The sequence below is a fragment of the Myxococcales bacterium genome (assembly GCA_016720545.1).
GTDB lineage: Bacteria > Myxococcota_A > Polyangia > Polyangiales > Polyangiaceae > JAAFHV01.
On the sequence record JADKKK010000001.1, the window covers coordinates 57,004 to 114,373 of the forward strand.

General features: G+C 71.6%; 44 protein-coding genes, 2 tRNA genes and 1 pseudogene (2 of these 47 running past the window's edge). 24 read left to right on the forward strand and 23 right to left on the reverse strand.

The window, feature by feature from the left end:
- Positions 1-1,334: the 5' portion of a serine/threonine protein kinase gene (locus tag IPQ09_00265; GenBank protein MBL0192655.1), read on the reverse strand. 643 nt of this gene lie to the left of the window's left edge; the window shows 1,334 of its 1,977 coding nt (coding positions 1-1,334); it begins with the start codon at positions 1,332-1,334; the stop codon falls past the left edge of the window.
- Positions 1,335-1,390: 56 nt separating this feature from the next.
- Between IPQ09_00265 and IPQ09_00270 the strand changes: the two genes are divergently transcribed.
- The 5 genes and pseudogenes from IPQ09_00270 to IPQ09_00290 all read left to right on the forward strand — a co-directional run bounded on the left by IPQ09_00270 (position 1,391) and on the right by IPQ09_00290 (position 7,905).
- Complete coding sequence (locus IPQ09_00270; protein ID MBL0192656.1) at positions 1,391-3,145, forward strand: hypothetical protein; 1,755 nt, start codon at positions 1,391-1,393, stop codon at positions 3,143-3,145.
- Complete coding sequence (locus IPQ09_00275; protein MBL0192657.1) at positions 3,132-4,178, forward strand: hypothetical protein; 1,047 nt, start codon at positions 3,132-3,134, stop codon at positions 4,176-4,178. The genes IPQ09_00270 and IPQ09_00275 overlap by 14 nt, the downstream gene beginning before the upstream one ends.
- 110 nt (positions 4,179-4,288) lie before the next feature.
- A complete protein-coding gene (locus tag IPQ09_00280; protein ID MBL0192658.1) occupies positions 4,289-4,486 on the forward strand; it encodes a hypothetical protein in 198 nt (65 codons plus the stop codon).
- Between the two features lie 125 nt (positions 4,487-4,611).
- Positions 4,612-5,652, forward strand: coding sequence for a DUF362 domain-containing protein (locus IPQ09_00285; protein MBL0192659.1), 1,041 nt, complete (start codon positions 4,612-4,614; stop codon positions 5,650-5,652).
- Between the two features lie 508 nt (positions 5,653-6,160).
- Positions 6,161-7,905: pseudogene (locus IPQ09_00290) on the forward strand (4Fe-4S binding protein).
- A 752-nt stretch (positions 7,906-8,657) separates the two neighbouring features.
- Here IPQ09_00290 and IPQ09_00295 read toward each other — a convergent pair.
- Both IPQ09_00295 and IPQ09_00300 read right to left on the reverse strand, forming a co-directional pair.
- A tRNA-His gene (locus tag IPQ09_00295) sits at positions 8,658-8,733 on the reverse strand.
- 67 nt (positions 8,734-8,800) lie between these two features.
- Positions 8,801-9,892: a hypothetical protein gene (locus tag IPQ09_00300; protein MBL0192660.1), complete on the reverse strand. Its 1,092-nt coding sequence runs from the start codon at positions 9,890-9,892 to the stop codon at positions 8,801-8,803.
- An 89-nt stretch (positions 9,893-9,981) separates the two neighbouring features.
- On the opposite strand from IPQ09_00300, the gene IPQ09_00305 reads away from it, so the two are divergent.
- From IPQ09_00305 to IPQ09_00315, 3 genes are all read left to right on the forward strand, one after another.
- Complete coding sequence (locus tag IPQ09_00305; GenBank protein ID MBL0192661.1) at positions 9,982-10,809, forward strand: protein kinase; 828 nt, start codon at positions 9,982-9,984, stop codon at positions 10,807-10,809.
- Positions 10,806-11,996 carry a cystathionine gamma-synthase gene (locus IPQ09_00310; protein MBL0192662.1) on the forward strand — a complete coding sequence of 397 codons (1,191 nt, stop codon included), beginning with the start codon at positions 10,806-10,808 and terminating at the stop codon, positions 11,994-11,996. The genes IPQ09_00305 and IPQ09_00310 overlap by 4 nt, the downstream gene beginning before the upstream one ends.
- Positions 11,997-12,185: 189 nt before the next feature.
- Positions 12,186-12,794 (forward strand): hypothetical protein, encoded by a 609-nt coding sequence (locus tag IPQ09_00315; GenBank protein MBL0192663.1) that lies wholly within the window; start codon positions 12,186-12,188, stop codon positions 12,792-12,794.
- Between the two features lie 71 nt (positions 12,795-12,865).
- Here the strand turns inward: IPQ09_00315 and IPQ09_00320 are convergent, their stop codons facing one another.
- Together IPQ09_00320 and IPQ09_00325 are read right to left on the reverse strand one after the other, a co-directional pair.
- The gene (locus tag IPQ09_00320) at positions 12,866-13,369 is read right to left on the reverse strand and encodes a tetratricopeptide repeat protein (GenBank protein MBL0192664.1); all 504 of its coding nucleotides are present in this window, start codon (positions 13,367-13,369) and stop codon (positions 12,866-12,868) included.
- A gap of 94 nt (positions 13,370-13,463) precedes the next feature.
- Positions 13,464-14,828, reverse strand: a complete 1,365-nt coding sequence (locus tag IPQ09_00325) for a DUF4388 domain-containing protein (protein MBL0192665.1) — start codon at positions 14,826-14,828, stop codon at positions 13,464-13,466.
- Between the two features lie 495 nt (positions 14,829-15,323).
- On the opposite strand from IPQ09_00325, the gene IPQ09_00330 reads away from it, so the two are divergent.
- On the forward strand, positions 15,324-15,851 hold the full coding sequence (locus IPQ09_00330) for a helix-turn-helix transcriptional regulator (protein MBL0192666.1): 528 nt from the start codon (positions 15,324-15,326) through the stop codon (positions 15,849-15,851).
- A gap of 73 nt (positions 15,852-15,924) precedes the next feature.
- On the opposite strand, the gene IPQ09_00335 is transcribed toward IPQ09_00330, so the two are convergent.
- Positions 15,925-17,157, reverse strand: a complete 1,233-nt coding sequence (locus IPQ09_00335; protein MBL0192667.1) for a serine/threonine protein kinase — start codon at positions 17,155-17,157, stop codon at positions 15,925-15,927.
- Positions 17,158-17,450: 293 nt separating this feature from the next.
- Between IPQ09_00335 and IPQ09_00340 the strand changes: the two genes are divergently transcribed.
- The 5 genes from IPQ09_00340 to IPQ09_00360 all read left to right on the forward strand — a co-directional run bounded on the left by IPQ09_00340 (position 17,451) and on the right by IPQ09_00360 (position 24,151).
- Entirely contained in the window at positions 17,451-18,395 is a 945-nt protein-coding gene (locus IPQ09_00340; protein MBL0192668.1) for a hypothetical protein, read from the forward strand.
- Positions 18,396-18,490: 95 nt separating this feature from the next.
- Positions 18,491-19,612 (forward strand): GNAT family N-acetyltransferase, encoded by a 1,122-nt coding sequence (locus IPQ09_00345; GenBank protein MBL0192669.1) that lies wholly within the window; start codon positions 18,491-18,493, stop codon positions 19,610-19,612.
- A gap of 90 nt (positions 19,613-19,702) precedes the next feature.
- Positions 19,703-20,836, forward strand: coding sequence for a glycosyltransferase (locus tag IPQ09_00350; GenBank protein ID MBL0192670.1), 1,134 nt, complete (start codon positions 19,703-19,705; stop codon positions 20,834-20,836).
- Between the two features lie 163 nt (positions 20,837-20,999).
- Positions 21,000-23,195 carry a hypothetical protein gene (locus tag IPQ09_00355; protein ID MBL0192671.1) on the forward strand — a complete coding sequence of 732 codons (2,196 nt, stop codon included), beginning with the start codon at positions 21,000-21,002 and terminating at the stop codon, positions 23,193-23,195.
- An 11-nt stretch (positions 23,196-23,206) separates the two neighbouring features.
- On the forward strand, positions 23,207-24,151 hold the full coding sequence (locus IPQ09_00360) for a hypothetical protein (GenBank protein MBL0192672.1): 945 nt from the start codon (positions 23,207-23,209) through the stop codon (positions 24,149-24,151).
- Between the two features lie 181 nt (positions 24,152-24,332).
- On the opposite strand, the gene IPQ09_00365 is transcribed toward IPQ09_00360, so the two are convergent.
- The 7 genes from IPQ09_00365 to IPQ09_00395 form a co-directional block, all read right to left on the reverse strand.
- Entirely contained in the window at positions 24,333-27,092 is a 2,760-nt protein-coding gene (locus tag IPQ09_00365) for an SBBP repeat-containing protein (protein MBL0192673.1), read from the reverse strand.
- 345 nt (positions 27,093-27,437) lie between these two features.
- On the reverse strand, positions 27,438-29,312 hold the full coding sequence (locus IPQ09_00370) for a 2-hydroxyglutaryl-CoA dehydratase (protein MBL0192674.1): 1,875 nt from the start codon (positions 29,310-29,312) through the stop codon (positions 27,438-27,440).
- A 91-nt stretch (positions 29,313-29,403) separates the two neighbouring features.
- Positions 29,404-33,099, reverse strand: a complete 3,696-nt coding sequence (locus IPQ09_00375) for a CoA activase (protein MBL0192675.1) — start codon at positions 33,097-33,099, stop codon at positions 29,404-29,406.
- 417 nt (positions 33,100-33,516) lie between these two features.
- Positions 33,517-34,482 carry a hypothetical protein gene (locus IPQ09_00380; GenBank protein MBL0192676.1) on the reverse strand — a complete coding sequence of 322 codons (966 nt, stop codon included), beginning with the start codon at positions 34,480-34,482 and terminating at the stop codon, positions 33,517-33,519.
- A gap of 89 nt (positions 34,483-34,571) precedes the next feature.
- The gene (locus IPQ09_00385) at positions 34,572-35,078 is read right to left on the reverse strand and encodes a tyrosine-protein phosphatase (GenBank protein ID MBL0192677.1); all 507 of its coding nucleotides are present in this window, start codon (positions 35,076-35,078) and stop codon (positions 34,572-34,574) included.
- A gap of 90 nt (positions 35,079-35,168) precedes the next feature.
- On the reverse strand, positions 35,169-35,960 hold the full coding sequence (locus IPQ09_00390) for a 1-acyl-sn-glycerol-3-phosphate acyltransferase (GenBank protein ID MBL0192678.1): 792 nt from the start codon (positions 35,958-35,960) through the stop codon (positions 35,169-35,171).
- A gap of 128 nt (positions 35,961-36,088) precedes the next feature.
- Positions 36,089-36,253, reverse strand: a complete 165-nt coding sequence (locus IPQ09_00395; protein ID MBL0192679.1) for a hypothetical protein — start codon at positions 36,251-36,253, stop codon at positions 36,089-36,091.
- 223 nt (positions 36,254-36,476) lie between these two features.
- On the opposite strand from IPQ09_00395, the gene IPQ09_00400 reads away from it, so the two are divergent.
- The 5 genes from IPQ09_00400 to IPQ09_00420 all read left to right on the forward strand — a co-directional run bounded on the left by IPQ09_00400 (position 36,477) and on the right by IPQ09_00420 (position 40,851).
- Positions 36,477-37,553: a GNAT family N-acetyltransferase gene (locus IPQ09_00400; protein MBL0192680.1), complete on the forward strand. Its 1,077-nt coding sequence runs from the start codon at positions 36,477-36,479 to the stop codon at positions 37,551-37,553.
- Between the two features lie 12 nt (positions 37,554-37,565).
- The gene (locus IPQ09_00405) at positions 37,566-38,021 is read left to right on the forward strand and encodes a hypothetical protein (GenBank protein MBL0192681.1); all 456 of its coding nucleotides are present in this window, start codon (positions 37,566-37,568) and stop codon (positions 38,019-38,021) included.
- A gap of 93 nt (positions 38,022-38,114) precedes the next feature.
- Positions 38,115-39,728: a hypothetical protein gene (locus IPQ09_00410; protein MBL0192682.1), complete on the forward strand. Its 1,614-nt coding sequence runs from the start codon at positions 38,115-38,117 to the stop codon at positions 39,726-39,728.
- 74 nt (positions 39,729-39,802) lie between these two features.
- Positions 39,803-39,946 carry a hypothetical protein gene (locus IPQ09_00415; GenBank protein ID MBL0192683.1) on the forward strand — a complete coding sequence of 48 codons (144 nt, stop codon included), beginning with the start codon at positions 39,803-39,805 and terminating at the stop codon, positions 39,944-39,946.
- Between the two features lie 104 nt (positions 39,947-40,050).
- Entirely contained in the window at positions 40,051-40,851 is an 801-nt protein-coding gene (locus IPQ09_00420) for a hypothetical protein (GenBank protein ID MBL0192684.1), read from the forward strand.
- A gap of 216 nt (positions 40,852-41,067) precedes the next feature.
- Here the strand turns inward: IPQ09_00420 and IPQ09_00425 are convergent.
- The 6 genes from IPQ09_00425 to IPQ09_00450 form a co-directional block, all read right to left on the reverse strand.
- Positions 41,068-41,140 (reverse strand) — tRNA-Arg (locus IPQ09_00425).
- An 81-nt stretch (positions 41,141-41,221) separates the two neighbouring features.
- Entirely contained in the window at positions 41,222-43,081 is a 1,860-nt protein-coding gene (locus tag IPQ09_00430) for a hypothetical protein (GenBank protein MBL0192685.1), read from the reverse strand.
- 10 nt (positions 43,082-43,091) lie between these two features.
- A complete protein-coding gene (locus IPQ09_00435) occupies positions 43,092-43,955 on the reverse strand; it encodes a carotenoid biosynthesis protein (protein MBL0192686.1) in 864 nt (287 codons plus the stop codon).
- Complete coding sequence (locus IPQ09_00440; protein ID MBL0192687.1) at positions 43,956-44,825, reverse strand: UbiA family prenyltransferase; 870 nt, start codon at positions 44,823-44,825, stop codon at positions 43,956-43,958.
- A 100-nt stretch (positions 44,826-44,925) separates the two neighbouring features.
- Positions 44,926-45,810, reverse strand: coding sequence for a hypothetical protein (locus tag IPQ09_00445; protein MBL0192688.1), 885 nt, complete (start codon positions 45,808-45,810; stop codon positions 44,926-44,928).
- A gap of 79 nt (positions 45,811-45,889) precedes the next feature.
- Positions 45,890-47,506, reverse strand: coding sequence for a hypothetical protein (locus tag IPQ09_00450; GenBank protein ID MBL0192689.1), 1,617 nt, complete (start codon positions 47,504-47,506; stop codon positions 45,890-45,892).
- 208 nt (positions 47,507-47,714) lie between these two features.
- Here IPQ09_00450 and IPQ09_00455 point away from each other — a divergent pair, with 208 nt between their 5' ends.
- Positions 47,715-48,365, forward strand: coding sequence for a hypothetical protein (locus IPQ09_00455; GenBank protein MBL0192690.1), 651 nt, complete (start codon positions 47,715-47,717; stop codon positions 48,363-48,365).
- Between the two features lie 61 nt (positions 48,366-48,426).
- Here IPQ09_00455 and IPQ09_00460 read toward each other — a convergent pair whose 3' ends face one another.
- Positions 48,427-50,391, reverse strand: coding sequence for a protein kinase (locus IPQ09_00460; GenBank protein MBL0192691.1), 1,965 nt, complete (start codon positions 50,389-50,391; stop codon positions 48,427-48,429).
- Positions 50,392-50,455: 64 nt separating this feature from the next.
- Here IPQ09_00460 and IPQ09_00465 point away from each other — a divergent pair, with 64 nt between their 5' ends.
- Positions 50,456-50,938 (forward strand): GNAT family N-acetyltransferase, encoded by a 483-nt coding sequence (locus IPQ09_00465; protein MBL0192692.1) that lies wholly within the window; start codon positions 50,456-50,458, stop codon positions 50,936-50,938.
- Between the two features lie 24 nt (positions 50,939-50,962).
- On the forward strand, positions 50,963-52,075 hold the full coding sequence (gene yndJ / locus IPQ09_00470) for a YndJ family transporter (GenBank protein ID MBL0192693.1): 1,113 nt from the start codon (positions 50,963-50,965) through the stop codon (positions 52,073-52,075).
- A gap of 162 nt (positions 52,076-52,237) precedes the next feature.
- Here yndJ and IPQ09_00475 read toward each other — a convergent pair whose 3' ends face one another.
- Positions 52,238-53,125 carry a hypothetical protein gene (locus tag IPQ09_00475; protein ID MBL0192694.1) on the reverse strand — a complete coding sequence of 296 codons (888 nt, stop codon included), beginning with the start codon at positions 53,123-53,125 and terminating at the stop codon, positions 52,238-52,240.
- A gap of 162 nt (positions 53,126-53,287) precedes the next feature.
- Positions 53,288-54,736 carry a DUF4403 family protein gene (locus tag IPQ09_00480; protein MBL0192695.1) on the reverse strand — a complete coding sequence of 483 codons (1,449 nt, stop codon included), beginning with the start codon at positions 54,734-54,736 and terminating at the stop codon, positions 53,288-53,290.
- Positions 54,737-54,858: 122 nt separating this feature from the next.
- Here IPQ09_00480 and IPQ09_00485 point away from each other — a divergent pair, with 122 nt between their 5' ends.
- On the forward strand, positions 54,859-55,800 hold the full coding sequence (locus IPQ09_00485; GenBank protein MBL0192696.1) for a hypothetical protein: 942 nt from the start codon (positions 54,859-54,861) through the stop codon (positions 55,798-55,800).
- 534 nt (positions 55,801-56,334) lie between these two features.
- Positions 56,335-57,021 (forward strand): hypothetical protein, encoded by a 687-nt coding sequence (locus tag IPQ09_00490; GenBank protein ID MBL0192697.1) that lies wholly within the window; start codon positions 56,335-56,337, stop codon positions 57,019-57,021.
- 97 nt (positions 57,022-57,118) lie between these two features.
- On the opposite strand, the gene IPQ09_00495 is transcribed toward IPQ09_00490, so the two are convergent.
- A protein-coding gene (locus IPQ09_00495; GenBank protein ID MBL0192698.1) for an NmrA/HSCARG family protein crosses the window boundary here: on the reverse strand, positions 57,119-57,370 show its 3' end. 693 nt of this gene lie beyond the right edge of the window; only the last 252 of its 945 coding nucleotides appear in the window; the start codon falls outside the window, past its right edge — the gene reads right to left on this strand; the stop codon is at positions 57,119-57,121.

Sequence of the window (57,370 nt, forward strand, 5' to 3'; positions counted from 1 at the left end):
GCGAAGAGAACGCCCGAGAGGCGCTCCCGCAGCACGGGCATGAGCACCGCCAACATGCCCATTTCGGACAGCTCGCCCTGAAACTGGGGCAGGCCAGGGTCGAGGGCTCCGCTCGCGGTGGCGGTGGAGGGCGGCAGGAAGCGCGCGAGCTCGCCGATGTCACGCAGCGGCTTGAGGCCCGTGCCGGCGTAGTTCACGCGATCGCGCTCGGCGAGCTCGCCCGTGGAGATCGCCTCGACGAGGTGGGCAAACGAGATCGGCCCCATCAGGCGCCCGTCAGCGGTGACGACGAACGAGGGCTCGAGCACGTACTCGCTGGTCTTGCGGAGCTGGGGATCGCTCACGCGCGTAGCCTGCGCTTCCACCGCCCGAGCGCGACCAGGCGTCACCGCGCTGAGCTCGCGGCTGGGGGCGCCGGCCTGCGTGGCGCGCACGAGGGCCGAGAGCTCGGTGATCGCGGCTTGAGGCGGGCTCTCGAAGGGGGCGAGCCGGGCGGCGAGCTCGGACGCCGTCCCGAAACGCCGATCGGGCGCCTTCGAGAGGGCGCGCTCGAGCACGTCGAAGAGCCCCTTGGGGAGGGAGTGTCGCGCCGACTCGAGGACGTCGAGCTTGCAGTCGCGAATCGCGAGCAGCACGGCGAGCTGCCCGCCGCCCGCGAAGAGCGGGACACCGAGGAGCATCTCGGTGAGCACGGCGGCGAGGCTGAAGAGATCGGCCCGGTGATCGGCGGGGTCGCCCTTCACCTGCTCGGGGGCGAGGTACGCGTACTTCCCCTTCAGGGTGTTGCCCGCCTCGCTGCGCATCGACGCGCGAGAGGACGAGTGCGCAATGCCAAAATCACCAAGCTTTACGCGACCATCCACCGAGAAGTAGATGTTCGATGGGCTCACGTCGCGGTGCACGATGTGGAGCGGCGCCCCGTTGGCGTCCCGCGCGGTGTGCGCGCTGGCGAGCGCGCGCAGGACCTCGCGGGCGATGTAGACCGCGACCCCGACGGGGAGCGTGCGGCCCTCCTGCTTCAACCGGCGGAGCAGGCGGTAACCGTCGACGCCGTCGACGTGCTCGAGGGCGAGGAACGGCTCGCCGGTCGCCTCGTCGACGCCGGCGAAGTAGACGCGGACGACGTTCTCGTGGCGGATCGACGCGTGCAGCCGCGCCTCGAGGTCGAACATGGACCTCGCGCTGGGCTCGGCGAGCATGTGCGGTAGCAGGCGCTTGACGACGACCCGCTCGGGCAGATCGCCGCCGGGCTCCGCGGGGCGCGCCGTGTGCACCTCCGCCGTACCGCCGACGGCCAACCGAGCCTCGAGAACGAACGGACCGAACCTCCGCATCAGGGTGGAACGGTAGCACGCGGCCGATCTCACGGACGATTCGACTCTGTCGTGGAATGGGCGATTTGTTCCGGCGGTTGCGGTATGAAGGCCGCGCCGGCTCGGGCAGCGCGCGCAGCGCGCCGCGCGCGCACGGCGTTCGCAGGGAGGTGTCGCTCGTGAGGCTCTTCGCAAGCCCGTTTCGCCCGCTCGGCCTGTTCACGTCGCGCGCAGCGATCGCCGCGGCGCTGACAGGGGTCTTCGCGCTGGCCGCCTGCGACGGCTGTCGCCCTCCGACGACGGAGCCGGCACGCACCCGCGACGAGCGGCCCACTGTGCGGCTCTACTTGGTGTCGGACCTCGCCGGCGCCCTCGAGCCCTGCGGCTGCGTGAAGGACCAGCTCGGGGGGATGGACCACTTCGGTGCGCTCGTACGAGCCGAGGAGGCGTCCGCCGCCGCCTACGCGACGCTCACGGCGGGCCCGCTCTTCTTCATGGACCCCGACGTCACGGCCGACAAGCGCGGCCAAGACGTCGCGAAGGCCGAGACCATCGCGAAGGCGCTCGCGTCGCTGCGACTCGCGGGGTTCGCACCGGCGCGGAACGAGTGGGCCGCCGGCGACCAGACCCTCGCGTCGCTGCGCGAGGCCAGCGGCGCGCCGCTCTTGTTCGCCAACGCGACCCCCGCGGCGGGCCCGCGCACGGCCACCTCGGTCAAGGAGCTCGGCGGGGTCAAGGTGGGCCTCTTGGGGGTCTCGGCGCCCTCTCGCGCACGTGAGGGCAAGCCGCTGAGCGAGCCGAAGGACGGCCCGATCCAAGAGGCGGTGGGCGCGGCGCTCGCGGAGCTCGAGAAGCAGGGCGCGCAGGTGGTCGTGCTGCTCGCCTCGATCGGCCGCGGGGAGGCGAAGCGCCTCGCCGACGCGTTCCCGAAGCTCCTCGCGATCCTCGTGGGCTCACCCGGCGGCGCGGGCGAGGCGAACACGCAGGCGGCGCCCATCGAGCGCGTCGGTGACGTGCTCCTCGTGGAGACCGGCAACCACCTCCAGACCGTCGGCGTCCTCGACCTCTTCGTGCGCGACGGCAGCATGGCGTTCGCGGACGGCGCCGGGCTCGAGGCCACCCGCAAGCGCGAGGCGCTCAGCGCGCGCATCGACGACCTCCGGAAGAAGATCGCGACCTGGGAGACCGATCCCTCCGTGGCGAAGGCCGACATCGAGGCCCGTCGCGCCGAGGTCGCGAAGCTCGAGCAAGAGCGGGCCGTCCTCGACAAGTCGCCCACGCCCGCGAAGGGGAGCTTCTACCGATACGCCCTGCGCGAGGTGCGCACGACGCTCGGCACCGACAAACTCATCACCGACAAGCTCTCCGCCTATTACAAGCGCGTGAACGACGAGAACAAGCGCGCGTTCGCGGGTCGCACCCCTCGCCCCACGGCCGCCGACGAGCCCGCGTACGTGGGCATCGACGTCTGCTCGGCCTGCCACGCCGACGCGCGCAAGGTGTGGAACGGCACGGCCCACAGCCGCGCCTACAAGACCCTCGAGGACGGCTTCAAGGAGTTCAACCTCGACTGCGTGTCGTGCCACGTCACGGGCTACGAGCGCCCCGGCGGCAGCACGGTCACCGCCGTCGCCGCGCTGAAGAACGTGCAGTGCGAGGTGTGCCACGGCGCGGGTTCGCTCCACGTGAAGGCGCCGGCGCGCGTGCACGTGCCGGTTCCGAAGCCGAGCGGTGACACCTGCCTCTCGTGCCATCACCCGCCCCACGTGCACGAGTTCGACGCGAAGACCAAGCTCTCGGGCGTGCTCGGACCAGGACATGGCCGCAAGTAGGCCGTCAGCGAGCGCGAGATCGAGGGCGCACGCGCTCTCCCTCGCGTGCAGCGCCGCGGCGCTCGGTGGGCTCGGCCTCACGCCTCGCCCCGCGCGCGCCGAGACCCCGCCGACCACGCTCGAGCGAGCCATGGCCGAGCTCGAGACCGAGAGCTTCGCGGAGGCGTGCCCACTACTCCAGCGCGCCTTCGACGAGGTGCCGGCGCCCGCCACGCTCGCGCTCGCGGCCGACTGCCTCGACCGGGGCGGGCGCCTCGCGTCGGCCCATGCAACCTACACGCGTCTCCTCGCGCGCGAGGGCGGCTCGCTCCCGGAGGCGACCCGCGAGCGCGCCCGCAGCCGGCTCGCGGAGCTCGGCCCGCGCCGCTCGCGGCTCACCGTCCGCCTGCCGCCCGATCTCCGCGCGACCCCGGCGCTTGGCGTGTGGATCGACGGCGCGGCCGTCCCGCGCGACCGGTGGGACGCGCCTCACCCGCGGGACGGCGGCCCGGTCACCGTGCGCGTCGCGGCGAGAGACCTCGCCTTCACCGCCACGGTCGCGCTCGCCGCCGAGGGCGACGACCTCGTGGTCGACGTGCCGAGCCTCGCGGGGCTGACGAGCTCGCGCGTCGCGCGGGTCGAGCTCTCGCCGCGTGCCCTCGGGCGTGCGCCCGCCGTGGGGTACCTGGTCGACGAGGGCAACCTCGGCCCCGCGAAGCTCACGGGCGCGGCGCTGGTCGCGGGCGGCGGGCTCGCGGCGATCACGGGCGTGGTGCTCGGCGTGCTCGCGAAGGCCGATCACAGCCGGGCCGCGACGCTCTGCGAGGCCAACCGGTGCGCCGACCGCGCGCAGGTGGACGCGGCCGCCGACGCGCGCGCCAAGGGCGACGTGGGCACGGTCGTGGGGCTCGCCGGCCTCGGCCTCGTGGCGGGCGGCGCCGCGCTCTTCTGGCTCGCGCCGGCTCGGACGCCCGAAGGGGTCGCCAACTCACGCACGAGCCTCTCCGTGGCGGCCCGCGGGCTCGGCGTCGTCGCCGAGGGCTCGTTCCGGTGAGGCCCACCAGGCCGCGGATACGCTCCCGTCGTCCGTGCGGCGCCGCATCGCGACCGGCTGCTCGGGCGCCTTGGGCCGCCGCGCTGCTGGCGTGCGCGGCCTGCAACGCGGTGTTCGGGCTCGACCCGCTGACCTACGAGGAGCCGACGCGCCGCGCGCCCCCGAGCGAGGCCGACGCGGAAGCGGGCGCCGACGCCAGCGACGCGAGCACCGACGCGTCGCCCGACTCGATCCCCGACGCGCCCCTCGACGGCGCGCGCCCCGACAGCGGCTCGCTCGAAGCGAGCGCCGACGCGTCGCCCGAGTAGCTCATCCATGGCAGCCCGAGGATTCGCGCCGCGCCTGTGTGAGGCCGCGATCGAGGGCGAATTCTGCGGGGAAATGCGCGTCCACGAGTTGCCTCTGTCTTCCATTCGGCGCTAAGAGAACTCCCATGGCAACCAAGCCCACGCCGCCGCCGCCGCTCGCAGACGAGGCCGCGCGGGACTCTCGCGCCTCTCGCCCGTCGCGTCGAGAGGCGCTCACCCGCGTCGGCGCGGCCGCCGGCGTGCTCGGCGGCGCGGCGCTCCTCGGGCGAGGCGTGTGGGACAAGGGCGGCTTCGGCGCTCGCGACGGTCAGGGCGACCGCCAGGTGCGCGACTTCCGCGGCAAGGCGAACGAAGACGCCGATCTCTCCATCGCGCGTGGCCCCAAAGGTGACGAGAACGCCAGCGCCGACGACGTGGTGCGCAGGGCGGTCGCCGCGCTCGGCGGCATGAAGCGCTTCGTGTCGCGCGGCGACGTGGTCGTCGTGAAGCCCAACATCGGGTGGGATCGCATGCCGATCCACGCGGCCAACACGAACCCCGACGTCGTGGGGACGGTCGTGCAGCTCGCCTTCGAGGCCGGCGCCAAGCGGGTCGTCGTGGCCGACGGGAGCTGCAACGACCCCGATCGGTGCTTCCAGCGCTCGGGCATCTGGCGCAAGGCGCACAGCCTCGGCGCCGAGGTCGTGCTCCCGCTCCAGCACCGCTTCCGCTCCACGCGTATTCGCGGCGAGGTGCTCGACGAGTGGCCCATCTTCACCACGCTGGTCGAGGCCGACAAGGTCATCAACGTGCCGGTGGCGAAGCACCACAACCTCGCGAAGTACACGGCGGCCATGAAGAACTGGTACGGCGTGCTCGGCGGACGGCGAAATCGCCTCCACCAGAACATCGACGTGTCGATCGCCGATCTGGCGACCTTCATGCGCCCGACCCTCACCGTGGTCGACGCGATGCGAGTGCTCATGCGCAACGGCCCGCAGGGCGGCAACATCGACGACACGAAGGTGATGAACACCGTCATCGCCGCCATCGATCAGGTCGCCGCCGACGCGCTCGGCTGCACCCTCATCGGCCAGACACGCGAGAACCTGCCGTACCTGAAGATGGCCCACGAACGCGGCATCGGCACGATGAACTGGGAGAGCCTCCGAGTGAAGGAGGTCTAGGGTGAGCCGCGAATCTTTGCATTCTGCACGCTCCTCGCAGGGAACCGCCCGCGGGGATCGCGCAGCGCAACAAGCGGGCGCGCCGCACGCGGCCGTGGTGCTCGACGTCACCGCGCTCGAAGCCACGGCGGCCGACGATCTCTCGAGCGGCCACGCCGCGCCTATCCCTTGGAAGACCGGCGAGGTCGGGGTCGTCGCCGCGCTCGATCAGAGCACGACGGTGACGCTGGTCGCGCCCGCACCCACGCGGACCCAGGGAACGTCCTCGGCGTCGCGCTCACCCACGGTCGACCCCACGGCGTGCACCACCACGCCGCCGAAGCCCGCGGGCGGCTGCGGCTCGAGCGGCTGCGGCACCGGCGGGTGCGGGAGCACCGCGAAGAAGCACGCCTCGGCGGTCGCCGAGCGCGCACCAGGCCCCGCTGGCTCTCCGGCTCCGGGCTCCCCGAGCGGTAGCGCGGGCGGCGGCGGCGGCGGCGGCGCGCGCAAGGCGACCGGCCCGAGCCTCGTGGACAAACTCCGCGCGAAGCTGAACCCGAAGCGCGCGGGCTCGGGCTTGCCGGCCCGGCCCATCATCCGCGGCCTCGTGTGGGCGCGGCGCGTGTCGCAGGCAGGCTTCTTCAGCCTGTTCATGTACTTCCTGTTCCAGACCGGCTTCCGGGGCAATTTCGCGGCCCAGGCCGACCAGGCCGTGCGCCTGCCGCTGCCGGTCGAGGCGTTCTTGCTGGCCGATCCGTTCGTCGGCGCCATGACCGTGCTCTCGACCCACACGGTCTACCGCGGCCTCCTCTGGAGCCTCGGGCTGCTCGGGCTCACGCTGCTCGTGGGGCGCGTGTTCTGCGGGTGGATCTGCCCGTTCGGCACGCTCCACCACTTCTTCGCGTGGATCCTCCCTTCCCCGAAGGGCCGCGGCGCGTCGCGCGTGGAGGCCAACAAGACCCACGGCTACCAGCGCGCGAAGTACTACCTCATGTACGCGTTCCTGCTCGCGAGCGTCGCGGGCAGCGCCATCGGCGGCATGATGGATCCCATCTGCGTGGCGGTGCGCTCGATCGGCCTCGGGGTCATCCCGGCCGCGCAATACCTCACGTCGCGTGGGCTCGGCGCCGCGCAGAACGTACCGTCGCGGCCGCTCCAGGGCGCCGCCGACCACACGCAGGACTTCCTCGCGCAGGCCGTCTGGCAGAACAAGCAGTTCTACTTTCACCAGACCTGGCTCATCGTCTTTCTGCTCGTCGCGATCCTGTTCATGAACCGGTTCGTGCCGCGCTTCTGGTGCCGCGTGCTCTGCCCGCTCGGCGCGTTCCTCGGTGTGTTCGCGCGGTTCGCGCTGTTCGGCATGGAGAAAGACCATGCAAAGTGCACCGATTGCAACCTGTGCCTCGTGAACTGCCAGGGCGCCGACAGCCCGCAGGGCGGCGTGAAGTGGCGCCAGGACGAGTGCCACATGTGCATGAACTGCGAGGCGTCCTGCCCCGAGGACGTCATCAAGTTCCGCTTCTTGCCGAACCGCAAGAGCGCGATCGTGAAGCCCGACACCGACCGTCGCACCCTGCTCGCCACGGTCGCGGCCGGCGCCGCCGCCATCCCCGCGATGCGCATCGCCGACTCGCTCGACGTGAACTACCACTCCAAGGTGATCCGCCCCCGGGCGCGGTGGAGGAGCGGGCGTTCCTCGAGCGGTGCATCCGCTGCGCCGAGTGCATGAAGGTGTGCCCGAACAACGCGCTCCACCCCGCGTTGTTCGAGGCCGGCGTCGAGGGCCTGTGGACGCCCATCCTCATCCCGCGCATCGGCTACTGCGAGCACTCGTGCGTGCTCTGCGGGCAGGTGTGCCCGACCGGCGCCATCCAGAAGATCACCGAGAAGGAGAAGCTCGGCCAGGGCACGCCGCCGGTGAAGATCGGCACCGCCTTCTACGACCACGGCCGCTGCCTCCCGTGGAGCATGCAGACCCCCTGCATCGTGTGCGAGGAGTTCTGCCCCACCTCCCCCAAGGCCATCTGGGTCGAAGAGGTCGAGGCGCCCATGCGCGAGAAGACCCCCGGCCCGAACGGCGCCGAGCCGGCGATGAAGCAGGTGAAGCTCCAGCGACCGCACGTCGATCCGAGCCTCTGCATCGGCTGCGGCGCGTGCGAGAAGGTCTGCCCCGTGCAAGACCAGCCGGCCGTGTACATCACGAGCGTGGGCGAGACGCGGTCGAAGACCAACGTCATCCTGCTCGAGTCCACGAACTACAACCAGAAGTCGTAGCCCGCGCGGGGTCTTCCGCCGCACCTCGCTGACGGCGGCCCTGCGCGGGCGGACCCTGGCCGCGCTGCGCCACTCCGCGCTCGGTGACTTCTTCGCCACCGCCGTCGCGCTGAGGGTCGCGCGCCGGACGAGGTGCACGTCGTGGTCGGCCACGCCTGGTGGGACTGGTCGGACGCGCCCGAGGAACCCGACGATCCGGCGCGCTGGCCGCTGCGCGCCATCGCGGTCGTCTTCGAGCCCGACCGGCCTCCGTGGGACGAGGATGATCAGCTCCTCGAGGCCCCGAAGCGAATGGCCAAGGCCAAGCCACCTGCCGGGGGTCGAGCGCACGTCGCCCCACGGCGTTGTCGCGTTGCGCTGGACGCGCGACCCGTGCGACCTCGCGGCGGCCGAAGCCGCGTCCGCGGCGCATATCGCGGGGATTCTGAAGACCGCGCCCGCGAGGGAGCCTTAGCAGCCCGTTGATAAACTCCCGTCGCCCCCGCGCCGCCGCATCGGCACGGGCTGCGTTGCGATCCTCCGGTGCCTGCTCACCTGCAAAAGCAGGCTCCGCGGGCTCCTCGGATCGCGCCTTGCCTGATGCCGCGCGGACGACGCGCGGGCTCGGTCCGTTTATCAACAGGCTGTTAGCCGTCGAGCGTGCGCTCTTCGTCGCTTCGCGCACCGAGGAGTCCGACGATTCGGTCGGCGCCATCGCGCCGACGCAGTCCGCTTCCGTCTCGCTGCTTATCCCTGCAAGTGCCCGGAATCTTTGGGGTGACCGACGGGGATTGAACCCGCGACAGCTGGAGCCACAATCCAGCGCTCTACCAACTGAGCTACGGCCACGAAGCGTGGCGAACCATAGTCGTGACGCGCGTGGGTGCAACCAAATTCGGCAGCGCGGGCGCGTCGTTCAGAACGGGACGCCCTTGGCGAAGTCGGCGTCGATGGTCGTGGCCATCTTGGTGACCTCGGCCACGTTGTCGGTGAGCAGGCCCACCTCGCGGTTCTTCAACAGCGCGGTGAACGTGAAGTTCTGCGAGCCGACGTAGGCGCGCGCGCGATCGACGATGATGGCCTTGGCGTGGATGTCGGGCGTGCCAACCTTCACGATGGGTATGCCGGCCGCCTTGAGCGCCGCGAGGGCGGTGACCTGCCCGGGAGAGCCGTCCTGGTCGTTCAGGATGATGCGCACCGTGCGCCCCAGCTTCTTCGCGGCGATGAGCGTCTCGACGATCTGGGTGTCGGCCAGCGACTCGCCCTCGAGGTCGATCTGCGAGGTGGCGGTGCGCATGAGGGCCACGAGGCGTCGCTGCGCGTCGACCGGCGTCGCGGAGCCGGGGGACACCACGAGCTTGCCTGGCAAGTCTACGGACTTGTTCGAAAAGTCAGCCTGGAGAATGGCCACGAGCTCCGCCACCTCGGCGGCGCCGGTGACGCGCACGAGGTACTCGCGGTTCTCGGTCGGGCTCGTCTGCGTGAGGTTCATGGTCATGATCCAGCCCACGGTGCCGTCGAGGACGAGGATCTTCGAGTGCGTGAAGGAGAACACCGACGGCGCGTAGACCACCTCGACTCCAGCCGCCTTCAGCTCGTTGAAGGTGCCGGCGTTGGCGTTGCCGCCCTGCGGGAAGGTCTGGTTCAGGATGACGCGGACCTGGCGCCCCTGCTGCTTGGCGGTCTTCAGCGCGCCGATGACCGCGCTGTTCGTGAGCTGGTACATCTCCATGTGGATGGAGGTCTTCGCGCCCTTGATCGCGTCGAGGATCGACTGCCCGCGATCGCTCGGCATGACCTGCACGCTGAGCTCGGAGCTGTACGCGAGGGGCGTCTCGACGCCACCCTCCGGGAGCGGGATGGGCGGGACATCCGGCGCGTCGGCGTCGGCCGTCGCGGTGGTCGTGGGGACGGTGGTGGGGGCGGGCTTCAGCGGGTCGGAGCTGCACGCGCTCGCGCCGACACCGAACCCCACGAGCAGCGACAAAAAGATAAGCGTACGCTTCACTTCGCAGAGGATGTACCGGCGACCAGGGGAGGGCCAGCGAAAACGCGCCCCTCCGCAGGCGAGCGAGCTCGACCATACGTCATGCGGCCATGACTCACCTCCACAGCCCCGACGGGTACTCGATCGATGGGCCGCTGCACGCGGGGCGCTTCTTCGTCGTCTTTCGCGTCGCCCGGGGCGACGAGGTCTTCGTGTGCAAGCGCCCCACGCCCAGGTTCGCGGGCGACGGGGCAGCGGCCGCGCTGCTCGAAACGGAGGCGCGAGCCCTCGAGAGGCTCGCGGGCGCCGCCGCGCCGACCGTGGTGGCGTCGGGCGACGACCCACGGGGCCCTTACCTCGTGACCACGCTGGCGCCGGGCGTCCCCCTCGCGCCGTCGGGGCCAGCCGGCGCGACCGACCCCGAGGCGACGATCGCCCACGTCCTCCGCGCCCTCGCGGTCGTGCACGCCGCGGGAGTGGCCCACGGCGACGTGAGCCCCTCGAACGTGCTCGTGCGCGGCGCCGACGTCACGCTCATCGACTTCGCGCTCGCGCGCTTCCCCGCGGACGCGAGCGCGCGCGCGCCGACCGCGGGGGACTTCCGGGGCACCGTGCTCTACGCCGCCCCAGAGCTCGCGCGCGGCGAGGCCGCCAACTACGCGAGCGACGTGTTCGGTGCGGCGGCGTGCCTGCTCCACGTGGTCACGGGCCTACCGCCGCGGCGCTCGAGCTCGCTGCCGATGGGGCTCGTCGAGGCCGCCGAGGAGCCCGTCGCCCCTGCCCTCGTCCACGCGCTCGAGCGAGCCGCGCCCGCGCTCGGCCCCTGGCTCGCGCGCGCGCTCGCGACGGAGCCCGGCGCGAGGCCTTCGGCGGCCGACATCGCGGGCGAAGCGAGTGTTCTCCTCGGCGAGCGCCTTCGTGGTAGTCGAAGCGCATGAGCTCGGCAGGCGCGAAGTTCTACACGAAGCTCGAGACGAAATTCGACACGCTGTGCATCCACGCGGGCCAGGCGCCCGACCCGATCCACGGCGCCGTGATGACGCCCATCGTGCTCGCGAGCACGTTCGCCCAAGACGGCCCAGGCGGCCACAAGGACTACGACTACTCCCGCGCCGGCAACCCCACGCGCACGGCGCTCGAGGGCTGCCTCGCCGCCCTCGAGGGCGCGAAGCACGGTCTCGCCTTCGGCTCGGGCTGCGGCGCGGCCACCACGCTCTTGCTCACCCTGAAGAGCGGCGATCACGTGCTCGTGTGCGACGACGTGTACGGCGGCACGTTCCGCATTTTCGACAGAGTCCTGAAGCAGTTCGGCGTCGAGGCCACGTTCCTCGACATGGCCGACCCCGCCCGCGTGCGCGCGGCCGTACGCCCCAACACGAAGATGATCTGGCTCGAGACCCCCTCGAACCCGATGCTGAAGATCTTCGACATCGCCGCCATCGCGGACATCGCGCGCGCCTCGTCGCTCACCCTCGCGGTCGACAACACGTTCGCGACGCCGGCCCTCCAGAGCCCGCTCGCGCTGGGCGCCACGGTGGTCGTGCACTCGACCACCAAGTACCTGAATGGCCACTCCGACGTCGTCGGCGGCGCCGTCATGACGAGCGACGACGCCACGGCGGACCGCCTCCGCTTCCTCCAGAAGTCGGTGGGGGCCGTTCCGAGCCCGTTCGACTGCTACCTCGTGCTGCGCGGCCTGAAGACCCTTGGCGTCCGCATGCGACAGCACGTGCGGGCTGCGGAGACCCTCTCCCGCTTCTTGGAGGCGCACCCCCAGGTGCGCCGCGTGCACTACCCGGGCCTTCCGTCCCACCCCGGACACAAGATCGCGACCCGGCAGATGAGAGGGTTCGGCGGCATGATGAGCCTGGACCTCCGAGGTGGCCTGCCCGCCGCCACGGCCTTCCTCAAGGCGCTCGAGATCTTCGTCTGCGCGGAGAGCCTAGGCGGCGTCGAGTCGCTCGCCGAGCACCCGGCCATCATGACCCACGCGAGCGTCCCAAAGGACGCGCGCGACGCGCTCGGCATCGGCGACGGCCTGATCCGCCTCTCCTGTGGCCTGGAGGACATCGGCGACCTGCAGGCCGACCTCGAGCGCGGGTTCCACGCCGCCGCGGCCGCCTGAGCGCCGCCGGGCGCACCGGACGTTTGGTGCCCCGCCCCGAATGGAGCTAAAGTCGCCCTTACAGCTCTAGGCCAGGTCGCGGACAACCGTCGTCGTTCTGGCACGTTACCGCCACCCGTCGTTCCGCGAGGTCCGACCACCGCTTCGCTTCGCTCGCTTGCTTCTGCCAAGGTCTCAGGAGAACCATCCATGCGCCCAGCTGCTCGTTCGCTCATTCGGTCCTGCCTCGCGCTCACCGTCCCGCTGGGGCTCCTGGTGGCGTGCTCCGATCCGGTGCCGGCCATTCCTCGGGTCATCATCGACTCGCAGATTCGCCCTGGCACCAACGGCCAGCAGGTGTGCGGCATCTCGTCCCGGGAGTGGATCACGATCGGCAACTTCGGAGGCGTCGGCACCGCGCCGCGGCCGGTCGAGACCGATCAGACCGAGGGCAGCGGCACAGTCACGGTCGCGTGCAGCGTCCTCGCCGAGGGCGAGGGCTTCCGGGTGAACGCGTCGGCGACGGTGTCCGGCGCAGAAGCGGGTACGGTCAGCATCACCGGCTTGTTCGCGTCGGCCCGCGTGCCCCAGCAGAACATCACCGTCATCTTCAGCCGCCGGGACTTCGGGCGCTTCGAGCAGAAGGACTGCGTGGCCACCTACGACGTCAACGCGAACGCGGGCGTCGCCTCCGGTCGCGTGTGGGCGAAGGTCATCTGCCCGAAGGCCGTGAGCACCGACAACGGCGAGAAGAAGTGCGAGACCGAGGCCCAGTTCCGCTTCGAGAACTGCGAGCAGGCCGCCCCCGCCGCGAAGTAACCATCGCGACGCTACCTTGCGTGGTCGCCGCCCGCCTCGCGGGCGGCGGCCACGTCGTTTTCTTGCGGGCGCTACTTGCGCTTTCCGGTGGCCATGTCGGCCAAGACGGCCCGCACCTCGGTCGCGACCTCGAACTCGGCGCCCGCTTCGAGGAACGCCTCGAGGTGCCGCCGCGCCGCAGCGTCGTCGCCCCGCGCGAGGTGCGCCATGCCGAGCGCGTAGAGCGCGTCGGCGTCGCCAGGCGCCTGGTCGAGCGCCCGGTTGCCCTCGGCGATCGCCTCCTTGACCTCGCCGAGCTGACGCAGGACGTGGCAGAGCGCGACGTGGGCGCCGAGGTGCTCCGGCGCGACGAGCACGCACGCACGGTAGGCGTCCCGCGAGGCGGCCACCTCGCCACACTCGTAGAGCGCCTGGCCCATGAAGAAGTAGGCGTAGGCGTTCTTGGCGTCGGCCTTCACGACGTCGCGGAGGAGGCCAAGCGCCTCGCGAAAACGCTCCTCGTGGAGCAGCTCGACGGCCTCATCCACGGCCTCCCAGCGGGCGTGGTCGACGGGTGCGGGTCTCTCTTGGGGCATCGGGCGGCATACCACGGGGCGGCGGCCGCGTGGAAGGGACTCGGCGCGCAGCACCTGCCATGCCGAGTCGCCTCGAGGACGAACGGACGGCCCTTCAGCGGAGGCCGAGCTTCGCCTTGATGCGCGCGACGTTCGCCTTCGAGCGCTCGTCGGCCGGGGCGAGCGCGAGCGACTCCTCGAAGAGCCTGAGCGCCTGGTGGAGGTCCCGGCGCAGGTATGCCTCGGTGGCGCGCTCGCGGAGGATGGTCGCGCTCTGCGACGGGAGCGAGCCGCTCGAGGCGGGCGGCGGGGGCGGCGCCCCGAGCGGGGGGGCGTGCGCGGGCGCGTGCGGGGCCGGTCCGCTCACCGGCGCCCCTTGGCGCGGCGGCGCGAGGGGCGTGCCGAACGCCGGGACTCGGGGCGGAGGCGAGGGCGCGACGCGCGCGGAGCCTGGTGGTTCGGGGAGGGGCCGTCGCTTCTGCACTTGCGTGCGCGCCGCGTCATCGACGACAGCGCCGGGCGGCTCGTACGCGAAGTCATCGAGCGTCCGCCCAGACGCGGGGGGCTCGGAGGCCCTCGCCCGCAGGGAGTGCGACTCGAGCGGCGCGGACGGCGCAGCAGCCCGATCGGAGAGGATTCGGCCGTCTTCCAGGCGGGGCGCACGGCTGGAGGGTCGGGAGGCCAGAGGCTCCCACTCGGAGCCGAACGGAGCACGCTCATGGGACGCGGCGTGCGCGACGGGCGCCGCGACGGGCGGCACCGACGTGCGGCGGCGGGGTTTCGGCGCCTCCCACTCGGTGCGCTCCTCGACGGCGGCGGGCACCGCGAGGGACTCGGGCGGAGGGGGCGCAGACGTGGCGCGGAGAGAAGAGCTGTCGCGTCGCCGCGCTTCCTCCTGCGTCGGGCGCCGCATCGAGGGGAGCGTGCGGTGGCTGTCGCGCCGCCGAGCCGCCGCGGGGGCGGCGCGCGGGACGACCGGCGGCAGCGACACGTGCGGGGTCGCGTCCATGGGCGGGGGCAACAAGCCGGCGTGGTCGCCGCTCGCGCTCGGCCCGCGCTGCGCGTTCTCGACGAACGCGTCGAACGCGTCAAACCCGCCGAGCGCGGCGTCGAGATCTTCGTCGCCACCGCCGAGCTCGGCGTCCTGCCGCCGCGCAGCCTCGATGAGGAGCGACTCCCAGGTCGCCTCGGCGAGGCTCGGGTGGATGGAGCCCGTCGAGCGCTCGCTCACGACGCGCACGGTGTACCGCCCGTGGCGCTGCTGCATGAGCTGGAAGAACGCCTCGAGGCCTACGCGACCAAAGGCGACGCACCGTACGACGCGCCCGCCGTGCACGACGAGGCGCCCGACCTGAGCGCCGTCGAAGGTGACGTCGATCTCGCGGCTGTTCCGCGCCGCGCAGAAAAGCTGGACCAACTCGGGCAACGCGACGTCCCCGAGCTCTCCCTCCAGCACCACCCTGGCCACGTTGAGGCCCATCCGCACCCAAAGTAACGCTCTTCGAAGGCCGGCGCCATGGCCCAAAGGCGCCGCCGACACGAGCCTCGCTCACCGCGGCCCCCACATCGACCGAGCTCGAGGCTCACGAGACCTCGCCGCACCAGCACGTCGCGGCCCGTATCGAGCGTGCCCGTGTGCCCAGGAGCGCCGACGTGTGCAACGAGCGCGACACCTGTGCAACGAGCGCGACACCTGTGCAGCGAGCGCGACACCTGTGCGGCCCGTGCGACCTGTGCGGTGTCTCGGTGCGCGCACGCTTCGTATCGCGGCGGTCCGCCGCGGGGCGTGTCGCTACGACCGGCACGAACCTTGCTGAAGTGCGTCCATGTCGCAGGAGCGCGAATCATGACTTTGCGACGGAGCCACGGCGCGCCTCGCTCGCCGCGTTCGACGAAGCGGAGGGGTGCCTCGCCCGCGCGAACAAGCCACGAGGCGACGCCGTCGCCTCCGTCGGCCGAACGATCGGAGAGAGACATGGACGACCTGAACCACGAACGCGACGCGAGCGCGCTGCAGGCCGCGCTGGACGCCCTCGGAGCGCCCGCGTTCGTCACCGATCGCGCTGGCCGACTGCACGAGGCGAACGGGGCCGCGCGGGCCATGGACGCCGCGGACCGTCAGGCCGTCGTCGCTGCGCTGCGCGACGTCGCGCTCCAGCGCCCGAGCGCCTTCGAGTTCCGGGTCACGCGCCTCCGGCGGCCCTTCGGCGCGCCGAACGAGGAGCCGCTCGGCTACCTCGCCGTGCTCGAGTCCGGCGCGCAGGTTGGACGCGCCGGCGCCTCCGGGCGGATCGCGGCGGCGACGGTGCAGTGGGGGCTCACCCGCCGGCAGGCCGAGGTGCTGGCGCACGTCGCGCGTGGCCTCGCCACCGAGGAGGTCGCGGCGTCCATCGGGATCGCGGGGCGCACGGTCGAGCACCACCTCACGGCGGTGTTCGACAAGGCCGGCGTCGTCGGGCGGGCGGCCCTGGTCGCCGCGTTGCTCGAGATCGCGCCGCGCTGACGGTAACGGGGCCATTGCCCGGCTCACCTCCGCGGGTGTCGAGCCGCGATGATAGGTCTGATGTTACGTCGCGTCACTCCGCTTCGCGGCGAGGGTCGCGGGGGCCGTCGGGCTTCCTGTGCACCTCGGTCAGGCCCGCGCGCCCCGGGCGGTCGGAGCCCGAGGTCTGCGAGCGCGGCGCAGGTCGAAGCGACTCGACGAGCGCCTCGCGCAGCAGTCCCTCAGGGGTTGGCTCCTCGCGCGGATCGGGCCGCCTCGACGCCGAGGCGGCGGGCGGGACCGACCTGCGCCCCGGCGTCGACCCGCTTGCGCCGTTCTCCGTGTTTGCGGCGGTCGCGGCGCTCGCGCCGTCCGCGGGGGGCGGGAGCGTGGGCGCCGTCGAGGCGGCCGCGTTGTCGAGCAACCGCGCGGCGACGCCCGCGCTGCTTCGGTCGCTCTGCGCGGCGAACGGCGCGAGCGCGGCGGCGAGCACCGCGATGTCCGAGAAGCGGTCGGCCGGCGTCGAGCGCAGACAGCGCAACACCACGTCGTCCAGGCCGTGGGGAACCTCCGGGCGAACCTCTCGCAACCGCCGAGGGGCCCCCATGAGCACCGCGGAGAGCATGTGCGCGGTCGACGCGCCGTCGAACGGTCGCGCGCCCGCGAGCAGCTCGTAGAGCGCGGCGCCGAGCCCCCACTGGTCGGTCCTCGCGTCCACGTGCATGGGCGAGATGAGCTGCTCGGGAGAGCGGTAGGCACCGGACCGCGCCGCGCTGCACGAGAGACCATCGGCGCTCGCCGCGCCGAAGCCGAGCACTTTCACTCGCGGGCGCTTCCCCGGCCGCTCGGCAAGGAAGAGGCGGCGGAGCCGCAGGCTGCCGTGCACCACACGCGCCCCGTGCGCCTCGGCCAGCGCCTCGCAGGTCTCGAGCGCGTAGCGCAGCGCCTCCTCGACGGGGAGCGGCCCACGCGCCTGCGCTACGGTGGCGAGATCGTGCCCCGTCAGGTATTCGAAGACGAGGAGAGGGCGCCCGTCGTCGAGCTGCTCGACGTCGAGCAGCTGCACGGTGTGGTCGCCCCTCAACCGCGCGGCGGTGCGCGCCTCGCGTGCGAACCGCGACGGAGCGTTGTCGCCGTCGAGCCCCGCGGGGCGCGGCAGCTTCAACGCCACGCGCTGATCGAGGTGCAGGTGCATGGCCACGACCGCGCACCCCTCGCCCTGCCCCTCGCCCTGCCCCTCGCCCTGCCCCTCGCCCCCAGAGCTGAGGGCGCCTTCGACTCGATACTTCCGCGCGACGATCGTCCCTGGTGCGGGCGCTCGACTCATGGGCCCTCCCCTCTCCTTCGCGTTGGCGCCGCAGCCTGACCGCGGCACCACGCGCCCCCTCGGTCCACGCCGAGCACTTGCATCATGCACGGTCGAGCTGCAGCCGCCAATGGCGCCTTCCCGCAAGACGCGAGACGGTCTAATTCGACCAGGCGCCCAGCCGCGGCGCACGGCGCCCTTTCGAGGCCCGGCCGCCGTCTGCTACCCTCTCGCGCATGGTGGGAAAGGCGAGCACGGCGACCGAGGCGAGCACGGCGAGCGGCGCGGCCACACCGCCCGGCAAGCCCAGGGCGATGTGGCTCGCGCTCGGCGTGGTCGCGCTCGGCCTCGGGGGCCTCATGATGCCCATCAAGTCCGAGCTTCCGCCCAGCAGCGCGACGAAGGTGCCCCGAATGGATCTCTCCTCGTTCTCCGGCGCGAAGCCGGCCAGGCCGCTGCGTCTCCTCTTCGTGCACCACTCGTCGGGCGGGCAGCTCTTCGCCGACAAGGGCGCCGAGAACGAGCGCGCGAACTGCATCCTCGAGACCCACCCGAACGGCGGCGGCTTACGCAAGCGCCTGACCGGAATGGGCTACGAGGTGCACGAGGCCTCCTACGGGAGCGAGGTCGGCGATAAAACAGACCTCTTCGACTGGAAGCCCAAGTTCTCGCAGAAGATGGAGAAGGTCCTCACGGTCGATGAAAACGACCGGTTCCTCGCGGCGGGCAAGAAGCACGACGTGGTCATGTTCAAGTCCTGCTACCCGAACAACCGCTTCGTGACCCGCGGCGAGGGTCCGGGCGACCCCGCCGGCCCCGAGCTCACCGTGGTGAACGCGAAGGCGACGCTCCGCGCGCTCCTCGACGACTTCAAGAAGCACCCCGACACGCTCTTCGTGTACGTGACCGCGCCGCCGAACGCGCCGCCCGGCAGCGAACGAGCCTTCAAGGTGGTCCTGAAGAAGCTCACGGGGAAGCCCACCGCGGCCGAAGCGGCGCGCGAGCGCGGGCAGCTCGCCCGCGAGCTCAACCAGTGGGTCGTCGCCAGCGACGGATGGCTCAAAGACTACCCCCTGAAGAACGTCGCCGCGTTCGACTACTACGACGTGCTCACGGGCCAGGGGCGCTCCGATCTCACGCTCTACCCCACGGGCGACGGCACCGACGAGCACCCCTCGTCGGAAGGAAACACGAAGGCCGCCGAGGCGTTCCCCGAGCTGCTCAACCGGGCGGTGCGCCGCGCCGGCCTCTCCGACTGAGCCCCGCGAAGACCTCTCTGCGCGCACCCCGCACCGCGCACCGCGCCGCCGCGATCCCCACAGAACCCGAACCCCGAAGCGAGGACCTCCTCCCGATGGCCTACGTCGCGCAGCCACTCGATCTCGACACGCAACGAGACGTTCTCACCGCCCTCTGGGAGGAGAACCTCTCCGATCCCGGCATCGCGACCGCGAAGGAGCGCCGCGTCACCTGGCTCTATGGCGAGAACCCGGCGGGCCCCTCGCGCACGTTCCTCGTGAACGACGACAAAGACGGCCTCATCGGCTGCGCCTCGGCTTACCCGCGGCGGGTGGTGTTCGGTGCCCACGAAGTGCGCGCGGGGGTGCTCTCCGACTTCGCGGTGAAGCGCGCTCACCGCGCCGCCGGCGCCGCTGTGACCGTGCAGCGCACGATCGCCCAGGCAGCCAAGGAGGAGAGCACGGCGCTGCTCTACGGATACCCCAACAAGGCGTCGACTCCCATCTTCAAGCGCATTGGCTATAAGGTCGTCGGCGAGGCGAGCGACTACATCAAGCCGCTCCGCGCGGGGGCCTACCTCGAGCGGCTCATCAAGCCCCAGGTCGAGAGGCGGGCCCCGGCGCTCGCGCCGTACTTGGAGGGCCCCGCGCTCGAGTCGATCACCGCCGTGGGTGGCGTGCTCGCGGACCTCGCCGTAGGCGCCGCCGAGCGCGTCGCGCGCTACGGGCTCGGCTTCGACCTCCTGTTCGAGGACTCGTCCCGGGTCGACGCGCGCTACGACGCGCTCTGGGAGCGCGCGCGCGGCCAGGTCGCGATCGAGCAGCCCCGCGACGCGGCCTACCTCAACTGGCGCTACGCCGACTTCACGACGGCGCGCTACCGCTTCTTCTCCGCCGCCTCGCGCAGCAGCGGGCAGGTGGTCGGCTTCGTCGTGTACACCCTCCAGAACGGGTGGGTGAACGTCGCCGATCTCTTCGTCGAGAGCGCGGTGGTGCACCAAGACCCCCTCCTCGCGGCGTTCGCGAGCGCGATGCGGGGCGAGGGGCACAAGGCCATCTGCATCGCCCACGTGGGCACGAAGGCGCTGGCTCCCCGCCTCGAGCGCCACGGCTTCGTCGCCCGACCCAACGGGCGCTTCCTGATGGCGCAAGTGCTCGACGCCGCTCCCTCCGAGCTGCGGACGGCGGCGCTCGACATCGAGAGCTGGTCGATGTTCGACGGCGAGCTCGACATCTAGTCCGTGTCTTCACTGCGGCTCCCCAGAGGACTGGGCGACTCGTTTGGATGGCCGCGCTTCCCCCGCAGACGTGACGTGAGGAGTCTTTCCATGGTCGTGCCCGTTGCGTTCGTCGTGAACAACTTCGACGTCGGAGGCCTCGAGAAGGTCGTGCTGAGCCTCATCCGCACGCTCGACCGCGCCAAGTTCGAGCCCTTCGCGGTGTGCGTCGACGGGCGCGGGAAGCTGTTCGACGACGTACCGCTGCCCGCCGACCACATGCTCGTGCTCGACAAGTCCAGGGCCCGCAAGATCGGCCCGTTCTCCTTCGACCCCACCGTGCTCACCCGCATGGCGCGCTTCTTCTTCGAGCGCGACATCCGCATCGTCCACGCGCACAACCTCGCCCCGCTCGTGTTCTCCGGCGTCGCCGCGCGGCTCGTGCTCCCGCGACCGAAGCTGGTCTACTCCGAGCACAACCAGATCTACAGCGCGAGCGAGACCCACGCGAGGCGCTTCGGCTACTACGTCAAGCTCGCGGACCGCGTGGTGGCGGTCTCCGAAGACCTCCAGCGCACCCTCTCGCGGCGCGTCGGCCTCACGAAGAACGTGTCGGTCATTCACAACGGCATCGACGGCCGGCGCTTCACTCGCGACGAGGGCGCGATCGCGCGCATTCGCGCGGAGCTCGGCGTAGGCCCCGACGAACACCTCGTGGGTACGGCCGTGGTGCTCTCGAAGCAGAAGGGCATCGTGCACCTGCTCGGGGCGGCGGAGCGCGTGCTCGCGAAGGACCCCAAGGTGCGCTTCGCGATCGCCGGCGACGGCCCGCTCCGCGCGGAGCTCGAGGCCGATCTCGCGCGTCGTGGCCTGGGCGACCGCGTGCGGTTCTTGGGGTATCGCTCCGACATCCCGCAGTTCGTGTCGGCGCTCGACACCTACGTGCTCTCGTCGCTTTGGGAGGGCCTCCCGCTGGCGCTGCTCGAAGGGCTCGCGATCGGCGTGCCCATCGTCGCCACCACGGTCGGCGGCAACCCCGAGGTCATCGTCGAGGGGGAGAACGGCTTCCTCGTGCCACCGCAGGACGACGAGGCGCTCGCCGAGGCGCTCCTGCGCGTGAAGGCGGGAGGCCCGGAGCTCGCGCGGGCGGTGCGCGCGCGGGGTCGGGCGCGGTTCGACGCCAAGTTCAGCGAACAGGCGATGACCCGGGCGCACGAGCGCCTGTTCATGTCGCTGCTCGCGTGACGCCGCGTTGATGACGCCACCTCGCCTGCGGCTCGGGGTCGCGATCGACCTACGTTCGCCCTTCGGGGCTCACTTTGAGGTTCGCTCCGACTGAAACCTGCCGTTCCCACTGGAACGCCCAGCGCGGGCGTCCGCGGTCGCCGTGACGTGGTATGAGCACGCGATGAAACGCGCGCACTTCGCCGCCGCGGTCTCCACCGCGCTCACCCTGCTCGGGCCCGGACCGAGCGCCTACGCGGCCACCTTCGACGCGCGCACGGGCGCCGTCACCCTGAGCTCCACGACGCTCCGTTCGGTGAGCCTCGACGACGCGTCGTCGCTCAAGCCGTTGCGCGCGCGGACCGCCAAGTGGAGCAGCTCCGCGTTCGAGTTGCTGTACTCCGAGCCGACACCAGAGGCGCTCGAGGCGCTCTTCGCTCGGGAAGACGGCGACTCCATCGAGGGCGCGGGCGCCCTCCGCCTCGGCAAGAACAACACGGGCCTCGTGCTCTTCGACGCCGAGACCTTCGCGAAGGTGAAGGAGGGGCGCTTCGAGGTGTCGTTCTGGTCGCGCGCCGACGGCGCGGCGCCGAGCTTCTTCGTGGCCTACGGCCGCACCGACGCCGACGTTTATGAGAAGGGTCGTTTCCCCTTCGCCCAGGTGCGCGCGCTCCGCACGGGGAAGCAGACGTCCGACGGCTGGGCCGAGTTCTCCACCGGCACGATCGACGGCAGCGTATATGGGGTCGGCGTGCGCGCGGTGGGCTTCGTGCCCCGCCGCATCACCGAGGGCGACACGTTCCTCGTCGACGCGCTCGAGATCCGGAAGGTCGACGACCAGCTCACGAAGCCCACCGCCTGCACCCAGGACGACGTGGAGACCACCTGCGGCGCCGAGGGCGACTGCATGTACGGACACTGCGTGCCGTCGGCGGTCACCTGGGGGCCGCTCCCCAGCGCCTCGATCCGCCAGGACCTCGCGGAGCGTTGGGCTCACATCGCCACGCGGATCCACGGCGACCGCAACTCGATCCGCATCGCCAAAGAGAAGCTCGAACCGCAGGCCCTGCGGCTCGCGCGCGAGGCCAAGTCGTCGCGGCAGTTCGTGGGCGGCCTGACGCGCCTCGTGAACGAGCTCCGCGACAACCACACGACCTTCGGCTCGCCCACGAATTTTAGCTACTTCGGGCCTCAACTTACCTACGCGAGCTCGAACGGCCTCGGCTGCTTCGGTGTGGTCGACAAGGACCTCCTCGGCGGCGGCGTGGGGTATGGGCTGTTCGCCTCGACGGACGAGCGCGTGAAGGTGGGCGACGTGCTCACCACGATCGACGGGCAGGATCCGAAGGTCTGGGTCGACAAGCACTACCCTTCGTTCGCGCGCACGCTGCCGAACGATCCGCGATCCGACTGGGGGGAGACCGCGAACGCGCTCTCCGAGCTGCTCGTCGCGCGCGCGCGGAGCTTCACCCTCACCCGGTGCGCCTCGGCCACGGCCTGCACGGGGCCGGCGCGCACGACGATCACCTTCGACATCGCCGACCTCGTCTACAAGTCGATCCTCGAAGGGAAGACCGGCGGGGGCGGGCAGGTCGCGTGCACCACGCGCTTCAAGAACGCCGTGTCCAACGTGAGCAACCCCTCGTCATCGGGCGAGGACCCGGTCGACAGCGAGCTGCGGCCCTCGGGTGAGGTGTCGGTGCAGTTCGACGGCTTCTCGGGGGGAGCAGGCTGGGAGTCGAAGATGGCCGCCATCTTCCAGGGCGCGCCGGCCACGGTGCTGATGGACACGCGCGAGGGCCACGGCGGCTACTACTCGGCGATCGACGCGCTCTTCAGGATCATGCGCGGCCCGACCGAGCCCTGGGGCGTCGTCTCCATCGGGCGGGGCGGCCACGACAACCCCGATCCGCTCGCCCTCTTCAACGCGGGCGAGGCGTGCACCACCGAACGCGGCTCGAACGACTTCTCGTGCTTCGCGTCCAACATCAGCGGCTTCTTCTCGATCGTGGGCCAGCCCGACCCGCCGGGCATGCGCAGCAAGGTCGCGTGGCTGAACACGAACGACGTGTCGGCGAACGACTTCATGCCGAAGCTCCTGCAGGGTCGGTCGAAGCTCCGCATCTTCGCGCCGCACCCCACGTCCGGCGCCTTCGGCGCGGTCATCCGGCTGCCCTCGCTGCTGCCCGGCTACCAGGGCGGCTCCATCCAGATCCAAGACAGCCGCTTCGCCACCACCTACGCGGCGGCGCGCTCGGCGCGCTGGGAGAGCGGCCACGGCGTGGAGCCCGACCAGGTCGTCACGCAGACCCAGTCGGACCTCCTCCGCGGCGAGGACACTCTGCTCAACGTCTCCCGCGCCTGGCTGGCCGCCCCGTGAAGGAAGCATCCATGAACACTGCACGCATCTTCACGCGCCTCCGCTCGCTCCCCTCGCTCGGCTCGACCGCGCTGCTCCTCGCTGCGCTGCCGCTCGCGGGGTGCGGCGGCGACGACACCCCCGGGGTCCTCCCGGCCCCCGCCGCCACGCAGCTGCCCGCGCCGTCGACGGCGCCGGTGCCGCTGCCTGCGCCTAAACGCACGCTGGTGACCGGCACCCTCACGCCGACCCGCGCCCAGAACCTGCTGCTCGATCCGGGATTCTGGCTCACGGCGGAGGGCGAGCAGGGCAGCGGGACGTTCATCGCGTTCTACGCGGCGAGCTCCACGCGGCTCGAGTTGAGCGTGAGCACGCGCTCGGACTCGCCCGCCGGCTTCGGCGGCGGCGTGGTGCTCTTGAAGGACCCGAAGGCGACCGACGACAAGTCGCGCAGCATCCAGCTCATCGCGGGCTTCACGGGCGGCAAGGGCCCGTTCGACGTGAGCGTGTGGGTGTCGTCCATCGACGCCGCCGGCGCGCCGCGGCCCTTCCCGGAGGACGGGGGCGGCTTCGAGGCCACCGTGGCGGACGCCCAGCAGCGGAGCTCCGCCATTCTGAAGCAGGACCCCGAGAAGACCCTCACGCTGGGCAAGCGCACCTGGGTGCAGTTCCGCGGCCAGCTGACGAAAGACATGGTCGGCGGCGGGCTCATCTCCATCGAGACGGGCACCAAGGGAGGCGGCTTCGAGGCGGCTTCGCCTGAGATCGTGGCGCTCCCTACGCTCACCACCGCGAGCACGTCGCGCTCGCGGCGCGCCCCCGAGGTCACCTGGCGGCCCATGCGGGCCGACGAGCGCGCGACCTTCGCGGCCTACGCCGCCATCCCGCGCCAGTACGTGCCGGCGGGGCGCATCGAGCCGAACGCGCGCGCCCCGCGGCCGCCGCTCGCCGCGAAGAAGGCCCCGAAGGCGCGCTAACCCCGAGTATTCATGGGGTTCGTGCGACGAGGCGCTCCGCACCAAGTTCGAGGCGGCATTGATACGGCGAGCGAGGTATGCCACCTCGACGAAGGGGCGCTCGTACCTCGGGCGAAGGGGGCGGAGCCCCCGGGAATGCCGAGTCGTCGGCCGGAGAGGGCGGGCTTCGACCCGCCCGTCCTCATCCTGCCGCGTCGTCGCGCGATGCGCGGCGCCGCGCGACGAGCCCGAGCAGCGCCAAGAGGCCAAACGCCGCGACGCCTGGGGCAGCGTTTCCCGCTGCGCCCACGGCGCAGCTGAGGCCACCCCCCTCGAGCGAGCCCTGGTCGTTGGGGTCGGCGGGCACGGGCGCGGGCACGGGCGCGGGCGGCGTGGTCGGCGTAGGCGCAGGGACAGGCGTGGGCCCGGGCGCGGCGTCCACCGGGGGCGGCGCGTCGGGTCCCGCGTCTACCGGGACCGCGACACACTGGCCGATCGCCGCGGTCGTCGACGTGCACGTCGACCCGGAGGGGCAGCCGTTGCCGCCCTGCCCGCGGCATCCATCCCTGCACACGCGCGCGTCGCACACGCGCCCGCTGGTCACGCCGCCACACTCCGGATCGGCCTGGCACTGGCCGAGCGTGACGCACTCTCCCGTCGAGAGGCACTTCGGGGTCGCCGTTGGGCAGTCGCGCGCTCCGCCCGCCCCGAAATCGCCCGTGCAGCCCGCGCAGCCGGTGGACGTGGCGTTGGGCAGCTTCGCCATCTTGAGCAGGTAGCCATCGGTCGTCCCGCCACCGAAGGTCGGCTGGGCGACCGCACCAACCACGGGGATCGCGTTCGCCTGACCCCACCCTGCCACGAAGACGGTGTCCGCAGAGTCGATGACGATCTGGGTGTTCACCTGCCCGAACGGGGTGAGGTACTCCCAGCCGGAGCCGTCCACCTTCAGCATGCCGAGGATGCCCCTATCCCCCGGCCGCCCGCAGCCGTTCACCGTCGTGGCGCCGAGCGTACCGGTGCCCGCGACGAAGGCGTTGCCGGCGGCGTTCACGGCGATGTCGTAGACGCCGTCGAGCTGCTCCTGGCCGAACAGGCGCGAGTAGACCCGCGTCTTGGCGGTCGGGTCGAGCTTCAGAACGAAGCCGTCCATCGCCGTCGTCGCGCTGCCCGGTCGACCGACTTGCCCTGGAAAGTCGTTGGAGTTCGTGACACCGCCAAGGTAGACGCTCCCGTCGGCCCCGAGGGCCAGCGCCTGCCCCACCTCATCCGCGCTTCCTCCGATGAACGTGGAGTAGTCGAGCGTGGCGCCCCCGCCGCCTGCGAGCTTGAACCTGACGAGGAACGCGTCGCCCAGCCCCAACCCCGAGCCGCCGCTGTAGCCTGTCTGGAAGGCGCCGGGCGTGACCGGGAAATTGGGGGAGCCGGTCACGCCCACGATGTAGGCGTCGTTCACGGCGTTCACGGCGACATCGAACGGATAGTCGAACTGAGAGCCACCGAAATACGACGCGAACGTCACCCCGCTCCCGTCCGGTCTCACGCGAACCACGAAGCCGTCCTGATCGTCGGGATCGGGGTTCGGTTTCGTCGCCTGAACAGGGTTGGCGGTGGGGAAATCGCTGGAGTGCGTGTGTCCTGTCACCCAGGTGTGGCCGGTGGAGTCGATCGCGATCGATGCCCAATAGTCCGAGTTCGAGCCGCCGAGATACGTCGAGAACTCGAAGGCGTCGCCGGCGGGGTTGAGGCGGCTCAGGGTGACGTCGAGGGCGCCCAGCGTGCGGTCGAACGCGCCAACGGTCGTCGGGAAGTCGGCCGAGAACGTGGTGGTCGACACGTGGAGGCGCCCCTGCGCGTCGACGGCGCAGTTGCGAGGCCCGGTGATGAATCCGGCGAAGTTGTCAGTGAGGTACTCGGTGCTCGTACCGCCTATGTAGGTTGAGTACAGCACCGCCGAGCCGGTCGGGTTCAGCTTCGTGACGAACGCGTCGACGTCGCCGAGCGCCGCCCCCCCGCCTGGCGGGCTCCCCTTCGTGGGGAAATTCACGGAGCTCGTCTCCCCGGAGAGGTACAGGTTACCCGCCGGATCGCGCGCCAGGCACGTGACACGCTCTTGGCCCGCGCCGCCGAGGTACGTCGAGAAGTTGATGATCGGGTCGACCACGAGCTCGAGGTCCGGATCGTACGCGCCGACCTGCAGCGTCGCGCTCTTGCCGTGGACGCGGTAAGCGACCTCCACCGGCTTCCGCTCGCCGTGCGCGATCTGGTAGCTCACGGGCGGCTTCATGATCACGGTCTCGGCCCCGACCGCCACCTGCAGCTCGCCGCCCTCGCCGCGGGTCACGCCCCGCGCGTCGTCGAACGCGAGCTCGATGCGCCGCGGATCGGCGCCCTTCTTGACCACGAAATCGTACTCGAGCGCCCCATGCTCGCCGCCGTGATAGACGACGTCGATTCCCTCGTAGACCCCACGCATCCGCACCTGTCCGAAGCGCGAGACGCCGCGCTTCCAGGCCGACGGATCATTGCCAATCAGGTAATTGGCCCTCCCCGCGAGGAGCTCCTCACCGACGACGTCCGCCGTCGGGAGCGCGTGCGCGAGGCGCATGTGGAGGGCGCTCGCCGTGGCAGGGGCGGGCTCGCGAAGTCCGCGCCGCTCACCCCGCCCGCCCAGCAGGAACACGGCCTCGTTCCGGGCGAGGAGCACCGACGAGGCGCCGCCGCGGGCGACGAAGCGCACTTCGTCGCCCGCCTGACCGACGTTCTCCTCGAAGGCCACGGGGAGCCCACCGAACGACTCGCCAGGCGCCGAGACGCCTCGCGCAGCGGCGGGCCTCGCGGCCGCCGCGGGCAGCATGGACGACGCGACCTGCGCTGCGGCGCTCGGCGCCCGCGCGACGTGGCCAGGGCCCGCGAACGCGAGCGCGCCCAGCGCTCCGCACATCACGACCCCAACCCCCATCAACGCCCTTCCACGACGCACGCGCCGAACGTCGTCGCCAAGGTCCACACGCCCGCCCGCCCCACGCTTTCCCGTCGCGTCCATCGATGTGCTCCTTGACCGACTCGTCGACTCGGCGAGCTACGGCTAGCACGTTTCATGCCCAGCTCGAGACGGCCCAGACTTCGGGCGGGCGAACCGGCCGCGACGAGCAGTCACGAGTGCACCCGGCCTCGCGGCGTGCGTGACGCCCGCCTCACATGAGGGCCGGACGCCGCATCCGCGGAGAAACGACGACGCCCCCGACCGCGAGGTCGGAGGCGTCGTCATCGCGGCGCGCCCTCGCTGGCGCGGGCCGCGCCGCGGTCACTCCTCGGCGGCGGCGTCGAGGGTCTCGGCGGCCTGGGCGTGCGGGCTCGCCGCGCGCTTCGCGGCGCGGATCTCGCGGAGCAGCACCACGTCTTCCTTGAGCTTCCGAGCGGTCTCGGGCCCCTCCTCCACCGCGCGCCTCACGAGCTGAATCACGAGGTCGGGGGACCTCTTCACGACGGTCCGCGAGGCCGTCGCGAACGAGGTGAGGCGCGAGCGCCAGCGCTGCGCGCGGGTCATGGTGATGTAGGGCGCGATCTCGGCGACGAGGTCGGCCGCGTTGCCGTTGTAGACGTGCGGCGCCTTGTGGAGCGCGCTCGCGTAGGACGGATTCGCCTCGAGGAAGGCCTCGACCTGCGGCTTCGTCACGCCGTGCTCCGCGAGCGCCTCCGCGTACTCGGCGGCGGCGGCCTGCTTCGCCTTGAAGAGGTACATCTGGACCCGCGAGTAGAAGTTCACTCGCCCGTCGCCGCTGGTCTCGACAGGGCAGTAGATGGTGGAGGGGAACTTCTCGATGATCGCCGACTGCACGCCGTCCGAGACGCCCGCGCTCGGCATGCAGCCAAAGGGCTTCACGCTGAGTGTCATGTGCGCCTTCTTGTGCGTGGCGTTCAGGATCAGCTTGCCGACCTCCATGTGGCCTTCACCGCCGCGGAGATCGTTGTTGTAGTACTGGTGCGCCACGGTCGCGATCGCGTCCATGTCGGGCAGCTTGTAGCCATAGAGCCCCATCGTGTGGGCGAAGGTCTGGAAGATCGCGCGAACGAGGGTGTCGCCCGCCTGCACCATCAGGAGCTTCTTGCCGATTCCGAAGCCGTCGAGCCCACCGAGGCCGTACTTGGAGTGGTCGGCGTTGCGCAGGTTCTGGCGGTCGAGGGTGTCGTGGCGCGCCTCCCACAGCATGTAGAGCACCCACGCGGCCACGAGCTGGATGTCGGCCTCGGCGCCCTCCTCCTCGAGGAACGCCTGGAGCTGGTAGTTGCCGTCGCCCTCGGTGGTCATCGCCCAGAACTCACCGATGATGGAGACCTTGGGCTTCGGGAGCGTGCGCTTCACCTTCACGGCGGCCATGATGGGCTTGCACTTCCACACCGCGAGCAGGATGTTCGTCTGGTTCTCGAGCGCCGCGTACAGGATCTTCTTGCACTGCTCGAGGGCTCGGCTGGTGTCGCCCGGGTTCACCTCGTAGGGGCGAATGCGGTAGCCGAGCGCGTTCAGCACGTCGCCGGTGAAGAGCGCCTTCACGAGCGCGAGGAAGAAGGGCGGAGTGAGCTCGAGGCCCGACTCGTCGCCGGTGGCCTGCTTCATTCCGCCGGTCTGCTGGAAGAGCACCACGCGGAAGCCCTCGAACCCGGCGTCGCGGAGCGCCTTGCGGTACTCGGTCACGTACATGCCGAAGCGGCACGGCCCGCACGCGCCGGCCGTGAGGAAGACGAACTTCTTCACGATCTCCTGGGCGGTCATGCCGTGCTTGTCGCGGAGCGTGATGAGGTGCTGAACGAGCGCGCCCACCGTGAAGTACGTGGGGTTGCACTGCCCACGATTGCCGAACTCCTTGCCTGTCTGGAAGGCGGCGTTGTTGGGTACGTCCATCATCTGAACGTTGTACCCAACGCCTTTCAGCGCCCCCTCGACGAGGTAGTCGTGGGCCAGGGTGAGGCCGCCTACGAGCAGCGTGATCTCGGCGCGCTCGGCCTTCGTGAACGTGAGGTTCGCCATGTCCTCGACCCAGTGCTGGGTGGGCGCATCGAGCCCGAGGCGCGCGCGCTCCTCCGCCTCGAATTTGGCGAGCTCGGCGTCGATGTCGAGGTCCTGCCCCGCCACCTTGAGTCGCTTCTTCTTGGCCACATCGACGTTGACTTGCTGGCTCATGGTTCGATTCCTCTCACACGTCTGTCGTTGTCCCGCGGGGCGGGAGTGAAACCTCGAGGCCGCTCGCCGACGGCCTATCCGTGGGTGTCGCCTACTCTTCGGCGTCCGCCGTCGCGTGCAGCGCCGGCGCCTGGGGGGGGTGGGGCGCGTGGGCGGCGCGGGGCTCAGGCGGTGCACCCGCCGCGACGCGCACGATGCCGTCCTTGGTCTTCTTGCCCAGGCGAATGACGCCCTTCTCGGGCTCGGGCGCGCGCACGGGCGCCTCGTAGGCGAGGACGCGACGCCGCACGTCCTCGAGCTGGGCGAGGAACTCGGGGTCTTTGGTCTGTCGGTCGGCCAGCTGCTTGGCCCGGAGCTCCATGAGCTCGAGGCGCTTCTGGTCGAGTTTGTGCTCGAGCTGGCGCTTCTTGTCGCTCGCGTCCTGGAGGCGCTCCTCGTGGAGCTTCAGCGCGTGCGCGTAGGTCTTCACGCGGATCTTGATGCTGCCGCTGGGCTTGTTCGCGTCGATGTCGTGCAGCGCCGCGTAGGGGGTCTTGCTCGCCTCGATGATGCCGTCGATGAGCGCGTAGGTGGGCGCGTCATGGCCGCACTTGAAGCTCGACAGGTCGAGGACCACGACGTTCGGGTGGTGCGAGGCGAAGTTCGCCGCCCACACCTTCTGCGCGCTGTTGACCGAGTAGTTCTCGGGCCACACGTGGTTGAGCTCGAGCGGGGTCTTGATGGTGCCCGCCTCCAGCTCTTCTTTGTAATAGCGGTCGAGGTACTCGCGGGTCTTCGGGATGGATCGCACCGACAAGATGGGATACCCGAGGAGCTGGAACTCGTCGGGGATGCCGTGGTTCAGGCCCGGGTCGGAGTGGTAAGGGCGACCCATCATGAGAATGGCGACGCGGTCCTCCGCCTCCACGGTCTCCAGGATGGCGCGCCCCTTCTCCTCGACGTCGTTGTCGAAGATCGTGAGCGCCTTCCATGCCTCGCGTGCGGCGTGATCGCTCTCGTCCTCGGTGATGCCTAGGCGCTCCGCGAAGGTCTCGAAGAGGCGGCGCGCCATGAGGTTCGGCTCCTCGAACGAGAGGGAGGGGTCGAGGTACTCGATGCCGCGCGTGGCGAAGAAGTCGACCTCCTTCGTGAACGCCGCCTTCATCACGTCGGGGGCGCCGGCGACGATGGGGCAGCACGCGTTGTCCATCGTGTCGGCCACGAAGTTCGTCACGTGCGTGAGAATGGGGAAGAACAGGAACTTGAGCGGCTTCTTCTCCGTGTGGTGGGAAAAGAGCAGGTTGTGGATGTGCGCCTGCGCCACCTTCGACGGGTAGCAGGGGTCGATGCTGCCGTACTTGCCGCCCTCGACCCACATCTCCTCGGTGGTCTCGTCCGAGAACACGACGTTCTGCTTGGGAATGCCGAGCGCCTCGAAGTAGGTGCGAAAGAAGGGCGCGGTCGAGTAGATGTTGAGCACGCGCGGAATTCCGATTCGCACGCGACGACGGGCGGCCCAGGCCTCCTTGTTGGAGCGTCGGAACGGCCTCGTGATCGGCACGTGGCGCTGCCCGAACACGCCCCGGCGGACCTCGATGTCCTTGATGGGCGAGCCCTCGAGGGGCATCGGCGCCGGGTTGTAGAAGTGCATGAACGCGCGCTTCGCCTCGTAGTCGACGAGGTTCGGGTACTGCTGCGCGATCTTTTTGCGGTCGGCCACGAGGGAGAGCATCGCCTCCTTCGACTCGACCGTGCCCTTCTCGCACGAGAACCCGGCGATGTAGCGGCTCGTGCGCCCGTCTTGGGTCTTCGTGTCGATGAACGTGCGCTTGCACTCGTTCGGGCAGAAGTGGCAGACGGTCTCTTCGTCGTTCTTCGTGGTGTAGTCGAGCTGGATCGCCGCATCGAGGCCGATGAAGGTGCTCTTGCCGGAGCGCCGCACCACCCTCCGGGTCTCCATCGCGGCGCCGATCGCGCCGGCCTCGCCCGTGTGGGGGTGCACGTACACCTCGGCGTTGGGGACGCGCTCCTTGATGTAGTCGACCTGCGCTTTGACGGCGGCGAGGTTGTACTGCGTGCCGCCCTGGAGCACGTACTTGGTGCCGAGCGCCGCGAGCCGCGGGATCTGCACGACGTACTGCCACACGTTCTTCGGCAGCACCTGGGCGAGACCCGCGAGCATTTCCTCTTTGGAGAAGCCTTCCTTCTGGAAGTTCACGCGGTCGGTGTCGAGGAAGACGGCGCAGCCGTAGCTGAATTTGGGCGCCAGCTCGGCCTTGAAGGCCACGTCCGCGAACTCGGTGACCTTTACGCCGAACGAGTCGGCCGTCGCCTGCAGCAGCATCCCGTTGCCGGCCGAGCAGCTGTTCGACAGGCGGAAGTTCTGGATGTCGCCGTTCTTGATGAAGAGGACCTTGATGTCCTGTCCGCCGATGTCGCAGATGACGTCGACGTCGCCGAAGAAGTGAACGGCGCTCATCATGTGCGCGACCGTCTCGACCACGTTGACGTCGCTCTTCACGCACTCCTCGAGCACGTCGGCGGCGTAGCCGGTGGCGCCGAAGCCGGTGACCTCGAGCTCGGCGCCCTGGTCGTGGACGTACGCTTTGAGCTGCGCGAGCAGCTCTTTCGTGTCCTGGATGGGGTTGCCCTTCGAGAGCTGGTAGCCTTTGGCCAGGATGGCGCCGCTCTCGTGGTCCACGAGCACCGCCTTCGACGACGTGGAGCCACCGTCGAGGCCGATGACGCCGCGCACGCGCTGGCCGGGCGTGAAGGTGGCGCCCTGGAACTTGGGGATCTTGTAGAGCTCACGGAACTCGGCGAGCTCGAGCTCGGTGGCCGAGAGGGGCGGGCCGGCGCTCTCGCCGAGGCGCGCCTTGCGGCCGGTGGTGATGTACTCGTGGAGCCCCTCGAGGCCACGGAGCACGCCCACGCCCTCGGGCTCGTGGAGGCCGTACATGACGGCGCCGAACGCGGCGTAATACTGCGCGTTCTCGGGGACGAAGATGAGCTCCTCGACCGGCACGTCTCGGGGGTAGTCGAAGCCGCGCTCCTCCCAGATCTGGGGGATGCGGAGGCGCCAGCAGTCCTGGAGGAAGGGCAAGTAGGTGTTTGGCCCGCCGAGCAGGAGGACCCGCGTCTTCAGGGTGCCGCCGCGGGTGAGCACCGAGAGGTTCTGCATGACGATGGCGTCTGCCAGCGAGCAGAGCACCTCGGTCGCGGGGATACCGCTCTTGATGAGGTTGACGATGTCGGTCTCGGCGAAGACTCCACACTTCGCCGCGACGTGGTGGAGCTTGGAGTCGTCGAACCGGAGCGTGGTGACGAGCTCGGGCGGGGCGTTCACCTTCAGGAAGCACTTGTCGATCGTGGCGCCGGTGCCGGACGCGCACTTGTCGTTCATCGACGCGGTGGCCGTCTTCTCGCCCGTCGCCGGATCGGTCTTGAACATGATGATCTTGGCGTCTTGCCCGCCAAGCTCGACGACAGAGCCCACGTCGGGGTGGAGCTGCTCGACCGCGAGGGTGACCGCGTTCACCTCCTGCACGAACTTGCCGCCGGTGGGCGCGCAGATGGGCGCCGAACCGGAGCCGGTGAGGAACATCTTCCAGCCGTCCGCGGGGTGGTTCGGGAAGGCCTGGAGGATCTGCTCCAGCATCGACAGCACGTACTCGGGCTGCTTCGTGTGGTGGCGCTGGTAGTCGCTCCAGAGGATCTGCTTGTTCGCCGGGTTCACGACGACGGCCTTCACCGTGGTGGAGCCCACGTCCATGCCGATCGCGAGAAACTTCCCCGAGCTCGTGGCCATCTTTTTCTCTCCGGTGGGCCCCAAGCGGCCGCGCGACGCACACATCGTTGGGTCGGCGCCGACGCCGGCCCCCGAGCACAACGAGTAGACTGACGTGTCAGTTCCCAAGAGCTAGCGGAAAAGTAGACTGACGTGTCAGTTTTCTGACCGGCCCCGTCGTTCTGCGACCCCGGTGCCCGCTTCGCCCCTTTCTTTTTCTTGGGACGCGATGCGAGGGCACACGGGGCGCCGGGGGCCCAAGCGACCGAGAGGCGTCGGCGGCGCGACAAACGCGACAACGCGACAACGCGACAACGCGACAACGCGACAACGCGACGGGGGGCGCCTCGCCTCCCTCGTCGCGTCTCGCTTCGTGCCCTGACTACGTGGCGCGCATGACGCCGCGCAGGCCGCGGCGGGTCGACGCGACGCGGGACGCTACTTCAGGCCGACGATGCCCTTCCAGAAGAGGCCACGGATGCCGTTGTGGCCGGCCGAGTTCGGGTGGATGCAGTCCTTGTAGAACCAGTTGCTCTCGGCGGCCTGGTTCACGTCGTGGCCCTTGTAGAGCGCCTTTAGGTCGAGGAGCGCGACGCCCGGGTACTTGGCCGCCTCGGTGGTCATCGCGGTGTTCCACTCAACCAGCGCGGGCTCGGTGGCCTGCCCCTCCGGCCAGAGCTGGAAGGTGCCGGTGCACTTGCGATCTTCTGGGGTGAAGCGGAACCGGCCGGTGCCATCGCTCGGGTCGAAGATGTTCGTGATGAGCACGTTCACCTTCACGCCGGCGCCAAAGCGGTCCGGCTTGGTGAGCTCACCCATCGCCGCGCCGAAGCCCTTCACGTAGGCGTCGACGTCGGCCTTCGCCTTCACGGTGTCGCCAAAGAGCACGTTGGTGAGGCCGGCGAGCACGTCGTTGCCACCGATCGAGCCGACGACCAAGACCGGGCCCTCGAGCGTCGCCGGGAGGCTCTTCACCTGATCGAAGAGGATCGAGGCCTTGCCGTCGGTCTTCTGCGTGGCGATGGCGCCGCCCTTGGACACCTTGACGACCTTGGTGGCGTCGAGCTTCCAGCAGGTGGCGAGGTCGAACCCCTTCCAGTCCGGGTACTTCGCGTCGTCGTTCTGCGCGAGGAGCGTGCGATAGAACGGCTCCTGCTGATCGCGGGTCTCGCCGCTGCCGACGTCGGAGATCGAGTCGCCGACGATGACCACGGTCTTGTGGACCGCGGTGGGGCAAACCTTCGAGGCCGTCCCGGGCCCGGCGTCGCCGGCGTCCGTGCCGGGAGTGGGCGTGGTCGCGTCGGGCGACCCGGTCGACGCGTCCGCCGCGGCGGTCGTGCTGCTGCACGCGGAGAGGGAGAGACCAACGCAGAGCGCGCCGAGGGCGCCAAGGGCAAGACGCATGGACATAGTGGGGGACCTCTTTCGAGGAGATGTAGCGCGAAAGGGCGCGCCGGGGTACCCGAGCGTCGGCGCGGACCGTCGACAACGGCTCAGCTCGGCACGCGTCCCTCCGTCACCAGCCGTTCCTGCGCGTCGACCTCCGGGCCCGCCCCCGCCGCCGCGACGAGCTCGCGCGAGGTGTCGAGCGGGACGCCTAGGGCGAGGAGCACGCAGATGGCCAGCGTGCCCGTTCGGCCCACGCCGGCGGCGCAGTGGATGAGGACGTGCTCGCCCGACCGGAGGCGGCTGGCCGCGCTCTTCGCGACCGCCCAGAACGCCGCCGTGTCCGCCGGAGCGCCCAGGTCGTCGATGGGCAGGTGGTCCCACTCGAGCGACGGTAGCCCGGCGCGGACGCCGAGCGCGCACGACTCGACGGCGCGCGCGTATTCGGGTGACTTGCGCGCGAGCTCGTCCTGGGGGGAGAGGCACACGACGCAGTCGATCGCGAGCTCGCCGAGCGCAGCAAAGGCGGCCTCGAGCGGCTCGCGCCGACCGGGCATGCCGTGGAGGTAGAGGCGCCCGGGGATCGGAGCCGGGAGGGCGACGCTGCGAAACATCGAGGGACCACCTTTCGAGAACGCGGCCGAGCCGCACTTCCTCGCAGGCTGCCACTCGGGGCGGTCCTATTCGCGCTACTGGGCGGACGGTCAGTGCGCGCGGGCTTGTGCGTCGAGGCCTCGAGCGGCTCGCGAGACCTCACCCGACGCGCGACGCTCGGCCTCGAGGCCCGCGAGGAGGTCGGCGACGGCGGCTTGGCACCGCCGGCGGAGGTCCTCGACGCGAGCCGCCTCGTCGCCCTCGCGGCGCGGCAGGATGGGCGCGCCGATGCGCACGCGAATGCGGGGGCTCACGCCGATGGGCACGGTGATCTTCCCGCGCGGCAGCACCCCGTAGGTGCCGTCCAGAGCCACGGGCACGACGGGCGCTCCGGCCCGAACCGCGGCCAAAAAGCCGCCGTTCTTGAACGGTTTCAGCTTTCCGTCGGTGGAGCGCGTGCCCTCGGGAAAGATGAGCAGGGCCTTCCCGCGGCGCAGCACGTCGACGAACCGCGAGATCACCTCCGCGGCGGCCTGCGGGCCGCGCTTGCGCTCGACCGGGACGTGCCCGGCGAGGCGCAGGTGCCAGCCCAGGAACGGAATGGCGAGCAGCTCGCGCTTGGCCGCCCACTTGAAGTCTCCTGGGAGCCCGGCGCCGAGCGCGAGGATGTCCATGTGGCTCTGGTGGTTCGAGCAATAGACGAACGGGCCGTCGGTCGGCACGTGCTCCTGGCCGTCCACCTCGACGCCGATGCGGAGCCACCGCGCGTTCTCGATCGACCAGCGGCGCATGGCCCACACGCTCGCGCGATGGTCCCGCGTGAAGGGGCCGAGGGTCAGCGAGATCGTCCCGTACACCACCGTGCGGATCGAGAATGGCACGTACTGGACCAGGAAGTTCATGAGCTCGCGCACACCCTGTGCTCTAGAGCCTCGCTCGCCCCGTGTCAGCTCTCGCGCTCGTCGGGGCGGGAGGAAGCGGGTTTCCTGGCGATTTTGTCTCGACCGCGCCGCGCTCGCGCGGAAGCGGCTCACGTGCTCGTGACCTCGAAGTCGAGCGCCTCGATCCGCCCGCGCAGCGCAAGCAAATGCCGTTTCAGCCCGCGGAGCACCGCCGGCGGGAGCGCCGCGCGGTCGACGAGCGCGGCCTCCACCTGGGCGACGAGGACCTCGGGCGACGCAGCGGGCTTGGCCATGCTCAAGAGGTACCACGGCCCCGAGGGGCGAGCCCGGCGCGCGGCAGCCGCCCTGGGGCTCCGGGGACCGCGCCGGACAGGCCGCGGCCAGCTGCCATGCTTTGGCACGAGCCTGTGGAGGATGGGCGATAGACGACGGTGAGTGGTGCGAGGGTGAAGCTCCGGTAGTCGCGGTCCTGTCGGAGCCTTGCCGCCGCGAGGCGCGTGGGCTAAGAGCGGCGGGATGGCGACTTGGCGTGTGCGCGAGGCGACCCCGGCCGACGCCGACGCGGTCTGCACCTGTATGTCGGAGATCCTCGCCGAGACCGGCGGGCAGAAGGGCCCCGGCTTCGGCGCGCCCCTCTGGACATGGCAATACGTGTCGGGCACCCACCCGGCGCTCGTGGTGGTCGCCGAGGAGGGCTCGCGCTTCCTGGGCTACTACCACGTCCCCATCGTGAACCTCGTCGTGCGCGGCAAGCCTGTCTTGGGCGCCGTCGTCCAAGACGTGGCGACGCTCGCGCCGTACCGGGGCGTCGGAGTGTTCCGGGAGATGGGGGCGTGCGCGCTCGAGGGCATGCGGCGCCGCGGCGTGGGGCTCATCTACACCTTCCCGAATCACCGGAGCCTCCCGAGCTTCCAGCGCAACCATGGCTACACGGTCATCACGAAGGCGCCGGTGCGCATTCTGCCGCTCGACGTCGGCGCCGTGCTGCGCACACGCCTCGGGGCCCTCGGAGCCCTCGGCGGAGCGCCCGCGACCGCCGCCTTCGGAGCGCTCTCGCGCCGCGTGGGTCGCCTCGAGGCCGGCGAGGACCTCGTGCGCGTCACGGAGCCCGACGCGGAGCTCGAGGCGATCGCGCGGGAGCTCGCGGGCGGCGTCTCCGCCGCGCTCGACCGCACCTCGCGCTATCTGACGTGGCGTTTCCTCGAGAAGCCGACCGGGGAGTACGAGATCCTCGCGCTCCGGCGCGGCGGCCGCCCGCGCGCCTACGTAGTGACCCGCCTCGCGCCCCTCTTCGGCACGACGTGCGCCATGCTGATGGACTTCGGCTGCGCGCGCGGGGAAGAGGCCGCGCTCCTTCGCTTGATCGCCGCGCATCTGCAGGCGCGGCGCGCGCAAGGGGCGGCGCTCGCCGTGACCATGGGACTCCACCCGTTCCTTCCCCGGCTCACCCTCGCGGGCTTCGTGAAGGTGCCCGAGCGCTTCAACCCCTGCCCGTTCAACCTGGTGGCCAAGATCCTGGATCCGGGCCTACCGACGGACATCCTCACGCCCGAGAGCTGGATGATCACGCTCGCCGACTGGGACGTGATGTAGGGGAGGCGTGGAATGAACGAGGCGAAGACGACGCGACGTGGACGGGGCTTGGCGCTGGCGCTCGTGCTGGCGACCTTCGTCGCCTGCAAGGCCGGGACTGTGTACGACGGAGACGGGACGTGCTTCGCTCCGGACCAGTGCCTCGATCGCTGCGGCGGCCGCGTGGTGGAGAGCGGCGTGTGCGGCTCGTGCCCGGCCGGCACGGTGTCGTCCAGAGAGTGCAGAATTGAGCTCGACGCGACCGCGCCCAACTGCGCGACCACCCCGTGCGTCCGCGCGATCCAATGCGTGAGCGCGTGCGGGGGCGCCGTGGTTCAGTCAGGCTGCTGCCCCTGCCCGGCCGGGACCTTCGACGACCTCGTGTGCAAAGACGCGGGCGCGGACGCGAGCGCGGACGCGGACCCGAGCGACGCGAGCGGAGACGCGAGCGACGCGAGCGGAGACGCCGCCGACGCGCGGACCGACTGAGGAGTCGCGCCTCGCCCCGGGAATAGTCAATCGGTCGGGAAAGGTCGCCCACGTCTTCGCGGCGCGCGCGCCCCGTCTGGTAGGCTCTTCCCCATGCTGGCCCGCGCGCGCGCCCTCACTCTCGCGACGCAGTCCACGTTCGCCACGTTCGCCACGCTCGCCACGCTCGCCGCGCTCGCCTTGGTCGCCGCGCTCGGCGGGCTCGGCTTGGGCGCGTGTGGCGAGGCGGCCCCCGGCACAACGCCCGAAGACGCGGGGCTCGAGGCGCGCGCCGCCGACTCCACAGGGCCGGACCCGTCGGACGCGGCGGTCCCGCCGGACGCTGCCGCGAGCGACGCGGGGACGGTGGACGCGGCGGTGATCGACGCGGACGCCGCGCCGCGCCCCGTACCGCCGCTGCCTTGGACCGACGACCCCTGCGCCGGAGTCGACGCGGGGGCCGATCCGTTCGCGGACGTCGTGCGGGAATACGCCCGGCAAGACGATCTCGCGCCGCCGGCCAAGGGCGGCCTCGTGGTGGTGGGCTCGTCCACCATTCGGCGGTGGCGCTCGGCGGCGAGGGTGCTCTCCGCGCACGATCCGCTGCAGCGCGGCGTGGGCGGCGCGCGCATGGTCGATCTCGCGGCGCACGCGGAGGCGCTCGTGCTGCGCCACGGGCCCGCGGGGGTGCTGCTCTTCGCGGGCACGAACGATCTCGCCGGGGGGAGCAGTCCGCGGGCGGTGATCGACGCCTACCGGTGCTTCGCCACGCGTCTGCACGCCCGCAGGCCCGGCGCGCCGCTGCTCTACGTCGGAATCACGCCGACGCCTGCGCGCTGGGCGGGCTGGGCCTCGGCGGCCCTGGTAAACCAGGAGATCGCGCGGCTCGCGACCACCCACCCCTCGCTGCGCTACATCGACTCCCCCGCGGCGTTCCTCGCGGCTGCGACCGCGGGCGAGCCGCCTCCCGCGCGGCTCTTCGTGGCGGATGGATTGCACCTGTCCGCCGAGGGCTACGCGCTCTTCGAGTCGACCGTTCTGCCCGCCGTGGCCGCGGCGCTCCCAAGCTCGCGCCTCCCGCTGCCGGCGCCGCCCACCCCCGGCACGTTGGTGCGTGTGGACCTCGGCCCCTCCAATCCGCTCGACGGCACGCCGGCTCCCGCGATAGACGCGTTCGGCATTCGCTGGAACAGCTGGCACGCGGTCGACGGGGGCCAGCAGGTGCACGCCGGGGAGGCGCTCCGTCGCCTGCGCGGCACGCGCGGCGAGACGACCAACGTGAGCCTGGTGATCACGGGCGGCTTCCGCGTGAACGGCCTCCGCAACGGCGGCCTCGTGAGCCCAGAGGCCTCGCGGCTCGGCACGCTCGCGGTGCCGGAGTCCACCGGGGACTTCTTCTACTCGGGGGATCCCGACGACGCCGCGGGGCTCGCGCTCGAGGGGCTCGCGCCGAGCGGGCGCTACACCCTGCGCCTCTTCGCGAGCCGCGCCGCCGCCGACGAGCGTCGCACGGGGTTCACCGTGCGGGGCGCGGGCGCAGCGCGCAGCGCGAGCGTGCAGACCAGCGGCGCGGGGCTCGGCGCGGGAGGCGCTCAGGCGAACGACCGCGAGGTCACCGTGCTCGCCGGCCTGACGCCGGACGCGCGCGGCCGCTTGTTCGTGGACGTGGATCGGTGGGTCGGCCCGTTCGCGTACGTGAACCTGCTGGAGCTCCAGGTCGACCCGTGACGCCGGCTCCCGCGCGGGATTTCACGCGGTCGCCCGCGTGGGGCCTGGCCGACTCATTGGCTAGCGTAGCCGCCTTGTCGCTCGCGAGTGACTCCTCGGCGGCCTTCGCGAACACGGCGACGTCGTCGCGGACTCCGGCGGGCAGCTTCTTCCAGTCGAACGCGGGCTGCGACACCGCGCCCGTGGCGCAGGCCGCGGCGATCGCCCGACGAAGATGACCCAGCGCGACGCGGGGCGAACGCGTCGTCGTGCCCGCGGAGACGGCGTGAGCGCGGCGCGACTCGAAATTGACTATGGCACGACACGCGCGATACTTCGCGGGATGCGAAACGCCTTCGTCGTCGCGACCGCCGCCTGCCTCGGCGCCGCCTACGCCTGCTCGACGTTCGGAGCGGGAGACCCCTCGAGCGACGCGGGCGACTCCCAAGCCCCACCGGCCGACCAGGGTGTCCCCAGTGACAGCGGTCCGCCGCCAGCCTTCGACGCGGGCTGTGAGCTCGTGAAGGACGACTTCGCCCGGGGCCTGGATCCGCGCTGGCGGGAGGTGCGAAGCGTTGACGCCGCCCCGGGCCGCTTCACCAACGGAGTCGCCGAGCTCGCCGCAGAAGGATACGGGACGTACTCGGTCCTGAACGCCCCCAACCTCTCACTCTCCGACGGCGCGGCCTACGACCCCAGCTATCTCGAAAGCTCGTTCGAGGCGCGCCTCGACACCAGCGGGACTGAGCCGAACGTCACCATCATGCAGGTCGTTGGCCTCTTCTCCCACGGAAACCTGGCCGTCGTCGCCACCACCTCTGGAAGCGCGCGCCGGCTCACGCTTCAGTACACCGGAAGAGCCGGCGTGGTGGTGAGCGCACCCGGGGTCGAAGTCGGGCTGTCGGATACCCTCTTCGTCAAGGTCGTCCTCACCCGGGAAGTGGGGACGAACAAAATGCATTCCCGAATGGACGTCGGGGCGAGCGGTGCCAGCACGAGCCTATCGGGCCTGCCGCTCGCGGCCCCAGGTGAGTTTGAAGTTGGGGTCAACTTCTTTCAGATCGGCCCGTTCACCAACTTCGGCAACCTCAAGGCGAACGTGGTCTACGACAACGTGGACATGCGGCGCTGCAAGGGGCCTTGATGGTAGCCCCGCGCTGCCGCGGCCGCGGGGGCGCATCCGGCTCAACGAGCTCCGACTCAACGATGCCGCCAGGCAACGCAAGGACCCAGAATTCGAGCGGCCGGCACCTGCGCCTGTCGCTGGTGAGCGGCGTGTGGGCGACGCTCGTAGCATCGAGGAGGGCCACGGCTCCCGAGCCGTTTCTGGCGGGCCGGCTACGTTGCCGAGATTAATGGGCGCCCCCGGCAGGAATCGGACCTGCGACCTTCGGTTTAGGAAACCGCTGCTCTATCCACTGAGCTACGGGGGCGAAGAGGCTTACCTGACCCGCGTGGTGTAGACCGGGAGCGGCTCGCCCTCAAGCGCGGACGGCGAGGGGGCCAGAAAACCGCTACTGGGCGCAGGTTTGAGGGGCGCCCGCCGGGGCCTGGAACGCGCCCACGCTGAGCTCACTCGCGCGGGGCCTGCCGAGGAAATCCACCGAGGGCGAAGCGCCTGTGGGCGCGCGCTTCACGATGGCGCAGGCCGGGAGCGCCGGGAGATCCAGGGCCGTGAGGTCCGCCCGCCACGCCGCCGGCGTCACCGCGCGCAACGCGAGGGCGAGGTACGGCACCCGCACGTTCGCGTCCGCGGCGGTCGAATAGGCCGAGAACAGCGCGATCGTGGGCGGCGTGTCTGCCTTCTCGAAATCGATGACCTCGGCGATCACGGTCGGCGTGGCGAGCACGTTGCCCGTCATCATGAGCGACGCGCCGTCGCGGCTGTAGATGCGCACGCCCGTCGTGCCGTTCTCCGAGCCCCCGCTGCCCGGGTGGACGAAGAGGTTTCGGTCGAGCGTGACGTGCTTGGCGTGGACGTTGGCGCCGAGGGCGAGCGAGGGCGCCACCACGACGGGCCCCGTGTGCACCGTGTTGTGCCGAAACACAATCTCCGGCCCGTCGGGGATGACGCACACCGGCCCCGGGTTGCAGCCAGTGTTCGCCTCGAGCCCGGTCGCCTGGAGGATCGCCTTCGTCTCCTCCATGCCGAGCAGGATCACGTTGTTCTCGGCGACAAACCCGCCACCTCCGGCCACGATCGCGCGCTGCGTGACCGCCATTCCCGGGTCGGCCGTGAGCTCTCCGAGATCGATGAGGTTGCGCCTCAAGCCCACCGTGGCGCCGCCGCTCGACGCGACGCCGAGCACCACGCAGCCGCGCTCGCACACATGACGCCCGAACCGCACGGTGTTCTCCGCGAGGCTGGCCGCGACCGGCCCCGTGAGGTTCACCGCCAAGAGGAGCGGGTCGGTGGTGCCCCCGAGCGACTTCGGCGCGCCGCCGAGGAAGAGGTTCCGCTCAATCTTCACCGGGGCTCCGGGCGTCACGCTGTCGGCGGTCACCGTGAGGTGGACCGCCCCGCGGATCCCCGAGACGCCGCCGGGGTCGAAGACGTTGTCGATGAACGAGCTCTCGCCAGCGTTCAGCAGGTAGGCGAGGTTGGCGGCGGTGCCGCTCGGGTTCTTGCCGATCGTGCCCCTGAACGACGAGCGGCGCACGACGACCGCGCCTCCGGACACGTCGAGGCCGACGCCGAACACCTGCGGCCCCTCGCCGCCGCCGAGGACGAGGCGCACGTCCGCGAGCTCGGTGCGCGCCTTCGGCCCCACGAAGATCGCGGTCGACGAGCGGTTGACCGTGGCCGCCTCGACGGTGAGCCCCTCGAGCAGCGCGCCGTCGCTGCCTTCGACGAAGCGCAGGGTGGCCGTGGCCCCGTCGTCGGTCGCCTTGAACAGCACCGTCTCGACCGGATCGGCGCTCGCTTCAGCGCGCGCGTTAGGTGAGCCCGCCGGGCGCTCGAAGGTCGCGCAGTCGTAGCCCCCGCGCAGCGTGACCCTGCGCGCGATCTTGAGCCCGACCGGCTCGCCGTAGCGGCCCTTGCAGGCGCGGATCTCCCCGAGCCCCTGCGACGCGGCGAGCGCCAGCGCGGCGCCGAGCGTCTTCAGCGGGGCGTCGGGCGCGCGGCCGTGCGCGGTGTCGTCACCGCGCGGGGAGACGAAGACGATCGGGCCGGGCGGCAAGGGAGCGGCGTCGCCGGCGTCGAGCAGCGGGCTCGGCACGGCGGCCGAGGCGTCCGTCGACGCGTCGACGGCGGGCGGGTCGGCCTGGCCGAACGACGCACACCCCGCGCCGAGCGCGACGAGCCCCGAGGCGCACGCCGCGCCCACACCGAGTAACCACCCCAGACGCCCCTGGGCTCGCGCCAAGCTCATGCCCGGCACGCTAGCTCGCTTGCCCCACCCCCGCCACCGGGGAGCGCGGCCCAGGGGTGGAGCGGGCTGTGAGCGCGAGGTACGGCGGCGCGAACGCGAGGGCATAGAGCACGAGCGCGAGTTGCTGACGCGCGAACACCGCGAGCAGGACGAAGAAGAAGAGCGCGCCCGGGATGCGCGTGACCAGGTCGGCCCGCGAGAGGGCGACGCGGCGCGCGAGCACGGCCCAGGTGAGGCCGGCCGACAGGAGCCCCGCCACCGCCACGAACGGCGTCTCGTCGACGCCGCGGGGGAGCCACCGGAACGCGAGCCACCAGCCCGCGAGGAGGAGGGCGTGCGCGGCCAGCGGGCCCACGAGCAACACCGCGGGACGCCCGCGCACGAGGGCCGCGCCGAAGGCGAAGAAGCCCCACCCGAGAATGCCAATCAGGGGCACGTGGAACGGCCCCGGCACGGTCCACCGCCAGAGGCCGGTGGCGACGGCGATGGGCTCGATGAGCGACGCGTCCGCCACGACGAGCGCGCACACGAGCGCCGCGAACGAGATCCGGCGCGCCTCACCGGCCTCGCCGACGAGGCCCCTCGCGAGATCTGTGGCCGAGAGCACGACGACAGGCCAAATGCAGACGATGGCGAGCGGGACCTTGTCGAGGAAGCCGATCCACCCGGGCGAGTAAAAGTAGAACCCGTAGAGCCGAATGCAGCTCTCCTCGCCCAGCCAGGCCGCGACGGCGAGCCACACGAAGCGCGCGACGAAGACGCGTATCTCGGCCTCGCGGCGCACGCGGAGGAGCATCCAAGCGGCCACGATCGCGACGCACGCGAGCTGAAGGGCGACCATGGTGGCGGGCGAGGGCGGCGGGATCGTGGGCATTCAGGCGGCTCCCGGGAGGCCGAGGCGCTCCCACACGTGATAGCTCATGAGCACGCCCGCGCCGAGCCACGTGAGCGCCACGCAGTCGGTGGTGGTGATTCCCCTCTTCACCATGCGGGAGGTCACCGCGAGCTGCGCGAGCGGGGCGACCGCCATCACCGCGATCCTCCAGGGCACGGCGCGCGCGAGATAGGCCACGAGCAACACCGAGAACGCGGCCACCATCTGGCCTGCGGCGATGCGAAAGCCGGTCTGGACGCCGAAGAGCACCGGCCAGGTGTGCACCTCGGCCAGGCGATCGCCCTCCGCGTCGCGCAGATCGTAGAGCACCTCGTAGCTGAGCTCGAAGAGGAAGAAGAAGAGCACGGTGGCCCCCACGGCGGCGGGCGAGACGTCCGGGCGCCTCGAGAGGAGCGCGAGCGGATAGCCAAATACGGTGATGAGGAAGCCCGTGGCGGACGCCGTGTTCTTCCAGAAGGCGAGCTGCTTGATGCGGCGCCGGCCCGGGAGGAGCGGCCAGTTGTAGGCGAAGCCGAGCGCGTGAAACGCGACGCGGAGCGGCGCCAGCACAGGGGCGAGCGCGAGCGTGAGGGCGAAGGAGAGCCCGAGCACCCCAAAGCCCACGGCGAGCACGGCGCGGCGGTGGCGCGCGACCCAAGCGGTGCCCGGGATGTCGTTCGCGGCGTCCTCTTTCAGGTCGACGACGCGGTTCAGGAGGTTCACCACGAACCAGTCGGAGGCGCACAGGAGGGCGAGGCCCCATGGGCGCGCGCCGCAGAGCACCCACGCGAACGTGAGCGTCCCGGTCGCGGCGATGACGACGATGTGGAGCCTCGCGATCGAGGCGAGCGTGGCGAGCGTGGTTCGCACGGTGAGGGGCGGGGCGGGGCGCGAGGGAGCGCGAGAGCGCGCGGCGAGACCTCTTACACTCCCGTACCTCACGCTCGCAAGGTCGGCGTCTCGCGGCGGGTCACAGGGGCGCGTCGGCGCGGGCGTCGGCGGGCGCGGCGTCGGCCCCCGCGTCGGCGGGCGGCGCCGCGTCGAGGCCGGCGTCGGGCTGCGGAGCCCCGGGCCCGAGGAAGATGCGTACGAACGAGAGCGACTCGCCCGGCTCGGGGGTCGCCGAGCCCGACGTGTACGTGGCGCCCTCGAACTCCACGGGGAACGGGAGCGGCGCGCACGTGGGGTGCGTCACGGTGACCTTGAGCGGCGCGCCCGTGGGCACGTTGTAGATGAGCGCGCCGTTGTTCTCGCCCGCCACGATCGACGTCCCGCTCCCGGGGAGGCCGTTCACCGTGTATTTCACGAGCGGCTTTGCGTCGCCGGGCGCCTCGATCGCCACGACCGCGCCTGTCTCGCTGGCGCAGCCGGTCTTCTTCACGACGCGGATGGCGATGAGCCCGCGGGTCTTGTCGTAGCCGTCGAGGAACGCGGAGAGCAGCTGCGCGGTCTGCTTGGCCAGCACGAGCGAGTCGCCGCGCGCGTAGGGGTCCTTCGTGACGAGGTACTCCTGTTCGATGAGCTGGTAGTGCTCCGGCGCCGTGAAGCGCAGCGTGAACGGAGTTCCGCGCGGCACGGAGAGCGTGTAGGTGCCGTCCTCGGCGGTCGTCGCCTGCTTACCCGCCGCGCTCACCGTGGCGCCCGCGAGCGGCGTCGCGAGCTGCACCACCATCGCCCGACCGGTCTGCGTCGCGAGCCCGGTCGGGGCCGCCGCCTCGGACGGGGTGCCCGCCTCCGGCGGAGCCACGGACGCGTCTGCTGCGCCCGTGACCGAGGTGGAGCTGCACGCCGCGGCGTGGGCGCCGGCGACGGCGAGCGTGACGGCGGCGAGGGCGAAGCGGGTGGCGCGAGGCATACGATACCCTACCACCGACGCGCCCGCGGCGGACACCGCCGCGCGCGGCGAGGCCGCGGGGCCCGGGTGGGCGAAGGGCTCACGGGATGTCGCGGACGAAGAGGCCGCTGCCCGCCTCGGTGAACACCAGCAGCTTGCCGCCGGGGGCGACGAGCGCGGCGAGATCGACCCCTGTGACGAGCGGCTTCGGGGCGCCCGTGGGATCGACGAGCTTGTAGTCGACCACCGGATACTTGTCGCCCGCCACGGTGATCTCGCGCTCGTTGTGGCCGAGCACCACGGCGTCGGTGCCGTCGATCTTCCCCAGGAAAATCGAGGCGCTCCCCAGGTCGACGTCGGCTCCGCCGGCGACCGCGCGCGCCTTGAGCGAGGGCGTGGGCGCGGCGACGTCGGGCACCCAGAGCACGTAGCGGCTGGCGTGCGTGAAGCCGAACTCGAGCGCCGTCGCCGTGGGTACGACGCCCACCGCGGGGCCGGGGGTGGCGAGCGTGGAGAGCTGGAGATCGAAGAGCGAGCCGTCGGCGCCGCCCGGCGGGAGCTTGTGCGACAGCACCGTCCTGAAGTCGCGGGCGACGCCAAGGATGCCGACCAGGCCCCCGTTGGGGAGCAGCTCGGTCGGCGTCGCGGGGGCGACCGTGTTGGCCTTCTTGAGCGCGCCGAGGCGGGTCCGGTACACGACCGTCGAGCCGTCTTGCGCGATCTGCCCCTCCGCCACGCCGGACGCCTCGATCGCGAGCTCGGTGACGGCGGTCGCGCCCACGCTGTACACGGCCGCGGCGCCGCCGGTGCCCGTCCCGGTGATGCGCTTCGCCGAGAACACCTTGTCGCCCGTCGCGCTCGCCGAGAGGAAATAGGGGGCGAGCCCAGTGTCGATCTGGAGGATGGCCCCGGCAGGGGTGGTGCGGCGCGCCGTGGCGGTGAGGCCCGTGCCCGTGCACGTGGACGAGAACAGGTTCTGCCCCACGAACGTGTAGAACGCGGGGCACGGGTTGGCCGCGCTGCCGTCGCCCAAGGCGTTCTGCACCACCACCACGTTGGCGGCCTCGAGGGTCGCCGGCGCCGTGACGAGCTGCGCGGTCGCGCCCGTGCCGCGGACGAAGGCGAGGCGCGCGCCGTCGGCGGAGGCGTCGACCTCGTAGATCGGCGAGACGTCGGCGGCGAGCTTGAGACCGGTCGCCTTGGTCCACACCGACAGGCGGCCAAGGCCCGTGTCCTCGTTGACCGCGGTCCACACGCCGACCGCGCCGCCGATCACCGACACGACGTCGTCCGTGTCGGCCCCCTCGAGCACGAGATCGGGGACGATCACGGTGACCGCCCCGCCCGTCGGCGACACGGCCTCGAGGCTTATCTTGGCGCCGTACCGGTGAAAGATGATGGTGCCATCGAGCAGCGTGCTCACCACCTCGAGCTCACCGGAGGCGAGCTTGCGCCCCTGCCCGGCGGGGCCTCCGTCGGCCTGGGCGTCGGGCTTGCCCGCGTCGGTGGGCGGCGGCGGGGGGGGAGGAGGCGTGCTGCCGTCCGGTCGAACCACGGCGCCATCGGGCTCGGTGGTGACCACTCCGGAGTCGCGGTACACGGGACTGTCGTCGACCGGCGGATCGTCGCCACGGCAGGCCCCGACGGCGAGGGCACCAAGAGCGGCGAGGAGCGGGAACGCGCGGCGGCGGAGCGACCGGAAGGAGAGAGGAGCCATTCGCCGAGCTTACCGCGAAACGCCGCGTCGTCACGCCGCGGTTGAGGCGTGCGGGGGTGCCCACGCGGCGCGCGTTGACAGGCTGTCAGGGCGCAGGGGCTCCCGAAGCGCGGGCCGCGACAGGGTGTCATCGAGTGGCCGGCGGGCGCCCATTTGTCGAGAGATCCAGCCCGCTAGCGCTGGCACGCCCCTCGCTATTCGGTGAGGCATGACCTTCACACTCTCCCTGCTCTCCCTCCTCTCGCTCCTCTCGCGCGTGTGCTGGCTCGGTGTGGGCGTTGCGCTCGTGTGGATGCTGCGCGCGTCGGTCGCCCGGCAAGAGACCGAGTGCCGCCCGTTCGCTTCTGGACCCGCGCCCGCGCCGGCGCCGCGCGCGCCGCCAGCGCCGGAGAGCCCCGCGCCCGTCGCGCGAGTCACGCCTGATCCCCCCTCGACGGGCTGGGTCGATCCCTCGGCCGCTCTCGCTGGCCCGCGCGAGCTGCGCGAGATCCGTCCCGGCTGCCCGCGCGACGCGGTGAGGGCGCGCACAGCTCACCACACGCGCGTGCTGCTGCCTCGAGAGCTCGCGTCGTGGATGTTGGACCAGGAGGCGTCTGCGCCGCTCCGACCCACGAGAGCCCTGCCCGAGTCGCGCTTTGGCCAGATCGTGGGCCTTCGCTTGGTGCGAGCGCCTCGGGGCGAATCGCTGCAGCGCCTGGGCTTCGAGCCGGGCGACGTGGTGGAGACCCTGAATGGCTACGATCTCGCGACGCCCGACCACGCCCTCGAGGCCTATGCGCGCCTTCGGACCGCCGACCGTTTCGTGGCCGTCGTCGAGCGCCGAGGTCTCCCGCACGTCGTGTACGTGACGATCTGCTGAGCAGCGCGCAGGGATTGGCGGCCCCGACCGAGGGGGCTGTCAGGGGGCTGTCAGGGCGCTGTCAGGGCTGCCGCGAGCCTTCACGAGAGGGCACCGCGTCCCTGCGCTCCACGAACGTCACCAGCACGGTCGCGAGGAGGAGGGCGTTCGACGCGGCCATGATCTCGTACCGAGACGCGAACCACCGCGAGATAGCGAAGTACGCCGCGAGGTAGCCCGCCGCCGGCAGCGCGAGCCGGGGGATGACCGTCACCGACATCATCGCGGCGATGAGAAACCAGATGTAAGGGATGAGGCGCTGGCTCTCGTCGGGCGGCACCTTCGCCAGCCATGAGCCCACGTGCATCATGAGCTGCGCGAAGAAGGCGATCGCGAGCGCCCCGAGGATCGCCCGGTTCATGGCGGTGCGCCCCATCGAGCGCCGCGCCACGAAGCCGCTGATGAGCACGACGCCGAGCAGCGCGCCCGGCACGGGCACGAGCGCGCCGTAGTCGGGGTTCGCTGCGTAAAACTGCCCTACGAGGAGCGGCACCAGAATCCACAGGAGGCCGAGCACCACGAGCAGCGCCGCGCGGCCACGGCGACCGGCGTTCGGGTCCATGTCTTTCCCGAGGGCCTCGAGCGCTTGCACCCGCGCGGCCGAGCGGGCGGCGCGCCCCTCGAGCTCCACGACCTCGGCGGAGAGCGCCTCGTCGGGCGGGTCGAGCCGAGCCACGAGGAGCCGCGCGGCGCGGGGATCGTCGTGCGCGATCTCGTAGCGCGCCAGGCGGACCGTGGCCTGGCGCAGGCCGGCGCGCGCCTGCTCATTGGCCGACCACTCCTGGAGAGCTTGGCGAAACCCGAAGGCACACTCGCCGAAGAGGTTGTAGATGGCCTCGCGCCCCTCGGCCGTGCCGGGCGCGGCGGCGGCGAGGCGCCGCTCGAGCTCGGCCAGCGAGGCCTGTGCCCCCGCGGCGAGGCGGTGCGACGCGCGGTGATCGAGGTAGCGCTGGATCGCGAGGCGGAGGGCCTCGGCGCTCGGCTGCCGAGCCTCGCGCTCGTGCGCCATCGCGGTCTGCCACGCGGCGACGAGCTCGGGCGGGGCCGACTCGGGGACCGGCGGCGGCGCCGCCATGCTCGCCATGATCTCGACGAGCGTGTCGCCCTCGTGCGGCGGCCGGCCCGCGACGATCTCGTAGAGCGTCGCGCCGAGCAGGTACACGTCGGTGCGCTCGTCGGGCGGAGCGCCGCCGAACATCTCGGGGGCCATGTAGAGGGGGGTGCCGGCGATGTCGATCGCCTCCTCCGCGAGCGGGAAGCGGTTCGTACCGTCGTCCGTGAGGGCGACGGCGATGCCCCAGTCGAGCACGTACACCTCGCCGAACTCGCCCACCATGATGTTGTCGGGCTTGATGTCCCGGTGGACGATCCCCCGGCGGTGGGCGAAGTGGACGGCGCTGCAGACCTGCATGAGCGTGCGCAGGTGCCACTCGAGCACGTCGGAGGTGGCGAAGCGGGCCTCGACGAGGTCGGGGTCGGCGAGCAGATCGCGGAGCGAGACGCCCGAGATGCGCTTGAGCACGAGCATCGGCGAGCCCTCTGCGTCGAGGCCGAGGTCGTACACGGGTACGACGTTCGGGTGCTCCAGCGAGCCCGTGATGAGCGCCTCGCGCAGCAGCCGACCGATGCCGAGCCCGCTCGCGTGCGGCTCCTTGCGGAGCGTCTTGACCGCGACGTCGCGCCCGAGCGAGCGTTGCGTGGCCGAGCGGACGATGCCCATCCCCCCCTCGCCGAGGACCGGCCCGAGGGCGAGGCCGCCGGCGGGCCCCGCCGAGAACACGCCGGGGGCAGCGCCGCGCAGGTGCGCGAGCGTGTCCAGGGTCCACCGCGGGTCGGCCGGGCCGAGCGGGCCGATGGTGGCCGCCATCGCGAGCGTGTCGAGGTCGTCGGACGACGCGCATGGCTCCAGCGTGTCGGTGATCGCCGGGGACGCGCCCTCGGCCGGCGACGAGGGCTCGGAGGAGTCGGGGGTGATCGTCGAGTCCATGGCGCTACGCCAGACTACACGTGCGGGCCCACCGTGCGCGTGATGCTGCGGTAGAGTCGAGGCCATGAAGATCGCCCCGGCAGATCTCGAGTCGCCCGCGCTCCGGGCGCTGCTCGCCGAGCACCTCGAGGAGATGCACCGCGTGACGCCCGCCGGCAGGGTGCACGCGCTGCCGCTCGAAGCTCTTCGCGGCGCGGACGTCACGATCTGGTGCGCGTTCGTCGGCGACTCGCTCGCCGGGTGCGGCGCGCTGAAGGCGCTCGACCCGCGCCACGGCGAGCTCAAGGCCATGCGAACCGCGCGCGCCCACCTGCGCGCGGGCGTCGCGAGCGCCCTCGTTCGGCACCTGCTCGCCGAGGCCGAGCGTCGAGGGTACGAGCGCGTCTCGCTCGAGACCGGCAGCAGCGCGGCGTTCGACCCCGCGCGGCGCCTCTACGAGGGCTTTGGCTTCGCTCCGTGTGGGCCGTTTGGTGACTATCGCCCCGATCCCCACAGCTCCTTCCTGACCCGACCTGTGGGAAGCTCCCGCGCCCGGACTTCCCCCTGAGGGCGAAGACGCCACGCCACGCCCATGCCTACGAGCTCGCCCCCGCCTCCCTCGACCCCCGCGCCTCCCGCGCCTCCCGTCGCGCTGCGCGCCGTCCCCGTGGCCCTGACGAGCCTCGCGTGGCTCTCGCTCGTGGGCGCGCGGGCCTTCCCACAGATCGGCGAAGCGCTCGTGGGGCTCGCCGTCGCCACGTGGGTGCCGCTCGGGCTCGCGGTCATCGGCGCTCGTGACGAGCGCGATCGCCATCCACCCGCGGCGATCGCCACGCTCGCGCGACGCCTCGTGGTCGTCGCCTCGCCCCTCGGGGTGGCGTCGTTCACGTTTCCACCGGGGCGGTTCGCCGCAGCCCTCGCGAGCGCCTGGCTGGTCGCGACCCTCGGCGTCGCCGCCGCGGGCCTCGCGCGGCTCGCGCGGCGTGGGCCGAGGCCCATCGAGGAGACAGCGATCGACGTGGGGCAGCTGTATTTGCCAGTGGGCGCGGCGTGGCTCGTCGCCTCGCGCGGCGCGCTCGAGCCGCTCGGCTTCCACGAACCCATCGTGCTCTACACGTCGGCGCACTTTCATTTCGCGGGCTTCGCCGCGCCCGTGATCGCGGGGCTCCTCGGGCGGGACCTCGGCGTCAGCGCGGCGCCGGGCGCAGCTCGTCGGCGCGGCGCCGGAACGGCCGTGCGGCGCGCGCACGCGCTCGCGACGCTCGTGGTCCTCGCTGGGGTGCCGCTCGTGGCCGCGGGCATCACGCTCTCGCGGCGCCTCGAGTCCCCGGCGGCGCTGCTCCTCGGCGCGGGGATGTTGGTCATTTCGGCGCTCCTCGCACTCGCCGGGCTGCGTCGTCTCCTCGGCCGCGCCGCCGTGCCCGAAGGCGCGCTGGGCTCGCTCCGCGCGCGTCTCAGCGGCGCCCTCCTCATCGTCGCGTCGCTGTCGCTCGTCGGCTCGATGAACCTCGCGGTCGCGTTCGCGCTGACGGGCTCGGCGGGGCGCGGCGCCGGCCCTTCGCGAGGCCTCATCTCCTACTCGGCGATGGCGACGTACCACGGCGTCGCGAACGCCATCGGCTTCGCGGGGTGCGCGCTGCTCGCGTACGCGCTCGCGGCGCCCGAGCGCCACGCGACCCGCGGCGAGGCGGGCCCCGTCGAGTAGCTCGCGCGGGCGCCGCCGCCTCCGCCGCTCGCTTCCCGCAAAGAGGCTCGCTCGGCCTTGACGTCCCGCGCGCCCACCATGGCGGCGGCGGCCGATCGCAGTCGTCGAAGTCCGCGTGGTCGCCGAGCAAGCACGCGGGTCTCGCGGGTCTCGTTTGTCGCGCTAGGCGAGCGCCCCGTCGAGGAAACGCAGCGCCTCGAGGGTGCCTATCTCGCGCAGCCACGGCTGATCGTGCGGGCCGGGCGCGACGCGCAGCTCGTGGCGCACGCCGCGCTTCGCGAGCTCGCGTGCGAGCGCGCGGGTGGGGCGCAGGTACGGATCGCCGAGGCTTGACACGAGCTGCACGCGCGCCCGCGGGCCCACGGCCAAGCCAGGGACCGCCGCGAGCTTCGCGGCGTACGCGGGCGCGCTCGCCTCACCGATGGCGGTCTGGACGCCGCTCACCGCCCCGAACCGCGTGGGGTGAAGGAGCAACACGTCGAGCGCGACGGCCCCGCCGAGTGAGCACCCCGCGAGCCCCACGCGCTCGTCCCCCGGGTGGACCTTCGCCTCGAGGCGCGCCCGGGGGACGAGCGAGTGCACGAGCCAGTGCGCGTACCGCGCCGTGGCGGCGCGATCGCCGGACACGTTCGGCATGTGAGGGCACGCGAGGACGAGGCCGGCGAAGGGGCTCGCCGCGAGCTCGGCGGTGAGCTCGCGCGCGCGATCCGACGTGAGGTACCCGCGGGCCTGCGTGGCCGCGAACGGCGGCCGGCGAAGGCGCGCGTACGACGAGAGCAGGCCGTACAGCTCGATCCACGCGAAGGCGCCCGCGCGCTCGTTTCCGGTCTCGCCGAGACCGTGGAGCAGCAACGCGAGCGGAGCCGGCCGATCCGCGGGCAGGTGTCGCGGCTTCACGAGGGTGAAGCGCCGCCCCGCCTCGCGGAGATCGCGCACCTCGACGCCAGCCTCGGCGAGATCAGCGCGGAGCGCGTCCGCCGCGGCAGACCGCGCGAGCGCGAGGCCTGCGGCCGGGAGGGCGTGAAAGAGGGCGCGACGTGTGAGGAGCATTCTCGCCAGTGTAGCGCTCGCCAGGCTGCTCCGCGGCTCCCCTTCGCCTCCCGCTCGCCTTCCCCCCCCGACTCACCTGCTTGGCACTCGGATATCGCGCATTCGCGTATTCGCGTATTCGCGTATTCGCGTATTCGCGCATTCGCGTATTCGCGCGCTCAGTCATTGCGCCACGAAGCTGGCGCTCGCGCCCCCGCCGCCGGTCGGGCACGGCATGGAGACGCTCGCCCGGCCGGTGATCCCGACGTAGACGCGGAGGTACTGCGCGTGGACGTGCACGCCGCTCACCTCGATCTTGTCGGCCTCCGCCTTCACGCAGCCTTGGCCGTTGCCGAAGGCGAGGTCGGTGGAGAGCTTCTGCTTGACCGGCGCGAGGCGCTCGCTGAGGTCGAGGCGCAGCGCCGCGCGCGCCTGATCACGGATGTTCGACGCGTCGAGGCGCGCCTTCAGGTTCACGAGGAAGCTCGTGGTCTCCACCGTGGGCTCGAGGTCGGGCACGCGCAGCTCGTTGTCGACGACGACGGGGTGGCCCGTCATGAAGAGATCGCCGTTGAGCTGGAGCCCGATGCCGTATTTTTTCACGGGTCCGCCGAGGTGGAGCTTCAGCACGATGCGATCAGCCGCTGCGTAAATCTCGGGGTTCGAGAGATAAAGCTCAGGATATTCTTTCGAGAAGAACAGCTTCCCGTCGGTGAAGGCGAGCCCCATCGCCTTCGCCAGCTCGTCGTAGCGCGCGGCGATGGGAATGCTCACCGTGAACGGGCCTGGCTGGAGCGTGGCGACGTTCGCCAGCGGGGGTAGGGCCTGGGGCTTGTCGTCGACCGCGCACGGGATGGTCACGCTCGGCGCCACGACCATCGCGAGATCGCGCTCGAGGCCGTCGGCCATCACGAGCGGCCCCGCCTCGACCCCCAGCACCTTCAGGTAGGCGCACCCCTTCGCGTCGCCGAGCGGCAAGGGGATGGGCCGCGCGATGCGCTGGAACGACTCGCCCAGCGTCGGGCGGAGGTCGTAGGAGAACGCGAGGAGCTTGGTCTCGATCTCGTGCTGGAGCTTCGGCAGCACGTCGGCGAGCTTGTCGACCGCGCGCACGAGCTTGCCCTGCGACGACACCTTCACGTCGAGCGATTGCAGCTTGGCGACGTACTCCGAGGTGACGACCGGCTCCGCCTGGATCGCGAAGTCGAGGGGCACGTCGAGGCTGCTGATGGGCAGATCGGCGTTGGCGTCGACGTGGAGCGAGAGGCCGATGCGCCCGCGGTCGAACTTGAGCCCGATCGGACCTCGTCGCCACGTGTAGCGTCGGTCCTTGCCGAGCATGGGGAAGGTGCCCTCGCCTGTCTGCGGCACGGTCTCGTCCAGCGCCTTCGCGAGCCCGGCGGAGGTGACCGTGGTGTGCATGACGACGCGGGACGGCGCCGGATCGGCGATCGCCTCCCCTGGCGTCGACGGAGGGCGCGGTGGGTAGAGGGCCTCGCCGCCGCCGCACGCGCCGAGGCCCAGCGTGGCGACCGTGGCGAACGCGGCGAACGTGGCGAGCGTGGCGAGCGTGAGCGCGGAGGCCGCGCGGACGACGGCGCGGCCCTGGGGCAGGGAGCGAGGGGTCTTCATCGGGGCCGGAGGAGAGTCTCTGGCGAGCGCCGTGTCAATGCGGGGCGCGGCCTCGATCGTGCGGGTCGGGGCGAAGGCCGGCCAAGTGGCGCTCGCACGCCCGCGTCCCCTACGATGCGCTCATGTGCTGCTTCTCTGCCCCCACCGCCGTGCACGGCACGACGCTCTTCGCGCGGCTCGTGCGACCTGGAACGCAGCTCCTCGTCTACCAAATGCGGTACTCCGCGAAGACGCCCACGGCGATGATCTTGCCGCTGCCCGTGGCGCTCCCCGCGCGTGAGGACTCGGTGCGCTTCAAGAGCTTGAAGGCCTACCCCGAGCTGTTCGCGCACCTGGCCGCTGGATTCCCCGAGCCCCCGCGGCGCGCGGTGTGGGGCTCCAAGAGCGTCGCCGCGTCCCAGGCGGCCCCGACGCTCGCGGTGCACGACGTGGGGGACTTCGTGGCGACGTTCATCCCGTCGCAGCGCGACTTCGGGCGCGTCGATCCACGCTTCGCGCTGCGGCCGGAGGTGTGGGCGAAGCTGCCGGCCTACCGCGACTACGGCTTCGCTGTCTTTCAGCTAAAGGGGCTCGCGGGCACGCCGCACCCGATCGCGTTCGAGCTCGACACACGCCTCGACGCCGCCCTCTTCCTCCCCACGGTGCACATCCACGACGGCGAGGTGCACGACACGGGGGATTTCGATCATGCACTCTACATCCAATCGGCGGCGCTCGACGCGCGCGCCGGCGACTACGAGGGCCCAGAGGTGGTGGACGAGAAGACCGGGTTCGTCCGCTCCCAGGGCCCCGCGCGCGCCTTCGTGGAGACCGAGCGGGCCGATGAGTCGCGAGGGCTCGTCGATCCGGAGCTGCTCGTGCACCGGCGCACGCTGCAGGGCACTCTCCCGAACCGCGACACGTTCGTGGACCTCAAGAAGATCGCGGCGTCCCCGCGCGGCTGCTCGCGCTGCTCCACCCCCGGAGGCTCGCTCGGCGACGCGGCCGTGCCGCTCGGCCTCACGATGGCGGGGCTCGGCTGGGTCATCGATCGACGCCGCCGCCTGCGTGGCACTCGCACATGAGCGGACCTCGAGCCCTCGCGGAAGAGCCACGCGCGCTCGCGGCGCTCGTCGCGTGGCTAGGCCCTTGGGCGCCTGCCCGCGCCCCGCGCGGCGTCACGCGGGCCACCTGGCTCTTGCGCGAGGGCGCGCCGCGCGGCCGGCGGGCTCGCCAAAGCGGCGCGTGGCGCTCCGCGGGCGGAGGGCGGCTCGAGCCTACGCGCCTCGAGGCGTATGTCTACGAGCCAGAGGCCGCGGCGCGCGGCCCCGCGCGCCGCGAGCCCGAGCAGCCCGTGATAGGCACCTTTGTGGTCGCGCCCGGCCTCCACTTCGACGGCCCCGCCGATCCACGCTTCGACCGGTTCTGCCGAGTCCTCGCGCGCGCCGGATTCCGCGTCGTCGCGCCGTTCCTCCCTTCCTATCTCGAGTTGCTCGTCACCCCCGAGGCGCCCGAGGACCTGGAGGTGTGCGCCCTCGCCACCGCGCAGAGGTGGCTCCGGGCCCGGCGAGCGCCTCACCCTCTTCAGCATCTCGTTCGGGTCCTGGCCCGCGCTCGAGGTGGCCGCGCGGCAGCCCGAGCTCGTCGACGCGGTGATCACCTTCGGAGGGTACGCCGACTTCCACGCGACCGTGCAGTTCTGCGCCGACGGAGTGGTCCACCTGCCTGGTGGCGAGCGCGCGCTGCGCCCGTTCGATCCGCTGAACCCGCCCGCGCTGTTCGTGAACCTGCTGCCCTGGCTCGACGCCCCTGCCGAGGCGCACGAGCCCCTGGCCGAGGCGTGGCGGGAGCTCGCCTACCGCACGTGGGGCCGCATGGAGCTGAAGGCGCCCGGGAGGCTCGCCCCGTTCGTGGAGAGCGTGGCGGAGGGCCTGCCCGAGGAGCAGCGCGCGCTCTTCCGCGTGGGGTGCGGAGCGAGTCCGGGCACGGCGACGCTGGTGGCCGAGGCGCTCGCGCGCGCCGGCGCCGCGTTCGACTTCGCGAGCCCGCGCGAGGCGCTCCGCAGGCTCTCGTGCCCCGTCGTCGTGTGCCACGGCCGTGACGACGACGTCATCCCGTGGACCGAGGCGGAGGCGCTCCACGCCGCGCTCGCAGGCCGGCCCTCGCGCCTGTTCGTGACCGGGCTCTACGACCACACGGGCTCGGCCCTCCCCTCCCCGCGCGCCGCGGTGTCGGAGGCGGCGACCCTCCTCGGGCTCGCTCGCGTGCTCGCCTCAGGCGGCAACGTGCGGGCCCTCGTGCGCTGAAGAACACGCCGGCAAGCGGGACGCTCCCGCGCCAAGGCTCGACACGTCGCGAGCACCGGGCGCGCGGGGATGCGCGCCCGGTGGCACGACTCGACACTCAGGAGATGGCCATTCTCGACTTGTTGCGAGCGAGCCAATCGGCGAAGCTTTGGAGCTCCGGGTTCAGCCCCTTCGAGAACGCGATGTCCCTCGCTCCGCAGAACTCGGCCTCGAAGTCGCGCTTGTACTGGAACATGTTCGCCAGATCGTCGGCGCCCGGGAAGCCGAAGGTGGCGTACACCTCCGGGGGCACGTAGGCGTAGGCCACCGGCTGCTCGAGCGCGCGGCCGAGCGCCGCGGCCATCTCCTC

What these genes read in the sequence shown, in the direction of transcription:
- IPQ09_00370 (MBL0192674.1), bottom strand. Translation starts at nt 29,312, where the DNA reads ATGAGCCAGCAAGTCAACGTCGATGTGGCCAAGAAGAAGCGACTCAAG.
- IPQ09_00350 (MBL0192670.1), top strand. Translation starts at nt 19,703, where the DNA reads ATGGTCGTGCCCGTTGCGTTCGTCGTGAACAACTTCGACGTCGGAGGC.
- IPQ09_00340 (MBL0192668.1), top strand. Translation starts at nt 17,451, where the DNA reads ATGTGGCTCGCGCTCGGCGTGGTCGCGCTCGGCCTCGGGGGCCTCATG.
- IPQ09_00330 (MBL0192666.1), top strand. Translation starts at nt 15,324, where the DNA reads ATGGACGACCTGAACCACGAACGCGACGCGAGCGCGCTGCAGGCCGCG.
- IPQ09_00435 (MBL0192686.1), bottom strand. Translation starts at nt 43,955, where the DNA reads ATGCCCACGATCCCGCCGCCCTCGCCCGCCACCATGGTCGCCCTTCAG.
- IPQ09_00385 (MBL0192677.1), bottom strand. Translation starts at nt 35,078, where the DNA reads ATGTTTCGCAGCGTCGCCCTCCCGGCTCCGATCCCCGGGCGCCTCTAC.
- IPQ09_00345 (MBL0192669.1), top strand. Translation starts at nt 18,491, where the DNA reads ATGGCCTACGTCGCGCAGCCACTCGATCTCGACACGCAACGAGACGTT.
- IPQ09_00310 (MBL0192662.1), top strand. Translation starts at nt 10,806, where the DNA reads ATGAGCTCGGCAGGCGCGAAGTTCTACACGAAGCTCGAGACGAAATTC.
- IPQ09_00475 (MBL0192694.1), bottom strand. Translation starts at nt 53,125, where the DNA reads ATGCTCCTCACACGTCGCGCCCTCTTTCACGCCCTCCCGGCCGCAGGC.
- IPQ09_00305 (MBL0192661.1), top strand. Translation starts at nt 9,982, where the DNA reads ATGACTCACCTCCACAGCCCCGACGGGTACTCGATCGATGGGCCGCTG.
- IPQ09_00375 (MBL0192675.1), bottom strand. Translation starts at nt 33,099, where the DNA reads ATGGCCACGAGCTCGGGGAAGTTTCTCGCGATCGGCATGGACGTGGGC.
- IPQ09_00315 (MBL0192663.1), top strand. Translation starts at nt 12,186, where the DNA reads ATGCGCCCAGCTGCTCGTTCGCTCATTCGGTCCTGCCTCGCGCTCACC.
- IPQ09_00355 (MBL0192671.1), top strand. Translation starts at nt 21,000, where the DNA reads ATGAAACGCGCGCACTTCGCCGCCGCGGTCTCCACCGCGCTCACCCTG.
- IPQ09_00460 (MBL0192691.1), bottom strand. Translation starts at nt 50,391, where the DNA reads ATGGACTCGACGATCACCCCCGACTCCTCCGAGCCCTCGTCGCCGGCC.
- IPQ09_00335 (MBL0192667.1), bottom strand. Translation starts at nt 17,157, where the DNA reads ATGAGTCGAGCGCCCGCACCAGGGACGATCGTCGCGCGGAAGTATCGA.
- IPQ09_00480 (MBL0192695.1), bottom strand. Translation starts at nt 54,736, where the DNA reads ATGAAGACCCCTCGCTCCCTGCCCCAGGGCCGCGCCGTCGTCCGCGCG.
- IPQ09_00485 (MBL0192696.1), top strand. Translation starts at nt 54,859, where the DNA reads ATGTGCTGCTTCTCTGCCCCCACCGCCGTGCACGGCACGACGCTCTTC.
- IPQ09_00325 (MBL0192665.1), bottom strand. Translation starts at nt 14,828, where the DNA reads ATGGGCCTCAACGTGGCCAGGGTGGTGCTGGAGGGAGAGCTCGGGGAC.
- IPQ09_00320 (MBL0192664.1), bottom strand. Translation starts at nt 13,369, where the DNA reads ATGCCCCAAGAGAGACCCGCACCCGTCGACCACGCCCGCTGGGAGGCC.
- IPQ09_00390 (MBL0192678.1), bottom strand. Translation starts at nt 35,960, where the DNA reads ATGAACTTCCTGGTCCAGTACGTGCCATTCTCGATCCGCACGGTGGTG.
- IPQ09_00420 (MBL0192684.1), top strand. Translation starts at nt 40,051, where the DNA reads ATGCGAAACGCCTTCGTCGTCGCGACCGCCGCCTGCCTCGGCGCCGCC.
- IPQ09_00400 (MBL0192680.1), top strand. Translation starts at nt 36,477, where the DNA reads ATGGCGACTTGGCGTGTGCGCGAGGCGACCCCGGCCGACGCCGACGCG.
- IPQ09_00450 (MBL0192689.1), bottom strand. Translation starts at nt 47,506, where the DNA reads ATGGCTCCTCTCTCCTTCCGGTCGCTCCGCCGCCGCGCGTTCCCGCTC.
- IPQ09_00465 (MBL0192692.1), top strand. Translation starts at nt 50,456, where the DNA reads ATGAAGATCGCCCCGGCAGATCTCGAGTCGCCCGCGCTCCGGGCGCTG.
- IPQ09_00410 (MBL0192682.1), top strand. Translation starts at nt 38,115, where the DNA reads ATGCTGGCCCGCGCGCGCGCCCTCACTCTCGCGACGCAGTCCACGTTC.
- IPQ09_00275 (MBL0192657.1), top strand. Translation starts at nt 3,132, where the DNA reads ATGGCCGCAAGTAGGCCGTCAGCGAGCGCGAGATCGAGGGCGCACGCG.
- IPQ09_00395 (MBL0192679.1), bottom strand. Translation starts at nt 36,253, where the DNA reads ATGGCCAAGCCCGCTGCGTCGCCCGAGGTCCTCGTCGCCCAGGTGGAG.
- IPQ09_00285 (MBL0192659.1), top strand. Translation starts at nt 4,612, where the DNA reads ATGGCAACCAAGCCCACGCCGCCGCCGCCGCTCGCAGACGAGGCCGCG.
- IPQ09_00405 (MBL0192681.1), top strand. Translation starts at nt 37,566, where the DNA reads ATGAACGAGGCGAAGACGACGCGACGTGGACGGGGCTTGGCGCTGGCG.
- yndJ (MBL0192693.1), top strand. Translation starts at nt 50,963, where the DNA reads ATGCCTACGAGCTCGCCCCCGCCTCCCTCGACCCCCGCGCCTCCCGCG.
- IPQ09_00455 (MBL0192690.1), top strand. Translation starts at nt 47,715, where the DNA reads ATGACCTTCACACTCTCCCTGCTCTCCCTCCTCTCGCTCCTCTCGCGC.
- IPQ09_00365 (MBL0192673.1), bottom strand. Translation starts at nt 27,092, where the DNA reads ATGGGGGTTGGGGTCGTGATGTGCGGAGCGCTGGGCGCGCTCGCGTTC.
- IPQ09_00445 (MBL0192688.1), bottom strand. Translation starts at nt 45,810, where the DNA reads ATGCCTCGCGCCACCCGCTTCGCCCTCGCCGCCGTCACGCTCGCCGTC.
- IPQ09_00430 (MBL0192685.1), bottom strand. Translation starts at nt 43,081, where the DNA reads ATGAGCTTGGCGCGAGCCCAGGGGCGTCTGGGGTGGTTACTCGGTGTG.
- IPQ09_00360 (MBL0192672.1), top strand. Translation starts at nt 23,207, where the DNA reads ATGAACACTGCACGCATCTTCACGCGCCTCCGCTCGCTCCCCTCGCTC.
- IPQ09_00380 (MBL0192676.1), bottom strand. Translation starts at nt 34,482, where the DNA reads ATGCGTCTTGCCCTTGGCGCCCTCGGCGCGCTCTGCGTTGGTCTCTCC.
- IPQ09_00270 (MBL0192656.1), top strand. Translation starts at nt 1,391, where the DNA reads ATGGGCGATTTGTTCCGGCGGTTGCGGTATGAAGGCCGCGCCGGCTCG.